This is a genomic window from Kitasatospora sp. NPDC059160 (assembly GCF_042755465.1).
In the GTDB taxonomy this organism is placed as follows: domain Bacteria; phylum Actinomycetota; class Actinomycetes; order Streptomycetales; family Streptomycetaceae; genus Kitasatospora.
The window spans coordinates 1-47538 of sequence record NZ_JBHZCN010000077.1 but is presented as its reverse complement, the minus strand read 5'-3'; the positions used below and the strand labels follow the sequence as shown (position 1 = coordinate 47538).

At 70.6% G+C, this 47538-nt stretch carries 48 protein-coding genes and 4 pseudogenes; 34 read left to right on the top strand and 18 right to left on the bottom strand.

What is annotated here, in order from left to right:
* Positions 1 to 378: 378 nt before the first annotated feature.
* Positions 379 to 723: a hypothetical protein gene (locus ACFXOZ_RS29035; RefSeq protein ID WP_380531795.1), complete on the top strand. Its 345-nt coding sequence runs from the start codon at positions 379 to 381 to the stop codon at positions 721 to 723.
* On the opposite strand, the gene ACFXOZ_RS29030 is transcribed toward ACFXOZ_RS29035, so the two are convergent.
* Complete coding sequence (locus tag ACFXOZ_RS29030) at positions 698 to 1306, bottom strand: TetR/AcrR family transcriptional regulator (RefSeq protein WP_375894738.1); 609 nt, start codon at positions 1304 to 1306, stop codon at positions 698 to 700. The two genes, ACFXOZ_RS29035 and ACFXOZ_RS29030, sit on opposite strands and share 26 nt — an antisense overlap.
* Positions 1307 to 1407: 101 nt before the next feature.
* Here ACFXOZ_RS29030 and ACFXOZ_RS29025 point away from each other — a divergent pair, with 101 nt between their 5' ends.
* Positions 1408 to 2604 (top strand): macrolide family glycosyltransferase, encoded by a 1197-nt coding sequence (locus ACFXOZ_RS29025; RefSeq protein WP_380593247.1) that lies wholly within the window; start codon positions 1408 to 1410, stop codon positions 2602 to 2604.
* 128 nt (positions 2605 to 2732) lie between these two features.
* Positions 2733 to 4310, top strand: a complete 1578-nt coding sequence (hutH, locus tag ACFXOZ_RS29020; RefSeq protein WP_380531800.1) for a histidine ammonia-lyase — start codon at positions 2733 to 2735, stop codon at positions 4308 to 4310.
* A 28-nt stretch (positions 4311 to 4338) separates the two neighbouring features.
* Here hutH and ACFXOZ_RS29015 read toward each other — a convergent pair whose 3' ends face one another.
* Positions 4339 to 4773 carry a hypothetical protein gene (locus ACFXOZ_RS29015; protein WP_375894744.1) on the bottom strand — a complete coding sequence of 145 codons (435 nt, stop codon included), beginning with the start codon at positions 4771 to 4773 and terminating at the stop codon, positions 4339 to 4341.
* Positions 4774 to 5024: 251 nt separating this feature from the next.
* Between ACFXOZ_RS29015 and ACFXOZ_RS29010 the strand changes: the two genes are divergently transcribed.
* From ACFXOZ_RS29010 to hutI, 6 genes are all read left to right on the top strand, one after another.
* Entirely contained in the window at positions 5025 to 5894 is an 870-nt protein-coding gene (locus ACFXOZ_RS29010; RefSeq protein WP_360239715.1) for a MurR/RpiR family transcriptional regulator, read from the top strand.
* Positions 5895 to 5983: 89 nt separating this feature from the next.
* Positions 5984 to 6304, top strand: coding sequence for a hypothetical protein (locus ACFXOZ_RS29005; RefSeq protein WP_375894747.1), 321 nt, complete (start codon positions 5984 to 5986; stop codon positions 6302 to 6304).
* 173 nt (positions 6305 to 6477) lie between these two features.
* Positions 6478 to 8148 carry a urocanate hydratase gene (hutU, locus tag ACFXOZ_RS29000; protein WP_375894749.1) on the top strand — a complete coding sequence of 557 codons (1671 nt, stop codon included), beginning with the start codon at positions 6478 to 6480 and terminating at the stop codon, positions 8146 to 8148.
* Between the two features lie 17 nt (positions 8149 to 8165).
* Entirely contained in the window at positions 8166 to 9347 is a 1182-nt protein-coding gene (locus ACFXOZ_RS28995) for an allantoate amidohydrolase (RefSeq protein ID WP_375894818.1), read from the top strand.
* Positions 9338 to 10699, top strand: coding sequence for a formimidoylglutamate deiminase (locus ACFXOZ_RS28990; protein ID WP_380593246.1), 1362 nt, complete (start codon positions 9338 to 9340; stop codon positions 10697 to 10699). Before ACFXOZ_RS28995 ends, ACFXOZ_RS28990 begins: the two co-directional genes overlap by 10 nt.
* A gap of 30 nt (positions 10700 to 10729) precedes the next feature.
* The gene (gene hutI, locus ACFXOZ_RS28985; RefSeq protein ID WP_380531784.1) at positions 10730 to 11905 is read left to right on the top strand and encodes an imidazolonepropionase; all 1176 of its coding nucleotides are present in this window, start codon (positions 10730 to 10732) and stop codon (positions 11903 to 11905) included.
* Between the two features lie 52 nt (positions 11906 to 11957).
* Here the strand turns inward: hutI and ACFXOZ_RS28980 are convergent, their stop codons facing one another.
* Complete coding sequence (locus ACFXOZ_RS28980; RefSeq protein WP_380531781.1) at positions 11958 to 12140, bottom strand: DUF397 domain-containing protein; 183 nt, start codon at positions 12138 to 12140, stop codon at positions 11958 to 11960.
* Positions 12133 to 12999 (bottom strand): helix-turn-helix domain-containing protein, encoded by an 867-nt coding sequence (locus tag ACFXOZ_RS28975; RefSeq protein ID WP_380531779.1) that lies wholly within the window; start codon positions 12997 to 12999, stop codon positions 12133 to 12135. Before ACFXOZ_RS28975 ends, ACFXOZ_RS28980 begins: the two co-directional genes overlap by 8 nt.
* Positions 13000 to 13294: 295 nt before the next feature.
* On the opposite strand from ACFXOZ_RS28975, the gene ACFXOZ_RS28970 reads away from it, so the two are divergent.
* Both ACFXOZ_RS28970 and ACFXOZ_RS28965 read left to right on the top strand, forming a co-directional pair.
* On the top strand, positions 13295 to 13669 hold the full coding sequence (locus ACFXOZ_RS28970; RefSeq protein WP_380531776.1) for an ATP-binding protein: 375 nt from the start codon (positions 13295 to 13297) through the stop codon (positions 13667 to 13669).
* The gene (locus ACFXOZ_RS28965; protein ID WP_380531774.1) at positions 13666 to 13917 is read left to right on the top strand and encodes a hypothetical protein; all 252 of its coding nucleotides are present in this window, start codon (positions 13666 to 13668) and stop codon (positions 13915 to 13917) included. The genes ACFXOZ_RS28970 and ACFXOZ_RS28965 overlap by 4 nt, the downstream gene beginning before the upstream one ends.
* A gap of 162 nt (positions 13918 to 14079) precedes the next feature.
* Here ACFXOZ_RS28965 and ACFXOZ_RS28960 read toward each other — a convergent pair whose 3' ends face one another.
* The 5 genes from ACFXOZ_RS28960 to ACFXOZ_RS28940 form a co-directional block, all read right to left on the bottom strand.
* Positions 14080 to 14754, bottom strand: coding sequence for a rhomboid family intramembrane serine protease (locus tag ACFXOZ_RS28960; protein WP_380593245.1), 675 nt, complete (start codon positions 14752 to 14754; stop codon positions 14080 to 14082).
* Between the two features lie 225 nt (positions 14755 to 14979).
* Positions 14980 to 15450, bottom strand: a complete 471-nt coding sequence (locus ACFXOZ_RS28955; protein ID WP_380525634.1) for an NUDIX domain-containing protein — start codon at positions 15448 to 15450, stop codon at positions 14980 to 14982.
* A gap of 32 nt (positions 15451 to 15482) precedes the next feature.
* Positions 15483 to 16331: a helix-turn-helix domain-containing protein gene (locus ACFXOZ_RS28950; protein ID WP_380525635.1), complete on the bottom strand. Its 849-nt coding sequence runs from the start codon at positions 16329 to 16331 to the stop codon at positions 15483 to 15485.
* A gap of 14 nt (positions 16332 to 16345) precedes the next feature.
* Positions 16346 to 16861, bottom strand: a complete 516-nt coding sequence (locus tag ACFXOZ_RS28945) for a DUF6879 family protein (RefSeq protein ID WP_380525636.1) — start codon at positions 16859 to 16861, stop codon at positions 16346 to 16348.
* Positions 16833 to 17087, bottom strand: a complete 255-nt coding sequence (locus ACFXOZ_RS28940) for a hypothetical protein (RefSeq protein WP_380525637.1) — start codon at positions 17085 to 17087, stop codon at positions 16833 to 16835. The genes ACFXOZ_RS28945 and ACFXOZ_RS28940 overlap by 29 nt, the downstream gene beginning before the upstream one ends.
* Positions 17088 to 17303: 216 nt before the next feature.
* On the opposite strand from ACFXOZ_RS28940, the gene ACFXOZ_RS28935 reads away from it, so the two are divergent.
* The 3 genes from ACFXOZ_RS28935 (at position 17304) to ACFXOZ_RS28925 (ending at position 19933) form a co-directional block, all read left to right on the top strand.
* Positions 17304 to 17447 carry a hypothetical protein gene (locus tag ACFXOZ_RS28935; RefSeq protein ID WP_380593244.1) on the top strand — a complete coding sequence of 48 codons (144 nt, stop codon included), beginning with the start codon at positions 17304 to 17306 and terminating at the stop codon, positions 17445 to 17447.
* Positions 17444 to 18628 (top strand): methyltransferase domain-containing protein, encoded by a 1185-nt coding sequence (locus ACFXOZ_RS28930; protein WP_380525639.1) that lies wholly within the window; start codon positions 17444 to 17446, stop codon positions 18626 to 18628. Before ACFXOZ_RS28935 ends, ACFXOZ_RS28930 begins: the two co-directional genes overlap by 4 nt.
* Positions 18629 to 18886: 258 nt before the next feature.
* Entirely contained in the window at positions 18887 to 19933 is a 1047-nt protein-coding gene (locus ACFXOZ_RS28925; protein WP_380525640.1) for a hypothetical protein, read from the top strand.
* Between the two features lie 65 nt (positions 19934 to 19998).
* On the opposite strand, the gene ACFXOZ_RS28920 is transcribed toward ACFXOZ_RS28925, so the two are convergent.
* Together ACFXOZ_RS28920 and ACFXOZ_RS28915 are read right to left on the bottom strand one after the other, a co-directional pair.
* A complete protein-coding gene (locus tag ACFXOZ_RS28920) occupies positions 19999 to 22014 on the bottom strand; it encodes a prolyl oligopeptidase family serine peptidase (protein ID WP_380593243.1) in 2016 nt (671 codons plus the stop codon).
* A gap of 132 nt (positions 22015 to 22146) precedes the next feature.
* Complete coding sequence (locus tag ACFXOZ_RS28915) at positions 22147 to 23670, bottom strand: peptide MFS transporter (protein WP_380593242.1); 1524 nt, start codon at positions 23668 to 23670, stop codon at positions 22147 to 22149.
* 330 nt (positions 23671 to 24000) lie between these two features.
* Between ACFXOZ_RS28915 and ACFXOZ_RS28910 the strand changes: the two genes are divergently transcribed.
* Both ACFXOZ_RS28910 and ACFXOZ_RS28905 read left to right on the top strand, forming a co-directional pair.
* Positions 24001 to 24675, top strand: coding sequence for a response regulator transcription factor (locus ACFXOZ_RS28910; protein WP_030290974.1), 675 nt, complete (start codon positions 24001 to 24003; stop codon positions 24673 to 24675).
* A gap of 63 nt (positions 24676 to 24738) precedes the next feature.
* The gene (locus tag ACFXOZ_RS28905) at positions 24739 to 25986 is read left to right on the top strand and encodes an ATP-binding protein (protein WP_375894788.1); all 1248 of its coding nucleotides are present in this window, start codon (positions 24739 to 24741) and stop codon (positions 25984 to 25986) included.
* Between the two features lie 90 nt (positions 25987 to 26076).
* On the opposite strand, the pseudogene ACFXOZ_RS28900 reads toward ACFXOZ_RS28905, so the two are convergent.
* Both ACFXOZ_RS28900 and ACFXOZ_RS28895 read right to left on the bottom strand, forming a co-directional pair.
* A pseudogene (locus tag ACFXOZ_RS28900) lies at positions 26077 to 26379 on the bottom strand (ester cyclase); the annotation flags it as partial.
* Positions 26380 to 26503: 124 nt separating this feature from the next.
* A complete protein-coding gene (locus ACFXOZ_RS28895) occupies positions 26504 to 27085 on the bottom strand; it encodes a GtrA family protein (protein ID WP_375894791.1) in 582 nt (193 codons plus the stop codon).
* Between the two features lie 290 nt (positions 27086 to 27375).
* Here ACFXOZ_RS28895 and ACFXOZ_RS28890 point away from each other — a divergent pair, with 290 nt between their 5' ends.
* The 3 genes from ACFXOZ_RS28890 to ACFXOZ_RS28880 are packed head-to-tail and all read left to right on the top strand — an operon-like array spanning position 27376 to position 30304.
* Entirely contained in the window at positions 27376 to 28515 is a 1140-nt protein-coding gene (locus ACFXOZ_RS28890; RefSeq protein ID WP_375894794.1) for a 5-(carboxyamino)imidazole ribonucleotide synthase, read from the top strand.
* Positions 28512 to 29036 (top strand): 5-(carboxyamino)imidazole ribonucleotide mutase, encoded by a 525-nt coding sequence (gene purE, locus ACFXOZ_RS28885; protein ID WP_380525643.1) that lies wholly within the window; start codon positions 28512 to 28514, stop codon positions 29034 to 29036. Before ACFXOZ_RS28890 ends, purE begins: the two co-directional genes overlap by 4 nt.
* A gap of 32 nt (positions 29037 to 29068) precedes the next feature.
* Entirely contained in the window at positions 29069 to 30304 is a 1236-nt protein-coding gene (locus ACFXOZ_RS28880; RefSeq protein ID WP_380593241.1) for a dipeptidase, read from the top strand.
* Between the two features lie 10 nt (positions 30305 to 30314).
* Here ACFXOZ_RS28880 and ACFXOZ_RS28875 read toward each other — a convergent pair.
* Positions 30315 to 30521: pseudogene (locus tag ACFXOZ_RS28875) on the bottom strand (CoA-binding protein); the annotation flags it as partial.
* Positions 30522 to 30650: 129 nt separating this feature from the next.
* Between ACFXOZ_RS28875 and ACFXOZ_RS28870 the strand changes: the two are divergent.
* On the top strand, positions 30651 to 31067 hold the full coding sequence (locus ACFXOZ_RS28870; RefSeq protein WP_380593240.1) for a CoA-binding protein: 417 nt from the start codon (positions 30651 to 30653) through the stop codon (positions 31065 to 31067).
* A gap of 732 nt (positions 31068 to 31799) precedes the next feature.
* Positions 31800 to 32762 carry a tetratricopeptide repeat protein gene (locus ACFXOZ_RS28865; protein WP_380593239.1) on the top strand — a complete coding sequence of 321 codons (963 nt, stop codon included), beginning with the start codon at positions 31800 to 31802 and terminating at the stop codon, positions 32760 to 32762.
* A 131-nt stretch (positions 32763 to 32893) separates the two neighbouring features.
* On the opposite strand, the gene ACFXOZ_RS28860 is transcribed toward ACFXOZ_RS28865, so the two are convergent.
* On the bottom strand, positions 32894 to 34246 hold the full coding sequence (locus tag ACFXOZ_RS28860) for a transcriptional regulator (protein WP_380593238.1): 1353 nt from the start codon (positions 34244 to 34246) through the stop codon (positions 32894 to 32896).
* Positions 34247 to 34362: 116 nt separating this feature from the next.
* Between ACFXOZ_RS28860 and ACFXOZ_RS28855 the strand changes: the two genes are divergently transcribed.
* The 5 genes from ACFXOZ_RS28855 (at position 34363) to ACFXOZ_RS28835 (ending at position 36528) form a co-directional block, all read left to right on the top strand.
* Positions 34363 to 34854 carry an ATP-binding protein gene (locus ACFXOZ_RS28855; RefSeq protein WP_380593237.1) on the top strand — a complete coding sequence of 164 codons (492 nt, stop codon included), beginning with the start codon at positions 34363 to 34365 and terminating at the stop codon, positions 34852 to 34854.
* Between the two features lie 148 nt (positions 34855 to 35002).
* Positions 35003 to 35473 carry a hypothetical protein gene (locus tag ACFXOZ_RS28850; protein WP_380593236.1) on the top strand — a complete coding sequence of 157 codons (471 nt, stop codon included), beginning with the start codon at positions 35003 to 35005 and terminating at the stop codon, positions 35471 to 35473.
* Entirely contained in the window at positions 35470 to 35784 is a 315-nt protein-coding gene (locus ACFXOZ_RS28845; RefSeq protein ID WP_380593235.1) for a hypothetical protein, read from the top strand. The genes ACFXOZ_RS28850 and ACFXOZ_RS28845 overlap by 4 nt, the downstream gene beginning before the upstream one ends.
* Before the next feature lie 32 nt (positions 35785 to 35816).
* Entirely contained in the window at positions 35817 to 36074 is a 258-nt protein-coding gene (locus ACFXOZ_RS28840; RefSeq protein WP_380593234.1) for a hypothetical protein, read from the top strand.
* A 160-nt stretch (positions 36075 to 36234) separates the two neighbouring features.
* Complete coding sequence (locus tag ACFXOZ_RS28835) at positions 36235 to 36528, top strand: hypothetical protein (RefSeq protein WP_380593233.1); 294 nt, start codon at positions 36235 to 36237, stop codon at positions 36526 to 36528.
* A 449-nt stretch (positions 36529 to 36977) separates the two neighbouring features.
* Here ACFXOZ_RS28835 and ACFXOZ_RS28830 read toward each other — a convergent pair whose 3' ends face one another.
* Positions 36978 to 37766, bottom strand: a complete 789-nt coding sequence (locus ACFXOZ_RS28830; protein WP_380593232.1) for a GntR family transcriptional regulator — start codon at positions 37764 to 37766, stop codon at positions 36978 to 36980.
* Between the two features lie 250 nt (positions 37767 to 38016).
* Between ACFXOZ_RS28830 and ACFXOZ_RS28825 the strand changes: the two genes are divergently transcribed.
* The 6 genes and pseudogenes from ACFXOZ_RS28825 to ACFXOZ_RS28800 form a co-directional block, all read left to right on the top strand.
* The gene (locus ACFXOZ_RS28825; protein ID WP_380593231.1) at positions 38017 to 38370 is read left to right on the top strand and encodes a hypothetical protein; all 354 of its coding nucleotides are present in this window, start codon (positions 38017 to 38019) and stop codon (positions 38368 to 38370) included.
* Positions 38370 to 38576: a hypothetical protein gene (locus ACFXOZ_RS28820; RefSeq protein ID WP_380593230.1), complete on the top strand. Its 207-nt coding sequence runs from the start codon at positions 38370 to 38372 to the stop codon at positions 38574 to 38576. Before ACFXOZ_RS28825 ends, ACFXOZ_RS28820 begins: the two co-directional genes overlap by 1 nt.
* On the top strand, positions 38576 to 39880 hold the full coding sequence (locus tag ACFXOZ_RS28815) for an FtsK/SpoIIIE domain-containing protein (RefSeq protein WP_380593229.1): 1305 nt from the start codon (positions 38576 to 38578) through the stop codon (positions 39878 to 39880). Before ACFXOZ_RS28820 ends, ACFXOZ_RS28815 begins: the two co-directional genes overlap by 1 nt.
* Positions 39880 to 40074, top strand: a complete 195-nt coding sequence (locus ACFXOZ_RS28810; protein WP_380593228.1) for a hypothetical protein — start codon at positions 39880 to 39882, stop codon at positions 40072 to 40074. Before ACFXOZ_RS28815 ends, ACFXOZ_RS28810 begins: the two co-directional genes overlap by 1 nt.
* 158 nt (positions 40075 to 40232) lie before the next feature.
* Entirely contained in the window at positions 40233 to 41711 is a 1479-nt protein-coding gene (locus ACFXOZ_RS28805) for a replication initiator (RefSeq protein WP_380593227.1), read from the top strand.
* A gap of 197 nt (positions 41712 to 41908) precedes the next feature.
* Positions 41909 to 43789: pseudogene (locus ACFXOZ_RS28800) on the top strand (recombinase family protein); the annotation flags it as partial.
* A gap of 143 nt (positions 43790 to 43932) precedes the next feature.
* On the opposite strand, the pseudogene ACFXOZ_RS28795 reads toward ACFXOZ_RS28800, so the two are convergent.
* Positions 43933 to 44154 (bottom strand): annotated as a pseudogene (locus tag ACFXOZ_RS28795) (CoA-binding protein); the annotation flags it as partial.
* A gap of 346 nt (positions 44155 to 44500) precedes the next feature.
* Here ACFXOZ_RS28795 and ACFXOZ_RS28790 point away from each other — a divergent pair.
* Entirely contained in the window at positions 44501 to 45430 is a 930-nt protein-coding gene (locus ACFXOZ_RS28790) for a hypothetical protein (RefSeq protein ID WP_380593226.1), read from the top strand.
* Positions 45431 to 45446: 16 nt separating this feature from the next.
* Here the strand turns inward: ACFXOZ_RS28790 and ACFXOZ_RS28785 are convergent, their stop codons facing one another.
* On the bottom strand, positions 45447 to 46784 hold the full coding sequence (locus ACFXOZ_RS28785; protein WP_375894807.1) for a UDP-glucose dehydrogenase family protein: 1338 nt from the start codon (positions 46782 to 46784) through the stop codon (positions 45447 to 45449).
* 219 nt (positions 46785 to 47003) lie between these two features.
* Between ACFXOZ_RS28785 and ACFXOZ_RS28780 the strand changes: the two genes are divergently transcribed.
* Positions 47004 to 47538: acyl-CoA dehydrogenase family protein (locus ACFXOZ_RS28780; protein WP_380593225.1), on the top strand; the 535-nt coding region annotated here is incomplete at its 3' end.

Sequence of the window (47538 nt, the reverse complement as noted above, 5' to 3'; positions counted from 1 at the left end):
CCTCCGCCCGCCCCGGCGCCCCCCCCCCCCCCCCCCCCCCCGGGGGGCGGCCCGGGGGGGGGGTGCTCCGGCGGCTGGGTGATTTTCAGACCGCCGACCCTCATCGAGGGGGGGTTGAGACCGTTGGCGGTCTGAAAATCACCCGTTACGCCGCTCTCCGCACCCACCCCCTCCACCGCCCCCTCCCGCAGCGCGTCCCTCTCGCCTTGGGCGGGTGAGGGGGAGGGGGGTGGGTGCTGTCGGTGGGGTGGTGCGGGTGGGGATGTGCCGGTTCGGTGACCGGGGTGTTGTGGGTGGGTTGCAGGCCGGGGGGTGGGGTGCCGGGGCGGGGTGGGGTGGTGGGAGGGTGGCGGGGGTTGAACGGGAGTGGGGGCGGCGGTGGGCGGACGGCTGGTGGGTGCGGCGGTGGCCGGGGTGCTGGTGTTCGGGGGCGGGGTGGCGGTGGCCGGTCCGGCTTCGGCGGTGCCGGTGGTGCGGCCGACGGCGTCGGCGGGGGTGGGGGGAACGGGTCCCGGGCGGGTGCACTCGGTGCGGACCGGGTTGAGGGCGCACCAGATCACCGAGCACTCGGCCGTTGCGCGGCACAAGCGCAAGGCCCGGCGCAGTGTGGTCGGCCGGGCGCTCGACGCGCTGTTCGGCTGGTTCGCGCTCGCCGTGCTGGGGGTGCTGCTGGTCGTGGTGCTGCTGGTGTACGCGCTCAGGCGTCGGCGGCAGGCGGGTTGAGGGCCCGTAGGGCGGCGTCGACCAGGCGGTCGGCGTGCTCGTGGGTGAGCGGGCCGATCCGGTACTGCCAGCGGTAGTAGATCGGGCCGTAGAGCAGTTCGACGGCGAGGTCGAGGTCGGCGTCGGGGGCGAGTTGGCCGGCCTCGCGGGCGGTGCGCAGGCGGTCGCGGGTGACCTCCAGCAGCGGGTCCAGCAGCCGGGTGCGGTACTCGGTGTGCAGCGCCGGGTCGTTGAGGATCTCGGCGATGATGGCGCGGTAGGTGCGGTCGGTGCCCGGGTCGGTGAGTTCGTCGCAGGTGGGGCGTAGGACGGCGCGCAGGTCGGCGGCGAGGTCGCCGGTGTCGGGGAGCGCCAGGCCGCCCTCGTGCTGGTTGGCGGCGAGGAAGGCGTCGAAGACGACGGCCCCCTTCGAGGGCCACCACCGGTAGATGGTCTGCTTGCCGACGCCGGCCCGGGCGGCGATCGCCTCGATGGTCAGCTTGCCGTAGCCGATCTCGGCGATGAGTTCGGTGGTGGCGGCGAGGACGGCGGCGCGGGAGCGCTCGCTGCGGCGGGCGGGGTCGGGGGCGGTTCTGGAGGCCATGGGGAAAAGTCTATGCGAAATGGCTAGACGAGACGTATCGTCTTGCCATGCCGATGGCGAGACGGTCCGTCTCGTCTCATTCGCCGTTCCCGGAGGTCCTCATGACCCGCCCCCGCCCCGCACACATCCTGATGGTCTCCGTCCCGGCGCACGGGCACGTCAACCCCGGCCTCGCGGTGATCGCCGAACTGGTCGCCCGGGGCCACCGGGTCAGCTACGTCAACGACCCGTCCTTCCGGGGGGTCGTCGAGTCCACCGGCGCGGCGTTCGTCCCCTATCCGAGTGCGCTGCCGCTCGCCGACGACCCGGCCGGCTGGCCGGCGGACCCGGTGGCGATCCAGGACGTGTTCCTGGACGACGCGCTGTCGATGTGGTCCGTACTGCTGGAGGAGTTCGAGGGCGACCGGCCCGACCTGGTGCTCTACGACATCGCGGGCTTCGCCGGGCGGGCGCTCGGTGAGCGGCTGGGTGTGCCGGTGGTGCAGCTGTCCTCCAGCTTCGTCGGCTGGGACGGCGTGGAGGAGGACCTGGCCGAGGTCTTCGAGGCGATCCGCAACGGCCCCGGCGGTTCCGAGCACTACCGCCGGTTCGGGGCGTGGCTGGCCGGGGCCGGCGCGGTGGAGCGCGACGTGGAGGCCTTCAAGAACCGCCCGGAGCGGTGTGTCGCGCTCGTCCCGCGCGCGCTCCAGCCCCATGCGGACCGGGTCGACGGGCGCCGGTTCGACTTCGTCGGCCCCTGCTTCGGCGACCGCTCCCACCAGGGGCGGTGGGAGCGCCCGGCGGACGCCGAGAAGGTGCTGCTGGTCTCGCTGGGCTCGGCCTTCACCGATCGGCCGGCCTTCTACCGGGCCTGCGTTGAGGCCTTCGGCGACCTGCCGGGCTGGCACGTCGTGCTCCAGGTCGGCAAGCACACCGACCTGGCGGAACTGGGGGACGTGCCGGACACCGTGGAGGTGCACCGGTGGGTGCCGCAGCTGTCGGTGCTCGCCCAGGCGGACGCCTTCGTCACCCACGCGGGGATGGGCGGCTCCAGTGAGGGGCTGTTCCATGCCGTGCCGATGATCGCGGTGCCGCAGGCCGTCGACCAGTTCGCCAACGCGGACGCGCTGGTGGGGCTCGGTGTCGCCCGTCGGCTGGATACGGAGGCGGCCACCGCGGCGGCGCTGCGGGGCGCGTTGCTGGAGCTGGTCGGGGACCCGGCGGTGGGGGAGCGGCTGGCGGTGCTGGCCGCCGCGGGTCGGGCCGAGGGCGGTACGGCGCGGGCGGTGGACCTGATCGAGGCCGAGTTGAAGGGGTAGGGCGGGCGGGGGTGCCCCCGGGCGTGCGGTCGGGATCCGGGCGGCGGAGAATCCGCACAGCGGAGAATCCGGATGGCGAGCAGCTGTTGTCATATCTTCATTCACCTGGTGTGATTGTGTATATGGATATGCACAGTGCTGTGGCCCCCGACGCTCCGCTGGTCCAGGTCGGCAAGGCCGACGTCAGTGCGGAGGACGTACTGGCCGTCGCCCGGGGCAACGCCCGGGTCGAGATCGGCCCCGACGCGCTCGCCGAGATGGCGGCCGCCCGCGCCCGGATCGACGCCCTCGCGGCCGAACCGCGCCCCGTCTACGGCGTGTCGACCGGCTTCGGCGCCCTCGCCGTCCGGCACATCAGCCCCGAGCTGCGCGCCCAGCTGCAGCGCTCGCTGGTGCGTTCGCACGCCGCCGGGATGGGCCCGGCCGTCGAGCGCGAGGTGGTCCGCGCGCTGATGTTCCTGCGGATGAAGACGCTGGCGTCCGGCCGTACCGGCGTCCGGCCGCTGGTCGCCCAGACCATGGCCGCCCTGCTGAACGCGGGCATCACCCCGGTCGTGCGCGAGTTCGGCTCGCTCGGCTGCTCCGGCGACCTCGCTCCGCTGTCGCACTGTGCCCTGGTGCTGATGGGCGAGGGCACCGCCACCGGCCCGGACGGCGAGGAGAAGCCGGTCGCCGAACTGCTCGCCGCCGCCGGGATCGAGCCGGTCGAGCTGCTGGAGAAGGAGGGCCTGGCCCTCATCAACGGCACCGACGGCATGCTCGGCATGCTGGTGATGGCCATCGCCGACCTCCAGCGGCTCTTCACCACCGCCGACATCACCGCCGCGATGAGCCTGGAGGCGCTGCTCGGCACCGACAAGGTGCTCGCCCCCGAGCTGCACGCCCCGATCCGCCCGCACCCGGGCCAGGCGCTCAGCGCCGCCAACATGCTCGCCGTGCTCAAGGACTCCGGCCTCACCGGCCACCACCAGGACGACGCGCCGCGCGTCCAGGACGCCTACTCGATCCGCTGCGCCCCGCAGGTCGCCGGGGCCGGCCGGGACACCCTGGCGCACGCCCAGCTGGTCGCCTCGCGCGAGCTCGCCGCCTCGGTGGACAACCCGGTGGTGCTGCCGGACGGCCGGGTGGAGTCCAACGGCAACTTCCACGGCGCACCGGTCGCCTACGTGCTGGACTTCCTCGCCATCGCCGCCGCCGACCTCGGCTCGATATCCGAGCGCCGCACCGACCGGCTGCTCGACAAGGCCCGCTCGCACGGCCTGCCGGCCTTCCTGGCCGACGACCCCGGCGTGGACTCCGGCCTGATGATCGCCCAGTACACCCAGGCGGCGCTGGTCAGCGAGAACAAGCGGCTCGCCGTCCCGGCCTCGGTCGACTCGATCCCGTCCTCCGCGATGCAGGAGGACCACGTGTCGATGGGCTGGTCGGCCGCCCGCAAGCTGCGCCAGGCCGTCGACAACCTCGGCCGGATCCTCGCCGTCGAGCTGACCGCCTCGGCCCGCGCGCTGGAGATCCGTCAGCAGGCCGACACGGCCGGCCGGATCGCCCCGGCCACCGCGGCCGCGATGGCCGCCGCCCGCGAGGCGGGGGTCGGCGGGGCGGGCCGGGACCGCTTCCTCTCGCCGGACCTGGAGGCCGCCGCCGCGCTGGTCGCCTCCGGGGACCTGGTGCGGGCGGTGGAGCGGGTCACCGGGCCGCTGGCCTGAGACGGCAGCCGTGCGGGACGGCTGGGGCTCAGTCCCAGTCGTTCCGCGACCGGCGGTCGTTCCGCTCGTCGCGGTCGCGGCGGTTGCCCAGCGCGGCGGCGAAGTTGACCCCGACGATGCCCGCCCAGCAGGCCAGCAGTCCGGCGAAGCCGCCGCCGGCCGGGTTGCTCGCGATCGCGGTCAGCGGGATGCCCAGGGCCAGCGAGACCACCGCGAGCTTGTTGCCGGACCGGTTGGAGGACCAGCCGCGGTGGGGGCGGCCGTGGTGCCGGTCCCGGTGGTGGGACGGCTCGTAGTCGTCCAGCCGCGCGGCCACCGAGCGCTCCACCCGGGCGTCCAGGCGGGCGTCGAGACGCTTCATGAAGGAGTCGAGGAGCTCGTCCTCGTAGTCCTTGCCGAGTTCCTTGCGGGCCTGGAGGGTGGCGTCGAGGTCGCGCCGCAGTTCGTCCTGGCGAGTGTCCATGCCAGTAGCGTGGCGCCACCGCCGGGCCCGGTCCATCCGTTCGCGGGGGGAATCCGGGCGGGCTCAGGGAGAAATCAGGGTTACCCCGAGGCCGCACCCGGAACGTCCGCTCTTCGGTGCCGTCCGTCCGGGACGACGTCCGAACCGTGGGACGTCTCATGAAGCGTCCCGTCGTACGAGACGTCTTTGCCAGCGGCGGCACTCTGCTGCACAGTCGTCGTCCGAACCGCACGCATCCGGAGGTACCGCTGATGACCGCCACCGACGAGGCCGGCACCGTCGGTCCCTCCGCCCGGCTGCTCCAGCTGTTCGAGGGCCACCGGCTGACCCCCACCCAGCGGCGGATCGCCCACTCACTGGTCCGGCACGCCAACGAGGCCCCGTTCCTGTCCAGCGTCGAGGTCGCCGAACTCGCCGGGGTCAGCCAGCCCTCCGTCACCCGCTTCGCCGTCGCCCTCGGGTACGACGGCTACCCGGCCCTGCGCAAGCAGCTGCGCGAACTCGGCGCCGGCGAGCCCGCCGCGCCCGAGACCCCGGACGACGCGGTGCGCAACGAGCACCAGCAGGCCGTCCTCGCCGAGATCGCCCACCTGCGCCACCTCGCCGAGCTGCTCGCCGACCCCGAACCGATCACCCGGGCCGCCCGACTGCTCGCCGCCTCCCGCCCGCTGCCGGTGCTCGGCCTGCGGGCCGCCTCGGCCCAGGCGCGCGGCTTCGCGTACTTCGCGGCCAAGGTGCACCCGGACATCCGGCTGCTGGACGAGGGCGGCAGCATGCTCGCCGACCGGCTGGAACAGGCCACCGCGGCGGGGGCCACCGCGCTGCTCTGCTTCGCGCTGCCGCGCTACCCGCGGGAGTTGATGGACGCCCTGGTGGTCGCCCGGGACTGCGGGCTGACCGTGCTCACCGTCGCGGACAGCGCCTTCTCGCCGGTCGCCAAGCTCTCCGACCTGATGCTGCCGGCCGCCGTCGGCACCGGGCTGGTCTTCGACACCGCCTGCGCGCCGATGATGCTCGGCCGGGTGCTGCTGCAGAGCATGTGCGACGAACTCCCGGGAGCGGAGGCCAGGTTGGAGGCGATCGAGCAGTCCGCGGCGGCCCGGGGCCTGTTCCTGGAGTAGGAACCTTTGGAGTAGGAGTAGCCCGGAACAACGGCCGAAGGACTACTCGTCACGAAGCCGGGCATCCCCTAGTGCAGGGGGTGCCGCCCATGCGCGTGATCCACGAGATGAAGTTCGTCGCCCGCCTGGCCTCGGGTGCCGACGAATGGTCCTGCCCCGCCTGCGGACGCCGCGTCACCCTGCGGCGCCTGCCCGAACCCGAACTGACCGTCCACGACCCGGGCGACGAGTCCGCCGTGCACGTCGGCGTCATCGAACCCGACGCCCGCGCCACCGCCGCTGCCGAGAAGTACGGCCTCGGCCCCGTCCAGAACATCCCCCGCCCGCCCACGCCGCCCGCCCCCGACGCCGCCGACCGCCGCTGGCTCGCCGAGATCGGCATCGACTGGGACGGCGACGCCGCGGCCTGAGGCCGCCCGCTCCAGCCCGTATCGGCCCGTGCCGGGCGGGCCCTTCGGCGTGCCCGGGGGCGGGTTCGGGCCACGGCTGTTCCGATGGAGCCAGGGTCTGGTCGAAAGCCGGTTGTCTAGTTATATTCAGTCGAGCAGAACTTGAATGAATCCATCCGTAGGGAGGCCGGGACATGGTGCAGCAGCAGGCGAGCGGGCCGCGCGAGGTGCGTGCGGCGCGCGGGACGGGGCTCACGACGCAGGGGTGGCAGCAGGAGGCTGCCCTGCGGATGCTCATGAACAACCTCGACCCCGAGGTGGCCGAGCACCCGTCGAAGCTGGTGGTGTACGGCGGCACCGGCAAGGCCGCGCGGGACTGGCGCTCCTTCGACGCCATGGTGAGGACGCTGCAGGGGCTCAAGCAGGACGAGACCATGCTGGTCCAGTCCGGGCGGCCGGTCGGCGTCATGCAGACCCACGAGTGGGCGCCGCGCGTGCTCATCGCCAACTCCAACCTGGTCGGCGACTGGGCGAACTGGGAGGAGTTCCGCCGGCTGGAGAGCCTCGGGCTCACCATGTACGGCCAGATGACCGCCGGCTCCTGGATCTACATCGGCACCCAGGGCATCCTCCAGGGCACCTACGAGACCTTCGCCGCCGTCGCCAACAAGCGCTTCAACGGCAGCCTGGAAGGCACCATCACCCTCACCGCCGGCCTCGGCGGGATGGGTGGCGCCCAGCCGCTGGCCGTCACCATGAACGGCGGCGTGGCGATCTGCATCGACTGCGACCCGTCCCGGATCTCCCGCCGGATCGAGCACCGCTACCTGGACGTCGAGGCCAAGGACCTGGGCCACGCGCTGGAGCTCGCCACCGCCGCCCGCGACAAGAAGCAGCCACTCTCCATCGGCCTGCTGGGCAACGCCGCCGAGCTCTTCCCGCAGCTGCTCGCGATGGACGCCCCGATCGACATCGTCACCGACCAGACCAGCGCCCACGACCCGCTGAGCTACCTGCCGGTCGGCGTCGCCTTCGACGACATGGCCGACTACGCGGCCGCCAAGCCCGCCGAGTTCACCCAGCGCTCGCGCGAGTCGATGGCCGCCCACGTCGAGGCCATGGTCGGCTTCCTGGACCGCGGCGCCGAGGTCTTCGACTACGGCAACTCGATCCGCGGCGAGGCCCAGCTGGCCGGCTACGACCGCGCCTTCGCCTTCCCCGGCTTCGTCCCGGCGTACATCCGCCCGCTGTTCTGCGAGGGCAAGGGCCCGTTCCGCTGGGCCGCGCTCTCCGGCGACCCGCAGGACATCCACAAGACCGACAAGGCCGTCCTCGACCTCTTCCCGGAGAACGAGTCGCTGGCCCGCTGGATCAAGCTGGCCCAGGAGAAGGTGCACTTCCAGGGCCTGCCCGCGCGCATCTGTTGGCTCGGCTACGGCGAGCGCGACAAGGCCGGCGAGCGCTTCAACGACATGGTGGCCTCCGGCGAGCTGTCCGCGCCGATCGTGATCGGCCGCGACCACCTGGACTGCGGTTCGGTGGCCTCCCCGTACCGCGAGACCGAGGCGATGCTGGACGGCTCGGACGCGATCGCCGACTGGCCGCTGCTCAACGCCATGGTCAACGTCGCCTCGGGCGCCTCCTGGGTGTCCATCCACCACGGCGGCGGCGTCGGCATCGGCCGCTCGATCCACGCCGGCCAGGTCACCGTGGCCGACGGTACGGCGCTCGCGGGCGAGAAGATCCGCCGGGTCCTCACCAACGACCCGGGCATGGGCGTCATCCGGCACGTGGACGCCGGCTACGACCGGGCCGTCGAGGTCGCCGACGAGCGGGGCGTGCGCGTTCCGATGGGTGAGCTGTGACCTCTACGTTCAACGAGATGTGGGCGGAGCTGCTCCCCGTGGGCCGCTCCGCCGCCTCCGGCGGCTACCGCCGCTTCGCCTGGAACTCCGCCGACGCCGAGTGCCGCGCCTGGTTCGAGCAGCAGGCCCGCGACCGCGGCCTGACGTACGAGCTGGACCGCAACGGCAACCAGTGGGCCTGGCTGGGCGACCCGCACGGCCAGGGCGCGGTCGTCACCGGCTCGCACCTGGACTCCGTCCCGGACGGCGGCGCCTACGACGGCCCGCTCGGGGTGGTCTCCTCCTTCGCCGCGCTGGACGAACTGCGCGCCAGGGGAGCGGAGTTCACCAAGCCGCTGGCGATCGTCAACTTCGGTGACGAGGAGGGCGCCCGGTTCGGCGTGGCCTGCATCGGCTCCCGGCTGACCGCCGGGCTGCTGTCCCGCAGGGCCGCGTACGAGCTGCGCGACGCCGACGGCCTGCGCCTGCCCGATGCGATGGAGAAGGCCGGCTACGACCCGACCGCGATCGGCGCGGACGAGGAACGGCTGTCCCGGATCGGCGCCTTCGTCGAACTCCACGTCGAGCAGGGCCGCTACCTCACCGAGGAGCAGCCGGTCGGCGTGGCCGGGGCGATCTGGCCGCACGGCCGCTGGCGCTTCGACTTCCACGGCGAGGCCAACCACGCGGGCACCACCCGGATCGAGGACCGCCGCGACCCGATGCTGACGTACGCCAACACCGTGCTCGCCGCCCGCAAGAAGGCGAAGCTGGCGGGCGCGCTGGCCACCTTCGGCAAGGTCGCGGTGGAGCCCAACGGCACCAACGCGATCGCCTCGCTGGTGCGCGGCTGGCTGGACTCCCGGGCCGCCGACGAGCGGACGCTGACCGAGCTGGTCGCCGAGATCGAGCGGGCGGCCGCCGAGCGCGGTGAACGCGACGGCGTCCGGGTCGAGCTGACCCGCGAGTCGTACACCCCCGTGGTGGACTTCGACGGCCCGCTGCGCGACCGGCTCGCCAAGCTGCTCGAAGCCCCGGTGCTGCCCACCGGCGCGGGACACGACGCCGGGATCCTGGCGTCCGCGATCCCGACCGCCATGCTGTTCGTGCGCAACCCCACCGGGGTCTCGCACTCCCCGGCCGAGCACGCCGAGGAGGCCGACTGCCTGGCCGGGGTCTCCGCCCTCGCCGACGTACTGGAGGACCTGGCGTGTCAGTGACCCCTTCGGTCAGCTACTGGGCGGAGCACGCCTGGCTGCCGCACCACAACGGGCCGGTGGTCGAGCCGGACGTGCTGATCGTGGTCGGCGCCGACGGGCGGATCGCTCGGGTGGAGCCGGACAGCGGGCCCTGCCCGCCCGGCGCCGTCCGGCTCGACGGACTGCTGCTGCCCGGCCAGGCGAATGCCCACTCGCACGCCTTCCACCGGGCGCTACGCGGGCACGTCCAGGTCGGCTCCGGGACCTTCTGGACCTGGCGCGACACCATGTACCGGTTCGCCGGGGCGCTCGACCCGGACAGCTACCTGGCGCTCGCCACCGCGGTCTACGCCGAGATGGCGCTCGCCGGGATCAGTGCCGTCGGCGAGTTCCACTACCTGCACCACGCGCCCGGCGGCGCCCGCTACACCGACCCGAACGCGATGGGCGAGGCGCTGATCGAGGCGGCCGCCCGGGCCGGCATCCGGATCACCCTGCTGGACACCTGCTACCTGTCCTCCGGCTTCGGGGCCGAGCCGACCCACCCGCAGCTGCGGTTCAGCGACGGCGACGCCGAGGCCTGGGCCGCCCGCGCGGACGCGCTCAAGCCGCGCGAACACGCCCGGATCGGCGCCGCCATCCACTCCGTCCGGGCCGTCCCGGCCGAGCAGTTGGGCACCGTCGCGCACTGGTCGGCGATGCGCAAGGCGCCGCTGCACGTCCACCTGTCCGAGCAGACCGCCGAGAACGACGCCTGCCTCGCCGCGCACGGCGTCACCCCGACCCGGCTGCTCGCCGACCACGGCGCGCTCGGCCCGCGCACCTCGGCCGTGCACGCCACCCACCTCACCGACGAGGACGTCAAGCTCCTCGCGGACTCGGGGACCACCGTCTGCATGTGCCCCACCACCGAGCGGGACCTCGCCGACGGCATCGGCCCGGCCCGCCGGCTCGCCTCGGCGGGCAGCCCGATCTCCCTGGGCAGCGACAGCCACGCGGTCATCGACCCGTGGGAGGAGGCCCGGGCGCTGGAGCTGGACGAGCGGCTGCGGACGCGGACGCGCGGCCACTGGACGGCAAACGGGCTGCTGCGGGCGGGCGGCGAGGACGGTCACGCCTCGCTCGGCTGGCCCGAGGCGGGGAGGATCGAGGCCGGGGCGCTCGCCGACTTCACGGCGATCGCGCTGGACTCGGTGCGCACGGCCGGGCCGCCTGCGCGGCTGGGCGCCGAGATCGCGGTGTTCGCGGCCTCGGCGGCGGACGTCCGGCACCTGGTGGTCGGCGGACGGCACGTCGTCCGGGACGGCGTGCACCAGCTGGTGGCCGACGTGCCGGGGGCGCTGCGGGCCGCCATCGGCGCGCTGGACTACTGACACTTTCAACTCGTATCGGAAGGCGCTGTCTTGAGCACCAGGACCACCTTGATCACGGGCATCGGCAGCCTGGTCACCAACGACCCCGGGCAGGGCGGCGGGCCGCTCGGCCTGCTGGCGGATGCTGCCGTGGTCGTCGAGGGTGACCGCGTTGCCTGGGTCGGCCCGGCCGCCCAGGCCCCGGCGGCGGACGAGCGCTTCGACGCCGAAGGCCGGGCCCTGCTGCCCGGCTTCGTCGACTCGCACGCCCACCTGGTGTTCGCGGGGGACCGCACCGCCGAGTTCAACGCCCGGATGTCCGGGCAGGCGTACTCGGCGGGCGGCATCCGGACGACGGTGGCGGCCACGCGGGCCGCTTCGGACGCCGAACTGGACGCCAACCTGGCCGGGTTCGTCCGGGAGGCGCTGCGGCAGGGGACCACGACCATCGAGTGCAAGTCCGGCTACGGGCTGACGGTCGAGGACGAGGCTCGGGCCCTGCGGATCGCTGCGCGGCACACGCCGGAGACGACGTACCTGGGCGCGCACATCGTGGCGCCCGAGTACGCCGAGGACCCGGCGGGGTACGTCGAGCTGGTCACGGGGGAGATGCTCGTCGCCTGTGCGCCGCACGCCCGTTGGGTGGACGTGTTCTGCGAGAAGGGCGCCTTCGACGGCGACCAGGCGCGGGCGGTGCTCACGGCGGGGATCGAGCGCGGGCTCACGCCTCGGGTGCACGCCAACCAGCTCACGTACGGGCCTGGTGTTCAGCTCGCGGTGGAGCTGGGGGCCGCGTCGGCTGATCACTGCACCCACCTGACCGATGAGGATGTCGCGGCGCTGGCGGGATCGGCGACGGTCGCGACCCTGCTGCCCGGGGCGGAGTTCTCCACGCGGGCCGAGTACCCGAGCGGGCGGCGGCTGTTGGACGCGGGGGCGGTGGTGGCGCTGTCCACGGACTGCAACCCGGGGTCGAGTTTTACGAGTTCGATGGCGTTCTGTATTGCCGTGGCGGTGCGGGAGATGGGGATGACCCCGGACGAGGCGGTCTGGGCCGCCACGGCCGGTGGGGCGCATGCCCTGCGGCGTACGGACGTGGGGACGGTAGCGGTCGGCTCGCGGGCCGACCTGCTGCTGCTCGATGCGCCCTCACACGTCCACCTGGCCTACCGCCCGGGCGTGCCGCTGACGGCGGCCGTCTGGCGCGCGGGAGTTCGCGAGGTCTAGGGGACTTGGACGGCCCCCGCGCCCCCGGGGTGGCGGGCGCGGGGGCTCCTTGCTAGTCGAACTCGCCTGCTTTGACGCCCTGGAGGAAGACAGCGAGGTTGAGGCGGGTGGTGCGGATGATGACGTCGCCTTCATCGGACTCGCGGAGTTCGACCAGCCCGTCTATGAAGCGCACCTCGACGCACTCATCGTTCGAGCCGGAGTAGCTGGACTTCTGCCACACGGAGCTATTCACGCTTGCTTTCCATTTCCTTCTTGATGGTTCCGATGAAGTCTCGGGACTCCTCCTCAGAGAGCGCGGCGGAGTCGAATCGCGCGAGCAGGGATCGGAACCTTGCCATGTGAGCTGGAGCGTCAAGGATGTGGATACCGAGACCGGTATCCACCTGGGCTCCATCAAGTTCGGGAACCGGCCCCTCCGCGTATGTGAAGTTCTCGCTGGAGCTTGGCATTGCGCCGATCTCGAACGGAACGACGCGAACCGAGATGGTCGGTTGCCTGGAGTCTTCGATGAGGGCGCCGAGTTGCTCGGAGAGAACTGCCGGTCCACTGAACCGCATGCGTAGCGCGGCTTCGTGGATGAACGCGGAATAGGGTGTCGCGCCGGACCGGATGAGGCGCTGCCGCTGCATTCGGAACGCTGTCCTGAGGTCGATCTCATGACGCGGCAGCGGCGGGAAGGTTTGCGCGAATACGGCAGCGGCGTACGGGCCGGTCTGGAGTTGACCCGGAACGAAAGCCATCGTGTAGGCGGTGAGCCTTCGCGCCTGGCCCTCGAACTCCGCGACATCAACGAAGTCTGCGGAGAGGGTTCCGCGATACTCCTCCCACCAACCTGGCTTCTCGCGCTCCGTGATGATGCTGGAGAGAGCTTCGATCAAGGGCTCGTTGACGCACATGCATGTTGCGGCGATCGTGCGCAGGCGTTCCATGCTGATGCCGATCTTGCCAGCCTCCATCTGCGTCACCTGCGCGGGACTCATGCCGACGAGGCGGCCGAGCTCGCTGCCGCCGAAGCCGGCCTGCTCGCGCATCCGTCGCAGCTCTGCGCCGAGCCGTCGCTGACGGAGCGTCGGGTTCGGGCGTGCAGCCATGGCTTCCTTCCGGGGGTGGGGTCATCCCAGTCTGCCGCGCGCCTTGCCAGTCGGTCCATCCGAGGTGGCCGGTAACACGATAGGGGGAAGATCTGGGATTGGGGTAAAACTTGACCTGGTCCTGGGCTATCGTCATTCTCAGCTCGATCCGACGGATCGTCAGTAATGCCTGCATCAAGGGCAGTAGGCGCCTGCTGCCCTCCGCGCGCCGCAGAGCAGCCGCCGCCCCGGCCTGGCTCACGGCGACGTATCCGCCGTCACCCCTCTCCCACACCACAGCCTCCCGGAGGTTCCCGTGTGCACCCGTAACACCCCCTCTCCCTCCCTCGTCCTCGCGCTCGCCCGGCAGGCCCTGCGGGACGCCCTGGCCCACAGCGGCTGGAACCCGGACACCATCCACGACGCCGAACTCGCCCTCACCGAGCTCATCGTCAACGCCTGGCGGCACGGTGGCACCCCCGCGCCCGTCGTCTGGTTCTCCCTCCTCGGCCCCACCCTCCACGTCTCCGTCGCCGACGAGAGCGACGCCCTTCCGCAGCCCCGTACCCCCACCCACCTCGCCGAGACCGGCCGCGGCCTCCAGCTGGTCGAGGGCCTCACCCACCGCTGGGGCGTCGACCCCCAGAAGCACGGCAAGACCACCTGGTACGAGCTGGACGCGGCCTCGTGACCCGCGACCCCGTCGCCCCCGACGACCCCCGCATGCGCGACTACACCGAGCCCCAGATCACCACCCTCCTCGGCGAGTTGCACCGACGTGGCCTCCCCCACGGCCTCCTCTGGGGCTCCGCCGCCCCCGGCGAGACTACCCTCGACGGCCGCATCCTCATCGACTTCGGCAACGCGCCCGTCAGCACCCTCCTCAACCTCCTCCACCTCCTCCGCGACCTGGAGCGCGACGAGGCCTGGCACCGGTGAGATTCTTCGTCGGCGCGATCCTCCTCGCTCTCCTCGCCCTCGCCATCACCACCGTCGCCCTCGGCGCCATCGCCACCCTCAGGATGCGACCGCCCGAGGACGACGACTGAAACGCGCGAAGGCCCCCGCCTGGGAAGGCGAGGGCCTCGCGGGCACCGCGTTCTAGGCGGCAGCCGAGCGCGCGAGTGGGCGCCCGGGTCGGGGTACGAGGGCGAGGCCGAGCAGGCAGCCTGCCGCCAGGCCCGCGCCGTGGTTGTTCTGCAGGAGGCACAGCAGCGTTCCCGCGGCGGGGATGAGGAGCACGTACCAGGTGTCCCGGAGCGGCCGGCGCGGCGGGTTCGCGCCCAGCAGGCAGCTGACGGCCAGGGCGCCCAGCAGGGCGCAGACGGCCACCGAGTCGCCGCCGCCCTGGGTCGACCAGCCGGCCAGGCTGACCACGTGCGCCAGGACGCCGCCGACGAGGAAGATCACCAGGGTGCGCCACCACCCGAGCGCGGCCTCGGTGACGGCGCCGACCACGAGCAGGGCCGGCAGGTTGATCACGATCTGCATGATGCCCGAGGACTGCACCAGGAGTGCGCTCCCGGCCCGCCACCACTGCCCGTCCGACAGAGCGCCCGGTTGCCGCATCAGGTCGCCGACGACGGAGGGCACCGCGTACTGGACCACGGCCATCACCGCCATCACCGCGAACAGCGCGAACGTGACCCAAGGGCGCCGCGCCAACGCCGCGCGGACCACGGCCAGTACTTCCCCCGGCCCGGCGCCGCCACCCGCGGGGCCACCGGTCCCGGAGCCGCTCGCCGGCCCGGCCAGCACCAGTGTCCGCACTCCCACGCTGACCACCACAGCGGCGCTCGCGTACAACCCGATTTCATGCGGCGACATTGCCTACCCCCGTGAGAACACCTCGGGGCAGCTCGCCCCGTCAACGTGGCCCATCCTGGCAATCGGGTGCCGCCGCGCACCAGGCCCGATGATCACCAGCCACCCATGACAGCCGTCACAACATGCAAGATCAGCGAGCCGGGACGACTGCCGGCGCCATGGATCGGCATTGCGTCAGCCGAGATACGGGAGAGGCCTGCGCTCCAGGAAGTGCTGGAGCCGGAGGCGTTGAGTGTGGTGCATCGGCAACCCCTCGATGTTGCTCGGGGCGACGAACCGAAGGTCGGTGGACTCGTCCGAGATCCGAAGCTCTCCGCCCGTGATGCGGGCGGTGAAGCAGACATTGAACTGCTGCCGGACCTCGCCGTCCGAGTAGGCGATCACGTGTCGGGGGTCGGTGTACGTGCCGACGAGCCCGGTGATCTCGACATCGAGGCCGGTCTCCTCGCGAACCTCCCGGACGGCCGTGCCCGGCAGCGACTCGCCGAGATCCATCGTCCCGCCCGGCAGCGCGTACAGGCCGTTGTCAGTGCGTCGCTGGAGCAGGATGCGCCCTTCGGGATCCGTCACCACTGCGGACGCTGCCACAACCAGCCGGTTGGGCGTGGGGGCGTCGGGATCGTTGTAGTACTCGGTCCGTGCCACGGATCAGCTCTCCTTCTCTGTGCATCGACGTATCAATCCAGGCAGGCCAAAGCGCCAGCGACGAGGGAACGTGCCGTGGCGCCGCGCGCGGCCCCCTGAGAGAGCAGATCAAAGGCGCGGGCATACAGGTCGACCTGGCTGGGTTCCGTGAGCGTCGAGGCGGCGTCCAGAGTGTCCGCGTGGACCCTGGCAGCATCGAAGATCGTGAAGGTAGGCATGGGCCAAACGGTCCGCTGCGCCGCGAACGGGATGATGCCGACGGCGACGTTCGGAAGATCCATGACTCCGAGCAGGTGGCCCAGTTGTGCCGCCATGGCCTCGGCGCTGCACACGCGGTATCGCAGTACTGACTCCTCCAGTACGAAGGAGAACCGGCGTGCGCCATTGCTCAGTACCGTGTTGCGCTTCATGCGGGCTGCCACGGCGTCGTCCACGTCGTTAGGGGTTCCCCGGAAGTCCGCGATGGATGACAGCAGAGCAGCGGCGTATTTAGGCGTCTGGAGGAAACCGGGGATCACGTCGGAGACGTAGACGCGGAAGGCCCTGGTCTGTCGGTACAGGTCCCCGGTGGACTCTTGCAGGTGGCGGAGTCCACCTCGCTGGAGTTGCCGCCATCGCACGTAGGCGTCGGCGGACTGTCGGTTGGCGGCGAGCAGGTCAGGGACTTGACCGTCGGCGGCACAGGCTCGGCACCAGGCCCTGATGTCGGCGTCGGAAGGAGGTGTCTTCGCGTTCTCGACCCGGGACGACTTCGATTCCGACCAGCCGCACCTGGCGGCCAGCTCCCGCCCGCTGATACCCGCATCCTTCCGGATCTCGCTCAGCCGACTGGCAAGGGCCTCGCGAGCCTTCTGAACGCTTGAAGAGGGGTGCGCGGGCATGGAGCTGGCCTGCGTCAGATCTCGTACTGGTGATGTGGGACGGCTCGTTCCCAGACCGCTTCGAACGCGGAGGCGCACAGCTCCACGGTCTCTGGGTCTGCCGTGATCTCGTCCTCGACCACCGCGCCGTCGCCGGAGAAGTGGTGCACCCGGAGCAGCGCGCCATCGAACAGCCAGAAGTCGTTTCCCGGCAAGGGAATGCTCGTGGCCTGCCGCCGTGGCAGCCAGCGGACGTCCTCGCCCGCCGTGACGTTCGCGTGGGTGACGTAGTGCTCCCACCGGATGTACTCGGACACGGGCTCGGACACGACCCGAGCCCGACGGATGACCACGCCCCGGGCCACGGTGTCCGCGATCAGCTGGTCATAGGGATGCCACCAGGACTCGCGCTCCTCCCAGTCGATCCGCTCACCGCGCTGCCACGCCTCGAACCGTTCCGTCGGGGCGTAGGAGTCCCGGAGTTCCAGATGGAAGGCAGACCGCTGGCATTGCTCAAGCAGTTCAGCGAAGTTGGGCACGCTCGATGACATCACACGCCTCCCTGATCATGGGCACCATTCGGGCCGGAAGCCTGACGATGGACTCATCATCGGGTACCGGCCCGTTCGCGGGGCTGCTCCCTTCGCATTCCGCCTGAACCCGGGGGCGAGGGTTCCACCCCTGGAAGAGGATCTCTTGAGCTTCCGGGTCCACCCACACGGTGGGGCAGTGGTCCCGGTCGGTGTTGGGGTCGATGCCAACGAACTCCACGGCCATGGCCGGCTCCCTGGTCTAGGTGCTTGCTCGGGCTTGCACAAGCTTGTCCGGCCAGCTGATACGCAGTCAATGCCGTTATCTGATGCGGTAATTGGCGTGCAAGGTCGTGCAAGTTCATAGAGGCCGGCACGTCGCCGTCCGTAGTGTCTCCTGTGCCGGTAAGGCAGATGGCAGAGGGATTCACCTCGGTCGGATCGATAGCGGAAGGGGTAGAACATGGGCAAGCGCGGTGGCGGGTCCGGCGACGGCAAGGGTGGCGGGCAGCAGGACGACAGCAACAAGGGCGCCGGGCACGGTGGCGGAGGGTCCGACGAGGGCGGCAACACCTCCGACGGATCGTCCCCGGCGGGCGGCAAGTGACCAGCGAATCGCAGAAGGAGGCGAGCCCCCAGGGGCTCGCCTCCGCGCTGGTGGCCGGCGGCGCGCTCTCCTCGGACTGGCTTCCCTCCTTCCGGGCCGTACCCCGCCAGCTGTTCGTCCCGGATCGCATCTGGCCGGGCATCGCGGACGGCACTCAACAAAACCCCGTGGTGTACCGGTCGCAGGACCCCGAGGCATGGCGGCGGGCGGTCTACTCCGACATCCCGCTGACCACGCAGTGGGACGACGGGCAGCACCACGGAGACGGGCTCGGAACCACCCCGACGTCGTCCAACTCCATGCCCACGATGGTCTTCTCGATGCTCCAGGACCTCGACGTTCGCCCGGGCAACAGGGTGCTGGAGGTCGGCGCCGGCACCGGCTGGAACGCGGGCCTGCTGGCCCACCGCCTGGGCAGCCCCAACGTGGTGACCGTCGAGTACGACCCCGACGTGGCCCGGGGAGCCCGCGCGAACCTCGGCCTCGCCGGACTCGCACCGACCGTCGTCGAAGGCGACGGGCGGCAGGGCTGGCCGGACGGCGCCCCCTACGACCGGATCATCGCCACCTGCTCGCTGCTGGAGATCCCCGGGGCGTGGCTGGCCCAGTCCGCGCCCGGCGGGATCATCGTGGCGCCGTTCGGCACCGAGTACGGCGGCGAGCAGATCGTCCGGCTGACCGTGAACGAGGACGGCACCAGCGCCAGCGGCCGGTTCTCCCGGAGCTCCGCGTTCATGCGGCTGCGACAACAGCGCACCGACCGGCCGCCGTTCGAGGACTACCTCCGGGGGCAGGAGTGGCCAGGAGACGGGGTGAGGACCACCACGACCCTCGCCCCTCCCGACACCGGCGGGTGGTTCGAGCAGTTCGTGATCGGGTCGGCCGTCCCCGGCGCCTTCTGGCGGGCCGAGCGCTACGACGACGGCGACGGCGCGTACACGCTCTGGCTCTACAGCCGGGACACCCGGTCGTGGGCCTCCGTCGACTACGCGCGCGGCCGCACCGAGTACGAGGTGTACCAGTCCGGCCCCCGCCGCCTCTGGGACGAGGTGGAGGCCGCCTGGCGCTGGTGGGACGACCAGGGCCGCCCCGGCTTCGACCGGTTCGGCCTCACGGTCACCCCGGACGCCCACACCGTCTGGCTCGACTCCCCGGAGAACCCGGTACCGCTCCGTGACTGAGCCATTCCGTCGTTTCGCCCCGTCGAGCCGGCTCGGCTCGATGGGGCGGGGGCGGCGGGTGGGGGTGCCCCGGGCGTTAAGTCAGATGACCGATGTGGCGTGGCCTGCTGCGCTGGCAGCCTCTGGGGCGGGCCGTTCCGCGTCCGCCGGGGGCCACGCCCCGTGCGGGGGCGTCGGAGTCGGGCCGCACCACGTCGTCACCACTCCGGGGCCCGCGCGTCATCGCCGGGCTCGCGGGGCAGAAGGGCAGCAGCAGACATGACCGCACCACCCCGCACCCCACTGCACCGTCGCAGAGCCTCCGGGTTCGTCGCCGCGGTGACCGTCCTCCTCGCCGCGCTGGCCGCCGTCTTCGCGGGCACGGCCCCGGCCGGTGCGGTCACGCCCTGGCAGGAGACGAACCACAACGGCAGCACCCCCGACTCCCCGGCGATGGCGTTCTACGCGGGGAGCAACGTCGAGGTGATCCGGGGGCAGGACAACAACCTCTGGTTCAACGTCGACAACGGCGACTTCAACCACATCGGCGGCGTCACGTACGCCGCGCCGTCGATCACCGTGTTCCGCGGCGAGCTGTGGATCTGGCACACCGGCCAGAACGGCGACGTCTGGGGCCAGAACCTCGCCAACCCCGGTGAGTCCAACCACCGGCGCTGGTACTGGAACCGGCCCATCCAGTTCAGCACCCAGAACATCGGCGGTTCCGGTTCGGCCGGAAGTCCGACCCTGAGCCCGGCGGTCGCGGCCTCCCCGGACGTGCTGCACTTCATCGTGGTCGGCGCCAACGAGCGCATCTACCACGCGACCATGGGCGTGAACCGCAACTTCAGCCGCTGGACCGAACTGCCGGGCGGCGCCCGTACCGAGTCCGGGGTCGGCACCTCGACCTCGCCCGACAACCGGCTGACGGTCGTCCACCGCGGCACCGACAACCGGATCTACCGCCAGGGCCTGAACGTCCTGTACTGGCAGTGGGACAACAACTGGCAGCAGATCAGGAACACCTACACCAACGCCGCCCCGTCGGTCGCCTACAACTTCCACGACGGCCGGATGATCCTGGCCTGGCGCCAGGCCAGCTCCGGCCAGATCCTGGCCTCCGAGATCTCGACGACCTCCGCCGAGTCGACGACCCCCCAGGGCGTGCCCAACGGCAACAACGTCACCAGCCCGTCGGCCCCGCGCGTGGACACCGAGCCGGACGGCGTCGGCCTGACCATCCGGGGCGGCAACTTCCTCGACGTCCGGGGCAACTACTACCGGAACAACATCGTCTACAACATCCACAACTACTACCCCAACTGACGCTTCTCCCGAAGCCGTCCTGCTGCCCCCTCGGGTCTCCGCCCCCCGACCCGAGGGGGCGTCCGTCATTCCGCGCCCAACGAGCGCCGCAGGAAGCCGAGTTCGTGCCGGAGCAGGTCCTCCACCGTCGCTTCGTCGGTCGGCCGGTGTCCGGCGCCGCGCAGCGGCAGGACTTCGTGCGGGCGGCCGGCGGCGAGCAGCGCGGCAGAGAGCCGCAACGCGTGGACGGGGAAGACGTTGTCGTCGGCGAGGCCCTGGACCAGGAGGAGTGGGCGGCTGAGCTTCGGGGCCTCGGCGATCAGGTCGCAGGAGTCGTAGTGCCCGGGGTGCTCGTCCGGGTGGCCGAGGAAGCGTTCCTGCCAGTGGGTGTCGTACAGCCGGTGGTCGGTGGGCGCGGCCCCGGCGGAGGCGGCGTGGAAGACGTCCGGGCGCCGCAGTACGGCGAGCGCCGCGAGGAAGCCGCCGTAGGACCAGCCGCGGATGGCGACCCGGCCGAGGTCGAGCAGCTCCGGCCGAAGCCGGGCGGTCTCGTGCAGGCCCTCGATCTGGTCCTCCAGCGCCGGCCCGGCCTTGTCGCCCCAGATGCTCTTCTCCCAGTGCGGCCCGCGCCCCGGGGTGCCGCGGCCGTCGACGACCAGCACCGCGAAGCCCTGGTCGGCGAACCACTGGGACACCTGCTCGTACCAGGCGCCGCCGGTGGTGACCTTCTGCATGGCGGGCCCCGCGTACGGGTCGAGCAGGACGGGCAGCGGCCCGTCGCCGGCCCGGTGGCCGACGGGCAGGAAGAGGTGGGCGCGCAGTTCGCGCGGGCCGAGGCGGAGCGGTTCGGGGCGGGCGGTGACGACGGGGGGCTCGGCGTACGAGGTGAGGGGGAGGGGCGCACGGCCGTCGCGGAGGACGGTGGAGAGGCCGCCGTTGGTGAGCACCAGCGTGCCGCCGCGCCCGATGCCGCCGTGCACGCCGGGTCCGCTGCTCAACTGCCGTATGCCGGTGTCCGGTTCGTACGTCCACAGGTGGGTCTCGGTGGGTTCCGCGGAGGCGGTGAACAGCACCCGCTCGCCCTCCGTCCCGAGGACGCCCCGCAGTTGCAGCCCGGCCGGGGTGACGGGCTTGCCGTCGACGGTCAGGTGCCGGGTGTCCCCGTCGTCGGCGGTGTCGACCAGGGCCCCGCCCGCCGTGCGCACCGGCACCCCGGGCAGCAGCTCGACCCAGTGCGGGTCGGTCCGCTCGGCCAGCACCCGGGTCGCGCCGTCCGCCCCGACCGCCAGCGTGCGGACGGTGCGCTGGTCGCGGCTCTGCACGGCGGCGTACGGGCCGTGGTCGTCCCAGCCGGCGGCGGTCAGGTACTCGAAGGCGGCGCGGTCCCAGCGGACCTCCGTGCGGGTGCGGCGGCCGTCGAGGCCGAGCAGCCAGAGGGTGACCTCGGCGTTGGCGGTGCCGGCCAGCGGGTAGCGGACGGCGCGGGGGGAGCGCCCCGGGTCGGCGGGGTCCGCGAGGAACCACCGGGCGACGGCACGTTCGTCGACCCGGGCCGTGAGCAGCGCGGTGCCGTCGGGGGACCACCAGTACCCGCGGTCGCGGTACATCTCCCCGACGGCGACGTACTCGGCCAGGCCGTAGCTCACGTCCTCGGCCTCGGGTTCGGCCACGGCGCGGTCGTCCGTACCGTCCGTGGAGACCACCCGCAGGGCGCCGCCGCTGACGTAGGCGATCCGGCGGCCGGTCGGGTCGAGCCGCACCTCCCGCGGCGGGGCGGCGGTGGCGAGCGGGTGCGAAGAACCCGTGGCGGTGTCGGCCAGCCACAGCGTGCCGTCCAGCGCGAAGGCGGCGTACCGGCCGGTGGCGTCGGTGCTGTACGAGGCGATGCCGCCGGTGCTGCCGAGCGCGCTCGGGTCGATGACCAGTCGCTCCTCGCCGGTCGCGGTGTCCAGGGCCCAGAGGCAGTGGACCGGGTCGGCGCCGCCCCGGCTGCGCAGGAAGAGCACGGTGGCGCCGTCGGCGGTGGGCGCGGCCTGGGCGGGGGCCCCGAGCGTGAAGTGCCGGGTGCGGGCCAGTTGCCGGGGGAGGGAGTCGGTGGTCATGCCGGGGACCATAGGCACACTCGGTGCGGCCCCGTCGAGGCATTAAACCGGCCGGAAACGGCCGGGGCCGCCGCGGATCTCAGGAATCCACGGCGGCCCCGGGGCCTCAGCGGCCCGGCCTCAGGAGCGGCGTCAGCGGACGTCGCCCATGAGCGACTGGACGCGCTTGCGGTAGCTGTAGACCGCGAAGCCCGCGAGGCACGCGAGGGCGGCCTGCATGCCGATGATGCCGGTGCCGTCCAGGTTGACGCCGGCCAGCGACAGGAGGCTGGTGGTGCAGTCACCGGCGGTGACGGCGAGGAACCAGACGCCCATCATCTGGGAGGCGTACTTCTGCGGCGCCATCTTGGTGGTGACCGAGAGGCCGACCGGGGAGAGGCAGAGCTCGCCGATGGTCTGGATCATGTAGATCGAGACCAGCCACATCGGGGAGACCTTGGTGCCGTCGCCCGCCATGTTCATCGGGACGATGAAGATGAAGAACGAGGCGCCGATCAGGACCAGGCCCATCGCGAACTTCGTGATGGTGTTGGGCTCCTTGTTGCGGCGCGACAGCCACAGCCACAGCCAGGCGAAGACCGGCGCGAGCGCCATCACGAACAGCGGGTTCAGCGACTGGTACCAGGTGGACGAGAAGCCGAGGCCGAGGACCTTGTCCGCGGTGTTCTTGTCCGCGAACAGGGACAGGGTGGACCCGCCCTGGTCGTAGATCATCCAGAACGCGGCGGCCGCGACGAAGAACCAGATGTAGGCGGTCATCTTGGACTGCTCGCCGGCGTCCAGCTGCTTGTCGCGCTTGATGCGGACCAGCACGACGACCGGGATGGCCAGACCCGCGATGGTCAGCGGGACGAGGGCCCAGTTCAGGGTGTAGACACCGAGCGCGACGACGGCGGCGTAGAAGACGACGCCCGCCAGGATCACGGCGCCGGCCTTCATCAGCAGGCTCTTGCGCTCCGCGGCCTGCAGCGGGTTGGGGACGACGCTGCTCTTCGGGCTCAGGTGGCGGGTGCCCATGAGGAACTGGGTCAGGCCGAGGCCCATGCCGACCGCGGCGAGCGCGAAGCCCAGGTGCCAGTTGTACTCCTTGCCGACCGTTCCGATGATGAACGGGGCGGCGAAGGCGCCGAGGTTGATGCTCATGTAGAAGACGGTGAAACCGCCGTCGCGACGCGGGTCCTCGGGACCGTTGTACAGGTGGCCGACCATCGTGGAGATGTTGGCCTTGAGCAGCCCGGAGCCGACCGCGACCAGGAGCAGGCCGACGAAGAACGCCGCCTGGCCCGGGACGGCCAGTGCGAGGTGGCCCGCCATGATCACGAAACCGGCGACGGTGACGGTCTTGCGGGCGCCCCAGACCCGGTCGCCGAACCAGCCGCCCGGGTACGCCATGAGGTAGACCATGGAGACGTAGACGGAGTAGATGGCCGTGGCCATCGTCGCCTTCATCGCGAGGCCGCCGCCCTGGCTGCCGGCTGCCGCGTCGGCACCGCCGGAGACCAGGTAGTAGATCAGCAGGGCGCGCATGCCGTAGTAGGAGAACCGCTCCCACATCTCGGTCATGAACAGCGTGGCGAGGCCTCGGGGGTGCCCGAGGAAGGTCTTGCCGCTGGGGGAGGCCGACGCGAGGTCGGCGGCCCGGGTGGTAGACGCCATGTGTAGTCGTTCCTTGCCTGACAGCGTCCGCCTAGGGGGGTGGCGGCGGACGAGGACTTGAACCACTCTACGTGGCGATATTTGGCGTTATCAGATGACAAACATTGCGAATCGCTCTGCTTAATAACAAAGTTGGCAACAGATCTGCCCGATTGATCCATGGTAGACGGGCGTGTCTTCCTTCGGTTCAAAGATCCAAGCGGGGATTCTTCGCCGAACGGCCGGTCAGCGGCGCTCCGTTGGGCCCCGACGGTCCCTTCTATAACGATCACCGTCTGTGAACTACCTCACAGGGGGTACGGGCATACGCGGGACGACTACCATCACCACATGACCTGTGTGCTGCTCGCCGAGGACGATCCGGCGATCTCCGAACCTCTCGCCCGGGCCCTGCGACGCGAGGGCTATGAGGTGCTCGTCCGCGAGGACGGGCCGACCGCACTCGCCGCCGGCCTCACCGAGGAGGTCGACCTCGTCGTCCTCGACCTCGGCCTGCCCGAGATGGACGGCCTCGAGGTCTGCCGCCGCCTGCGCGCCGACGGCAAGAGCTGCCCCGTCCTGGTGCTCACCGCCCGCGCCGACGAGGTGGACACCGTGGTCGGCCTGGACGCCGGCGCCGACGACTACGTGACCAAGCCCTTCCGCCTGGCCGAGCTGCTCGCCCGCGTCCGGGCCCTGCTCCGGCGCGGCAACGTCGACCAGCTCACCACCGGCGCGCACGGGGTGAAGATCGACATCGAGTCCCACCGCGCCTGGCTCGGCGAGGAGGAGCTGACCCTCTCCGCCAAGGAGTTCGAGCTGCTGCGCGTCCTGGTCCGCGACGCCGGCCGGGTGGTCACCCGCGAGGAGATCATGCGGCAGGTCTGGGACACCACCTGGTGGACCTCGACCAAGACCCTGGACATGCACATCTCCTGGCTCCGCAAGAAGCTCGGCGACGACGCGGCGAACCCGCGCTACATCGCCACGGTGCGCGGGGTCGGCTTCCGGTTCGAGAAGAATTAGCCGCGTACGGAGATCATGGCCGGGCGGCGGCCGATGCAGTGGAACACCTCGGGGAGCAGCAGCGTGAAACGCAGGATGATCAACTCGCTGCTGGTCGTCGTCCTGGTGGTCGTCGTGGTGTTCTGCGTGCCGCTCGCCCTGGTCGAGAAGCGCAGCATCGTCGACGCCGCCCAGGACCGGGTGGACGCGACCGCCGTCCGGGTGCTCGCCCTGGTCGAGAGCCGGCTCGCCGCCGGTGAGTCGGTCAAGGAGGGGCGGGTCTTCGAGAGCCAGGTCACCGAGGGCAGCTACGTCGAGGTGCAGATCCCCGGCCAGCAGGTCCTCTCGGCCGGCCGCCCGCCCGCCGGGAACCACCTGCTGCGGGCCGCCGAACACGGCACCAGCGGCGAGATCGTCACCGTCGAGCAGTCCCGCGAGGACGTCGACCACGAGATCGCCAACAACCTGCTGCTGCTCGGCGTGGTCGCCCTGCTGGCCGTCCAGGCCGCCGTCGCGCTCGCCGTCTGGCAGGCCAAGCGACTCGCCCGGCCGCTCACCGACCTCGCCGAGACCGCCGAACGGCTCGGCTCCGGCGACCCGCGCCCGCGCAACCGCCGGTACGGGGTGCCCGAACTCGACCGGATCGCCGAGGTGCTGGACACCAGCGCCGAGCGGATCGCCCGGATGCTCACCGCCGAACGCCGGCTCGCCGCCGACGCCTCGCACCAGCTGCGCACCCCGCTCACCGCACTGTCGATGCGGCTGGAGGAGATCACCGCCCTCGCCGAGGAGCCGGAGACCGTCAAGGAGGAGGCGACCATCGCCCTCCAGCAGGTCGAACGGCTCACCGACGTCGTCCAGCGGCTGCTCACCACCCAGCGCGACCCGCGCAGCCCCACCGCCGTCGCCTTCGACCTGGACGAGGTGATCAAGCAGCAGGTGGAGGAGTGGGGCCCGACGCTGCGCGAGCAGGGCCGGGTGCTGTCCCTGGAGGGCCTGCACGGGGTCACCGCGGTCGGCACCCCGGGGACGGTCGCCCAGGTGCTCGCCACCCTGATCGAGAACTCACTGATGCACGGCGCCGGGACGATCACCCTGCGGGTGCGGCCCTCCGGCACCTCGGTGGTGGTCGAGGTGCAGGACCAGGGCGCCGGAGTGCCGGCCGACCTCGGCAACCGGGTGTTCGAGCGGGCCGTCAGCGGCCGCAACTCCACCGGCATCGGCCTGGCCGTCGCCCGCGACCTCGCGGAGGCGGACGGCGGGCGGCTGGAGCTGCTCTCCTTGAAGCCCCCGGTGTTCGCGCTGTTCCTCGGGCGCAGCCACGAGGACTGAGCGGGGTACGAGGGCTGCGCGGGGCAGGGGGACGCGGACGGAGCCGGGTACGAGGACCGGGCCGGGTACGAGGACCGGGCGCGGTCAGCGGGCCCCGTCGAGCCGGACGTCGCGGACCACGTCGAGGTCGGTGAAGGTGGGCGGCGCGTCGCAGAGCGCCACCATCTCGCGGAAGATCCGGTCCGTCTCGGGGAGCTTCGAGTTGCGCATCGCCTCCTCGTAGGAGGGGAACTCCACGATCTCCACCACGTGGCGGGCATCCGAGCGGTCGGTGCCGACGACCGCGTGCGAGGCGGTCCGGCGGCCCTTGGTGGCCTCGACCCAGGTGTCCATGAGCCGGTTGAGGTCGTCGAGCCGGTCGGTCTTGCAGTCGATGATCTGGACGAACGCCATGGCGAGCCTCCTGGGACCCCCTCGGCCTCTCGATCGTCCGCGGGCCGTGCTCGCCCTCGGTCACCACTGTCCTCTCGCGGGGGCGGACCCGGCAAGGGGGAGGGGAGGGGCGGTCGCCGAGCGGCTACTCGGCCTTGGCGTAGCGGATCTGCTCGGCGGCCAGCATCAGCTCGGCCTGGGCGGCCAGCTCCCGGCCGTCGGCGGCCTCCGCGGCCTCCGCGGCTTCCCCGGTCCGTGCGGCCTCCGTGGCGTGTGCGGCCTGCGGGCTCGGCACGTTCGGTACGGGGGCCGTCTCGGGCAGCGCCTTGAAGACCCAGGTGCGGTACGAGACGAAGCGGAACACGGTGGCGATGGCGAGGCCGACGACCTTGGCGCCCATCTTCTCGAAGTTCGAGTCCAGGCCCAGCACGTACTGGGAGAAGCCGAGCACACCGGTCTCGATCAGCATGCCGAAGCCGCTGAACACCAGGAAGAGGGTGATCTCCCGCTTGCGGGAGTCGGCGTCGCGGTCCCGGTACAGCCAGTACCGGTAGCCGAGGTAGTTGGTGGCGATCGCGATCACCGTGGCGGCGATGTTGGACCGCAGCGAGGCGATGCCCAGGCCGATGTTGCAGACCCAGAAGACGGCGAAGTTGACCACGACCCCGCTCAGGCCGACGATGCCGAACTTCACGACCTCGCCCCTGATCCCACGCACCTTCTGCATGAGTGAGGGGTTCGAAGCTGTGGTCGTCGCCATACCGGGTGGCCTCCATGTACCTGCGGGGAAAAGGGTGTCCCACTGGGCCGGGGACACCCCTTGAGCCCTGCGTGCACGCACATGATCCGACCGCGCGGACGAGGACCTAGCCGTCCAGGCTACCCGCTTCCACCGAACGGCTCAGCCGTCCGGAGGAGGGGTTGACATCTACGCGCGTCCACTACTCACACCCCCACCGCGGCTCCATGGCCCCCCACCGGCCCGGATATCCTGGCGAGGTGACTTCCCCGGGCAATGTGAATTTTCCAGTGGTGGGCATGATCGGTGGCGGGCAGCTGGCCCGCATGGCACACCAGGCGGGCATCCCGCTCGGGGTCAGGTTCAAGCTCCTCGCCGACACCCCCCAGGACTCCGCCGCACAGGTGGTCTCCGACGTCGTCCTCGGTGACTACCGGGACCTCGACACCCTGCGCCGCTTCGCGGCCGGGTGCGACGTGATCACCTTCGACCACGAGCACGTCCCCACCGAGCACCTGCGGGCCCTGGAGGCCGACGGCATCGCCGTCCGCCCCGGCCCGGAGGCGCTGGTCAACGCCCAGGACAAGGGCGTGATGCGGGCCAAGCTCGACTCCATCGGGGTGCCCTGCCCCCGGCACCGGATCGTCGCCGACCCGGCCGACGTCACCGCCTTCGCGAACGAGGGCACCGGCTACCCCGTCGTGCTCAAGACCGTCCGCGGCGGCTACGACGGCAAGGGCGTCTGGGTCGTCGACGACGAGCGGGAGGCCCAGGCGCCGTTCCTGGCGGGCGTCCCCGTGCTGGCCGAGGAGAAGGTCGACTTCGTCCGCGAGCTGGCCGCCAACGTGGTCCGCTCGCCCAGCGGCCAGGCCGTCGCCTACCCGGTCGTCGAGAGCGTCCAGGAGAACGGCGTCTGCGCCGAGGTCACCGCCCCCGCGCCGGACCTCGACCCCGCCCTGTCCGACGAGGCCCAGCAGCTCGCCCTGCGGATCGCCGGCGACCTCGGCATCGTCGGCCACCTCGCCGTCGAGCTGTTCCAGACCCGGGACGGCCGGATCCTGGTCAACGAGCTGGCCATGCGCCCGCACAACTCCGGGCACTGGACCCAGGACGGCGCGGTCACCTCGCAGTTCGAGAACCACCTGCGGGCCGTCCTCGACCTCCCGCTCGGCGACCCCCGGCCGCGCGCCAAGTGGACCGTCATGGTCAACGTCCTCGGCGGCGACTACCCGGACATGTACCACGCCTTCCTGCACTGCATGGCCCGCGACCCCGGGCTGCGGATCCACATGTACGGGAAGGACGTGAAGCCCGGCCGCAAGGTCGGCCACGTCAACGTCTTCGGGGACGACCTCGACGACGTCCGCGAGCGCGCCCGCCACGCGGCCGCCTACCTGCGAGGAACGATCACCGAATGACCAACCCTCTTGTCGGCATCGTGATGGGTTCGGACTCCGACTGGCCGGTCATGGAGGCCGCCGCCCAGGCCCTGGACGAGTTCGAGATCCCGTACGAGGTGGACGTCGTCTCCGCCCACCGGATGCCCCGCGAGATGGTCGCGTACGGCGAGCGGGCCCACGGGCGCGGCCTCAAGGCGATCATCGCCGGCGCCGGCGGCGCGGCCCACCTGCCGGGCATGCTGGCCTCCGTCACCCCGCTGCCGGTCATCGGCGTGCCGGTGCCGCTGCGCTACCTGGACGGCATGGACAGCCTGCTGTCGATCGTCCAGATGCCGGCCGGCGTGCCGGTGGCGACCGTCTCGGTGGCCGGCGCGCGCAACGCGGGCCTGCTCGCGGTGCGGATGCTCGCCGCCTTCGACCCGGAACTCACCGAGAAGATGACCGAGTTCCAGGCCGAGCTGAACAACCAGGCCACCGAGAAGGGCAAGAAGCTCCGCGCCAAGGTGGCCGGCTCCTCGTCCTTCGGCTTCGGCAAGTAGGCCGCCCGGCGGGGTGGGGTAGAACAGCCCGTATGACTTCCGACTCCCTCACCCCGCAGGACCGATCGGACCTTTCGGGCCTCCCGGACCGCCTGGACCGCGCCCGCGCCCTGCTGCGCACCGCCCCCGTGGTGGACGGCCACAACGACCTCCCCTGGGCGATGCGCGAGCAGGCCGGGTACGACCTCGGCGCGCTCGACCTCGCCGCCGACCAGAGCGAGCGCCTGCACACCGACCTCGCCCGCCTCGCCGAGGGCGGGGTCGGCGCGCAGTTCTGGTCCGTCTACGTGCCCACCTCGCTGGCCGGCGACCACGCCGTCAGCGCCACCCTGGAGCAGGTCGACTTCGTCCACGCCCTGGTCGAGCGCTACCCGGACCGGCTGCGCCTGGCCCGCACCGCCGCCGACATGGAGGCCGCCCGCGCCGAGGGCCGGATCGCCTCGCTGATGGGCGCCGAGGGCGGCCACTCGATCGACTGCTCGCTCGCGACCCTGCGCGCCCTGTACGAACTCGGCGTGCGCTACCTGACGCTCACCCACAACGACAACGTGCCGTGGGCCGACTCCGCGACCGACAAGCCGGTGGCCGGCGGGCTGACGAAGTTCGGCGAGGAGGTCGTCCGGGAGATGAACCGGCTCGGCATGCTGGTCGACCTCTCGCACGTCTCCGCCGACACCATGCGGGACGCCCTGCGGGTCACCGAGGCGCCGGTGGTCTTCTCGCACTCCTCCGCGCGCGCGGTCTGCGAGCACCCCCGCAACATCCCGGACGACGTGCTGGCCCAGCTGCCCGCCAACGGCGGCGTCGCGATGGCCACCTTCGTCCCGAAGTTCATCCTGCCCGCCGCCATCGAGTGGACCCTGGCCGCCGACGAGAACATGCGCGCCCACGGCTTCCACCCGCTGGACACCACCCCGCCCGCGATGGAGCGCCAGCGCGCCTTCGAGGCCGCCAACCCGCGCCCGATCGCCACCCCGTCCACCGTCGCCGACCACCTCGACCACATGCGCGAGGTCGCCGGCATCGACCACATCGGCATCGGCGGCGACTTCGACGGCACCGCCTTCCTGCCCGACGGCCTCGACTCGGTGGCCGGCTACCCCAACCTGGTCGCCGAACTCCTCGGCCGCCACTGGTCGGAGGCCGACCTCGCCAAGCTCACCTGGCACAACGCCGTCCGCGTCCTGCGCGACGCCGAGTCGGTCGCCGCCACACTGCGCGCCGACCGCCGGCCCTCCATCGCCACCATCGCCCGGCTCGACGGCTGATCCGAGCCTTCTAACCCAGCCGCGGGATCTCGATGGCCGGGCACTTGTCCATCACCATCGAGACCCCGGCGGCCCGGGTCCGGTCGTACGCGGCCTCGTCGACGACCCCGAGCTGGAACCAGACCGCCTTCGCGCCGACCGCCACCGCCTGGTCGGCGACCTCCCCGGCCAGCGCGCTGTTCACGAACACGTCCACCACGTCGACCGGGACGGTTACGCCGGGTGCCATCCGATTTCACATCGATCTGGCGCGCCGACCAGTGCAGATGTCGGCAGGGAATGGCCGGGGGAGCGGTGGCGCTGGGGTGAGGTGAGTTCTCGGTATTCGGATGCGAGGAGACAGGGCATGTACGGCGACCCGGAGACGGTCCGGAAGATCCTCACCGAACTGGGCGACACCTGGGCCGTCGTGGGCCTCTCGTCCAACCAGCGGCGGGCGGCCTACGGCGTGGCGGAGGTGCTGCAGCGCTTCGGCAAGCGCATCGTGCCGGTGCACCCGAAAGCGGAGACGGTGCACGGGGAGAAGGGGTACGCGTCCCTCGCTGACATCCCCTTCGAGATCGATGTCGTGGACGTCTTCGTCCGATCAGACCTCGCCGGCGACGTCGCGGATGAAGCAGCCGCCATCGGCGCCAAGGCCGTCTGGTTCCAGCTTGGTGTGACCGACGAAGCCGCGTACGTGCGGACGCAAGCCGCAGGGCTCGCCATGGTGATGGGCAAATGCCCCGCCATCGAGATCCCAAAGTTCGGCCTGAACAGCTAGCTGGTACAGCTAGATTCCCAAAGTGCGGAGGCCCGCCAGTTGTAGCCCAACTGGCGGGCCAGAGCCTTTTCTGCTTGGCGCGGTCGAAGTGCGGAGGATCCGTAGTTATGGACTTCGCAAGGCCGCTCCATTGAGACGGCTGAGCGAAAAGACGTTCTTCGAATCTGCCGCTGGTGTATTCCGGTGACCTCTGCAGCGAGAGGCCTGATCAAGCAGGAGTCATTTGCGCGCTTAGATGAGCTGCTGGAGCCAGCTGATCAGCGAAGAGCCAAGCGCTTTTGCTGCGCCAGCCGCTAGGGCGGTGAGCAAAAGTCGAATCATTGGCTCACGGTTCTTAAAGTGAGCGGCTCGGCGGGTGTGAGGTGGCCTACGACGAGGCTTGTGCTGAGGCATGTCTCAACCATCTCGTCACTCACTGGAAGCGGACGTAAAGTCACCACTTCCTGCCGAAGTCAAACTTTTTCTGACATTCCTTTGCGGGGCGCCCGCTGCGCACTTTACGCTTCCTGACAGTTCCTTACGAGAAGAGGGTCTATGGACGGGGCAGGTCTGGAAGCCTTGCGCGCGCACCTGCAGCGAACGCACAGAGAGTCTGGTGAGATCAGCACGCGGGAGATTGCCAAAAAGTCTCACAGTGCGGTAAGTCACACTACGGCGCACCATGTTTTGCGTTGCAAGAGCCTTCCGTCTTGGCGGTCCCTGGAAGCGGTTGCCGCCGCTATCGGATGCGATATGGAGACGATCAGGGCCCTGTGGCTGGAGGCTCGACAAGAGCGGGATTCCGAGCCGACGGAGGAGGGCAACGCGAATGTGAACTATCGCGAGAGGGTGGACGCAAGGACTGCCGCTGCCATCAATCTCTCTCGCTTTTATGCCAGGCGCGGAGATAAGGCTAAGGCTAGAGATTTGTTGATCTCTGAGCTTGGGCGCTACAGAAGTTTTGACGGCCACCTGCTTGCCGAGCTCTATGAGCGATTCGGCTGGTTTGAAAAAGAGGTTCAGGATCGCTTTGGTGCAGCTCTGGTCGATTTCATCAAGAATGGCGAAGTGGAAGACCTGGAGACCGTTGATGCATGCACGTGGTATGCGAAGCGTTGTATGGATCGTGGCAACTTTGAACGCGCCCTAGCTTTTGCTCAGCAGGCTCGCCTATGTAATCCGATGGCCCCACGTGGGCTCGAAATGCATGGTGAAGTGTTGCTCGCTATGGGGAGAAGCGTCGAAGCGGAGGTCGTGCTGCTGCAAGAGTTTGAGATAAGAGCGATGCCACATCTTTATATTTGCCGCCTCTCCCCTCTGGGGAAGGCTCTTAAGCTAAACGGGCGTCTTCGAAAGCTTGAGGAGCTGGTTCGAGGTGCATTTGAGAATGAATCCCGAGAGGAGTACAGGAACTACAGGGCGGAAGATCTCGTTGAGGCGTTGATATTGAGAGGGAAATTGTCGGAAGCCGAGGCGTTGCAGATGAGCCTCGTTGACAAAAAGCGTGTCGACCACTACATGGATGTTTTTACTCTTTCGAGGATTATTGGAATGCAGGGTAGGCGACGCGATGCCATCTCTGCACTTCAGGAATGTGAAGAGTATGAAACTGGGGGAAGTGGGTATCTCAAGATTGAGCACGCTAACTTTCTCATGCGTGGTGGAGATGAAGAGTCGGCAGCCAAGATGCTGGAACCTCTCCTGGGACTTGAATAGGGCGCCTAGATGGTTGGGGTGTAAGGCTGCTCTCAATGTCGTTCTTGAGACTAGCCGCAACTTGCCCTGTGCATGAATGTCCGGGCCCCGTCCGAAACATGGACGGGGCCCGATCTATTGCGTCGCCAAGGTCAAGCCGCGAGTACTTCGCGTGCTCGGTCGTTGAAGTCGGCTACGAGGGCATGCTGGCCGAAGGGCACCATCTGCTGCTTGAGGTGCTGGACGGCCTCGACGGCGCGGGACGACTTGACCTGGCCGGTGAGCGAGAGGGTTCGCAGGCCGGCCGCGTGGGCGGCTTCGAGGTCGCGGCGCTGGAGGTGGGACACGGCGAGGGCCGCCTGAGACATCGCTCCGCGGCGGGCGCGCTTCTGGGCGCGGGCGTGGTCGATGGACAGGCGGGCGTACCGTTCGGACTCGGCGGCGTCGCCGATGTCCTGGAAGGTGTGGGCGTGCTCGCCGTTGAGGTAGGCCGGGTCGATGAACCGGGCCCACTCGGCCTCGTTGTCGAGCTGGACGTTCTCGTACGCCTGCTCCGAGGCGACGACCGCGTGGGCCGCGGCGCGCTTCTCGCCGAGCTTGGCGAGCGCGCGGCCTTCGAGCGCCCAGAGGTCCGCCAGGCACGCGTCCGACTCCGGGGTCTTGGAGAGGCCTGCGCGTCCGGCCTGGGCGAGTCGACGGCCTTCGTCGGGGTGCCCGAGCAGCGTGGCCTGATCGGCCATGCCGGCGAGCACGTGGGCGCCGAGCGCCGCGTTCCTGGACTCCTCGGCCAGGCGGAGCGACTGGATCAGGTAACGCTGCGCCGGTCCGTGTTCGCCGTTGTCGTAGGCCATCCAGCCGAGCAGATAGGTCTGCTCTGCGGCGGCCTCGCACAGGGCGCGGTGGACGTCTTCGGTGTGGGTCTGCCGCAGCAGGGGGTACACGTGCTCGTTCATGTATGCGGCGAGGGCCAGACGGCCTGATCCGCCGCCCTGGAAGATGTCCATCTGTTGGAACGCGCCGAACATGTTCTTGACGGCGGTCACGTCCTCCAGCAGGACTCGCCGACCGGGCTTCGGGGCCTGGTCGAGCGTCTGGAGCAGCCAGTCACGAGACGGTCCGACCGCCGCTGCCACGGCGAATGTCGATCCGGTCAGGAACTTCCGTCGATCCACGTCGGCCCTCCCTAGGTCTGCAACTGCCTCCACCGTAGCGGGGTAGGACTGGTTGTAGACAAGAGTTCGGTCCGCGACGGACGTCTCCTCAAGTCCGAGGTCGTAAGCGGTGACCCGGTAGCCGAAGTGGGCGGAGAACACGTCGGACAGGATGTCCGGGACCGGCCAGCGGGGGGATTGGCCGGCGAGCCAGCGCTTGACGCTGGACGGGTCCGACGAGATGTGGGGGTGTCCCCAGTCGGCCGCCTTCGCCCTGACGCGCCGGGCGAGTTCCCCGAGCGACCATCCGGTACGGCCCAGCCAGTCCGCGAGTTGAGCGTTCGGAGTCTTCAAGATCGTTCCCCTGCCAGCAGTCTGACGACCATTCACAACGGTTCAACACCCTCTGCAACAGTACTCCGACCCCGGGTGAGCGTGTTGTCTGGAAGCAAGGTCAGTACGGCTGCTTCGTGGACCAATTCAGTCCAACGAGGGTTGGGGCGGATGTGGTGAACAGACCAGGTACATCGGCAGGGGCTGAGGCAACCCCGCCCTCCCCGTGGGCGTTCTTCTGGCTCCCGCGGCACCGGCAGTCGGTCCCGGCCGCGCGGTCGCTGCTGCGGGACTTCCTGCGGAATCTCCCGGGCGGTGCCGCTCTCGTGGAGCCCGGTGAGCTCGTGCTCTCCGAGTTGGTGACGAACTCGGTGGTGCACGCGCGGGTGCCGAAGGGGCGGCGGATCGCGGTGCGGTTCGACGCCGTGTGCGAGCACCTGCGGATCGAGGTGCACGACGCGAGCAGCGAGAGGCCCGTGATCCGGCGGTCCACCGGGCCGGACGCGACCTCGGGCCGCGGGCTGTGCCTGGTGGAGGCCTTGTCCGCGGAGTGGGGCTGCCAGCCCCGGCCGGAAGGCATCGGAAAGATCACTTGGGCCTTGGTGGGCCCGGAAGGTGGTGGGCGATGAGGCTCGGGCGGGAGTCCGGGGTGGCGGCGACGAGGTGCCACTACTGCGGTGCGGGGCTGAGGGGGGCGGTGGTTCGGTACATCGCCGTCAACGGTCAGAAGGTGGGGGTGCACATGAGGCACCCGCGTCGGGCGGGGGAGGTTTCGGCATGACCGCCGTTCCCGTGGCGCCCGGTGCGGGTGCCCAGTCGCGGCCGGCCGATCGTTTTCCGCACATCGCGTTCAGCCTGGGGCAGTGGCGGGTGGACGAGGCGTACTGGGCCGTCGAAGGTATCCGTGCCGGGGTGCCGTTGGCGGAGATGGACCGTGCCTCGCTGCTGGCCACCGCCGAGTGCGCGGTGTCGCACGTGGAGTCCTTGGTCAAGCTGCTGGAGGCGGTGGAGTGCGCGATCCCCGTCGACCAGTTGGCGACGCTCGACCAGGTGATCGCGCCGATCCGCGCCTACTTGAAGTGGACGCTGGACGCGGACCGGCCGTTCGCGGGCAAGGCGGCCTTCGTCGGTGAGGTCAGGCGGTTCACCGGCCCCTCGATCCGGGTGCGGGTCGAGCTGGAAGCCGTGGAGCGGAAGCTGAACGGCCTGGCGGTCAAGCGCCGTGCGCGCAGGAAGGGCAGGTCGTGAACGCCGTCCGGCGGGCCGAGCCTTCGGCCGCGCCGTATCCGTTCCCGGTGGCCGTGGAGGTCCGAGGGGTCACGGGGCCCGCGCAGTTCTCCAAGCTGTCGGACGCGTTGAGCGCGCTCCTCGGCTCGTTGCGGGCGCTGCCGCTCAGCCCGGAACAGCGCGACTACTTCGACGAGTTGTTCGGGCCCTCCGCGGTGCAGACGATCGGGCATCGTCTGGCGATGTACGGGGAGGTGCGGTCGCTGGCCTTCGTCGGTCTGACGCCGTACGTGGTCAAGGTGTACCCGGCTGGTCCCGGGGAGTCCTGGTGATCCGGCGGCTCCGGGCCTGGCAGGACCGTGCCTTGACCTGGTGGCTTCTTCGAGGCCAGTTCTCCGCGGTGGTGCGTGCGATCTCGCCCAGCCGGCGGGACGCGCACCGCCAAGTGGTGGCTTGGTGCGCGGAGCCGGGGTTCGCGGACGGCGTGCGGTTGCGGCTGATGCACCGGATCTGGCGGGAGAAGACCGGAGTCGATGACCCGCTGATCGGACTGAGCGAGGCGGAGCTGTTCTGCCGGACCTTCGGGAGTGACGAGGAAGGGGCCGCGCGGGACCGCACCTGACCTGGTCAGGGACAACTGATGACGTGCCGGACCACCCCGTGACCTTGGCGGGATAGGGGTGGTCCGGTGGGTTGGAACCCGGTGCCGATGGTATCGGGCTCCTCGGCATGTCTGTGCACGGATGGCCGGTTCGGTTGAGATCAGGGGAGTTGGACAACTGGTGGACGGGGACAGTGACTTCGGTGCGGATCCGGCGGCGGGCCTCGACCCCGACACGTGGGTGTGGCTGCCCGGAGTGGACTACGCCGCGGGGTGGCGGGCGGCGCGTCGGGAGGCGGACGGGTTGAACGCGATGCTCGCGGCGTGCGGTGTGCAGCGCGCCCAGCTGCGGGCGGTCGCCGACACTGACGCCCTCGGTGGCCCGGTGGTTCGACTGGAGGGTGTCGCGGAGGGCTGGCTGAGGTTGGAGGAACTGCTCTGCCTGGCCGCTTACGTCCGCCGGGAGCTGGCCTGACCGGACCCCGGTGGGCGGGTTCGGTGCGCGCGTGGCCGGTTGGGGGAGGCTTTGGGCGGTGTCCTTGCGGGGTTGGGGTCGGGCATGGTCGGGGGGCCGTAAGCTGCTGCGAACTCGGTCAGGGCTTTTGGGCCTGACCGCAATTGGGCCGAGTGGCCCCCCGTCCTTGCCCGGCGCGGGCCCCGGCCCGGCAAGGTGCGTAAAGCCTCCCTCGACCGGCCACCCCGACCACCCGGGACAGCGAACGGGCCTGGACTCCTTCACTGGTGCGGGCCGGTGGCGTGGTGGGCGGGCCGGACGTCCGGCCGGGACCGGCCGCCAGGCCGCAGCCCGGCCGGGGCGGCTGGGACCGCCCGGCGGCGCGAAGGCGCCGCCGCTTGAGTAAGTGAAGGAGAGTTGCGACAGCCCCCGCGCCCTGGCTCGGACGTGGGGGCCGGTGAACGGGTCGTTCAGCGCGCTGTGTTGGCCGCTCGGCTGGTGCGCTTGGGCCTGACGGCCTCGATGCCGTAGGTCACCGCGGTGGTTTCGGCGCCGAGCCTGGTCTCTTCGAGGATCAGGGGCAGACCGGAGGGCCGGTCGTAGGTGATGCGGTGCACCACCAGCAGGACGGCGGCCTCGGACAGGCGGAGGGACTCCCGCTCATCGGGCTGGGGGACTCGGGCGCTGACCCGCTCGCGCCAGGCGACGTCGTGGCCGGCGGCGGCGAGCACCGCGTAGGCCTCGACCGGCGCCGCGCCGGGCTCCTTCGCCAGAGAGGTGTCCGCGATGCGCTCCATCGGGAGCATCAGTCGATGGAGGGCGCGGCCGTCGCCGGACGGGTCGGCGATCAGGCGGTCACAGGCGAACATCGCCTCGCCCTCGTCCAGGTTCAGCAGCGGGGCCGTGACGGCGTCCGTGCGGGTGCGGTAGACGGTCGGCTCCTCGCCGTGGCCGAACCAGGCGTCGACAGGCGTCTCGTATCGGCTGCCCCGGAGTGTGACGGTGCGCTCCATGGCGCTGGTGGGGCCGTTGACGGCGGTGCGGACGAAGGTGCCGCGGCCTTGCTTCACGTCCAACTGGCCCTCGCTGCGCAGGGCTGCGACCGCGAGGCGGACGGTGGGCCGGGAGACGCCGTACTTCTCGGCGAGATCGGTCTCCGTGGGCAACTGCGTGCCGGGGGGCCACTCGCCGGTGGCGATCGCTTGTCGCATCGCCGTCGCCACCTGCTTGTGCAGTGCCTCGTTCCGGATGATCGCCATGGTGTTGACCCCTTGGTGTGGGCGCCGGGTGGCCCGCTGCGCGTGTGTCGTGTCGTTTTCGAGGGTTCGTGTGTGGCTGTTTGCCCTGGTCGGGCGGCATCTCTAGGTCTGTCGTCAGTTGCTAGGCGTTAAACGTAAGCATGAATCGCTTGCGTCGGGGCGTCAAGGAGGGGCATCATCGAGGCACCAAAGGTAAGTACGTTTGACGACTGACGTCATGCGGCCTTTGGTGTCAGAGGAGTGTGCGCTCATGCAGTCCATTCCCGTGGACGGAACCCGGCTCGGCACGATGACCTGCATCGTTGCCCCCGAAGCGCGGATCGCGAACCGTGAGACCGGCGAGATCAGGAAGGACCGGGAGGGCCAGACCGTCTACACAGTCGGCGTCGCGGTCCGGCAGGACGGCCGGCGGGCCTCGATCATCGAGATCAGCGTGTCGGGCGAACCGGTCGGCGTCGTGGAGGGCGTGCGGGTGCACGTCACCGGCCTGACTGCCTTCTCCTGGGCGATGGGGGACCGGCACGGGCTGTCCTTCCGCGCCGACGCCATCACCCCCGCCCCCGCCCCGGTCCCGGCGGCCTCGCGCAAGGGCGGCGACGCCTGATGAGCGGCGCGACCCGCGTGCGCCTGCGCGGCCTGCTGCGCGAACTCGGCGACCTGGCCGAAGAGGTCGACCCGTTCGGCCGCGACGACGACGGTGCCCAACTGTTCGACCACATCGCCGTCGTCGCCAGCAAAGCCGCTGGCCAGGCCCGCGACCTGGAGACCGTGGCCCACAACACGGCGATGGAGAACGGGGGTCGACGGTGATGCTGGCCCAGCTGCTCTGGGTGGTGCTGCTCGCACTGGTGCTCGTCCTGCTCAGCGTCGCCCCGGGGCTGCGACGCAACTACCCCTACGTGTGGTGGTGCCTGCTCGGCTACCCCACGACCGCGGTGCGGGTTCGGGTGACGTGGCGGAGGCTGACCACGAACCTAGGCCTCGCGGTGGCCAAGCGACCTGGACGGGCGCTGCTCGGCGACCTGGTTGTCAGGGGCGACCCCCTCAAGCCGGTCCCGCCCCGCCTGGGTGCGCCGAAGCTGCGGCGCGGCGGCCTGGATGTCCGGGTGCGGCTCCACCCCGGGCAGGTACCGGAGCACTTCCAGTCCGCCGTCGAAGCGCTCACCCATTCCTGGCGGGTCCACGCCGTGCGGCTCGTCGCCGATGAGCGCGGGTTCGTGACCCTGTCCGCGCTCGCCTGGGATCCGCTCCTGTCTCCTGTCATGCCCTACCAGTTGAAGCAGCGCGTGCTGCGGGCGGTGGTCGGGCTCCTGGAGGACGGCCGGGCCTGGGTGATCGACTTCCGGCGCGCGCCGCACTGGCTGATCGTCGGTGCGACCAGATCCGGCAAGTCCACCCTGATCGCCTCGTTGGTGAAGGAACTCGCGCCGCAACGCGTCGCCCTGTTCGGCATCGACCTCAAGGGCGGCATGGAACTGTCCCTGTTCGAGGACCGGCTGTCGGCCCTGGCGGCCACCCGGGCCGAGGCCGCGCACCTACTCGCGGAGTTGGTCGCGGAGACGGAAGCCCGGATGCAGCTGTGCCGTTCGGTCGGCGCCCGCTCAATCTGGGACCTCCCTGTCAAGCTCCGCAAGCTGCCCGTCGTCGTGATCGTGGACGAGGTCGCGGAGCTATACCTGATGGCCACCAGGGAGGACAAGGCGGAAGTCGGGGAGATCTCCACCAACCTCCTGCGCCTCGCCCAACTCGGCGCGGCCCTCGGTGTCCACCTGGTGATCGCCGGGCAACGGGTCGGCTCCGACCTCGGCCCCGGCGTCACCGCCCTGCGAGCACAGCTGGCCGGCCGCGTCTGCCACCGGGTGAGCGACCCCGGCACCGCGGAGATGGCGCTCGGCGACCTCAACAAGGACGCCCTGGAGGCCGCCCAGCGCATCACCCTCGCCGAACAGGGCGTCGCCATCACCGTCGACACCGACGGCCGCTGGACCCGAGCGCGCTCCGTCCACGTCACCCCCGACCAAGCCCGCCGTGCCGCGCGGAAGCACGCCCGCCTCGCCCCCGCCTGGCCCGGCCTCCACACGGCGGACGAGCCGACCGAAGGGGTCTACCTCTAATGGGCACCGCCCTCGTCCTCACCGCCGTCATGGCCCTCGTCACCTTCCTCCTGGTCCGCGCCGGCGAACTCAAGACCTGGCACGTCCTCCTCGTCGGAATCCTCGGCATCTACCTCGACCGCATCGGCTGGGCCGACCCCGTCGTCTACGCCGTGATGTGGCTCGTCCAAGGACTCACCCACACCGCCCCCTGAAAGACCGTGATCACCATGCCAACCCACCCAACCCCCACCGGCGGCCGCTCCGTCCCCAGCCGCCGGACCCGCTCCACCCACCCCAACGCCACCCCCGGCCGAGCCACCCACCAGGCGCGGCCGGGGCCCGGCGACCCCTGGCCCTGGAGACACCCACCATGACCCACCCCAACCCGCACACCGACCCCACCGCACGCCGCACCCTCCTCGACCGGGAGGAACGGCTACGCCAACTACCCTCCATCGAAAGGGATCTGGTGCGCCTCGGCGAGATGCCGGACCTGAACCGTTGGCTCGACCAGATCCGGACCACGGGCGGCTGCGCCGAACCGGTCTACCTCACCGGGCGCACGACCACCCTCGATGCCGCAACCGGCGAAGTCCTGCGCCACTACTCGACCGCCACGGAACCCGGTGGCCGGCTGGCCGTCCGCTGCCGCAACCGCCGGGCCACCCGCTGCGCGCCCTGCTCGCGCGAACACAGTGGCGACACCTTCCACCTGGTCCGGTCCGGTCTCATCGGCGGCAAGGGCATCCCGGAGTCGGTCCGGTCGCACCCGCGGCTGTTCGTCACCCTGACCGCCCCGTCCTTCGGCCCGGTGCACCGCGCGGGTGCCTGCCACCCCGCTCGGCGCTGGCGCTGCGAACACGGCCAGCAGCCCGGGTGCGGCCGCACCCACCCGGACACGGAACCGCTCATCGGCCAACCCCTGTGCGCCGACTGCTACGACTACCCGGGCCACATCCTGTGGAACGCCATGGCCCCGGCGCTCTGGAAGGCCTTCCGAGACAACCTCTACCACCATGTCGCCGCCCGGATCGGCTCCGGTCGCTCGGTGATCCGGAAGCTGATCCGGATTTCGACGGCCAAGGTCGCCGAGTACCAGAAGCGCGGCGCCATCCACTTCCACGCCGTCATTCGCCTCGACGGCCCCGCTGGCCCCGGCTCCCCGCCTCCGCCCTGGGCAACCTTGGACCTCCTCCTGGAGACCGTCCGTTCAGCGGCTGCTGCCGTAGCGCTGCCCTGCCCGGAATCGGCGGCATACAGCGGCGGGCGGCTCAGCTTCGGCACCCAACTCGACGCCCACCCCATCGCCAACGGGGGAAACGGGCGACTCACCGACGACGCCGTAGCGGCCTACGTCGCCAAGTACACCAGCAAGAGCGCCGAAACCGCCGGCGCCGTCGACCGCCGCATCACGTCGATGACACAGCTTCGTGCGCTACGGGTCAATCCGCACGTTCGTGCCCTCATCGCCACTGCATGGCGTCTCGGCGGCCTGCCTGAGCTGGACCACCTGCGTCTGCGGACCTGGGCTCACATGCTCGGCTACCGGGGGCACTGCTTGACCAAGACGCACGCCTACTCCACCACCTACGGACGGCTTCGGGCCGACCGCGCGGAGCACGCTCGTGCACTGACCGGCGCCCCGCCCCTGTATGCCGACTGGGACAGCGAGACCAGCACCGAGACAGCCTGGCGCTTCGCCGGGACTGGCCACACCCCTGCCGAAGCGCTCATCGCCGCCGGTATCGCGGAGGATCTCGCGAACAATCGGGAGATAGGACGGCTGGAGAGGCGATCACGTCATCTTCCGGAGGAGGACGGGGGTGCGGCGTGGACCGGATCAAAGTGACCTGGAAACCGGGGGCCGAGCTTTCACCGGAGGAGATGGCCCAGCTGCTCAAACTCCTATTCGGCCCTCGGGCTATCCGGTGGGAGAAAACCCGAAAGCCCTGACGGCTCGCCAGATCTGCCGATAGGCTGCCGTCAACAAAGTGCCCCGGCGACGGCTGCAACCGTCCCGGGGCCGGCCGACTAGTTGGAGTCGACATGGCCAATAAAAGCACACTCGTGCAGAGTGCGACTGCCGTAGCCGCACACGTGATCTCGGTCCACACGCTTCGGGCGGTGGACTACCTGCGCGTGAGCACGGAAGAGCAGCGCAAGGGCTACGGGATCGCCAGCCAGGGCAGGAAGACCGTCGCCTTGATGGCCCGTAAGAGCTGGGCCCACGTGGGCACGTACAAGGACGAGGGCATCAGCGGCAGCCTGGAGGCGGCCGAGCGGCCGGACCTCAAGCGGCTCATGACCGATGCGGCCTCGACGCCGCGCCCCTTCGATGTGGTCGTGGTGCCCGAAGGACGGGCCATCGGGCGGACCGGCCGGGCGTTCTGGCGCTGGGTCTGGGCCCTGGAGGACATCGGGATCTTCGTTGCCATCGTGGACGGTGACGTCGACAACACCACGGATGCCGGACGTGGCGAGATGCGCCGCCAAGCCGACTATGCGGAGACCGAGTATGAGCGGATTCGTTCGCGGACCCAAGGTGGAATTCAGGAGAAGGCCGAGGATGGCGGCTTGACCGGTGGCCGACCGCGGTACGGATATCGGATCGAGGACAAAGGGCAGAAGGGTCTGTCCCGCATCGTCATCGACAAATGCGACGACGCTCAAGGGTGCACGAAAGTCCACGAATACGCCGTACTGCGCAGGGCCTGGGAGCTGGTGGTTCAGGACCGCTGCAATGCCCGTCAGGCAGCACTCCGTCTCAACGCCGAAGGGCTGCTCACCCGGCGTGGCCTGCTCTGGTCCAACCGGAACCTGTGGGCGCGCCTGATGGACGCGGTGGGCGAGCCGGAGATGGTGTTCCGCCATCCTGACAGGGCCAAGCTCGGCCCCGACGGAACTCCGGTGTTCGGGAGCACCGTGATCATCCCGCTCGAACCGATCTTCACGCAGGACGAGCGCGAGCAACTCCGGCGGGCCATGGTGCGAAACCGCAGGGGGAACGGTACGAAGTCGGCTGCTGCGCACTACCCGCTGTCGACACGGATCCTCGGCCTGTGCGGCCGCCACTACAGCGGCCTGAATCGTAAGGAGCGAGGCGGCCGGGTGTACCACTGCTCCGGCAAGAAGGAGAAGTACGCGGGCGCCTCGGTGTGCGGCTGTCCGACCATCAACGCGGACGTCCTGGAAAAGATCGTCTGGGCTGAGACCTGCAAGCTCCTGGGCGAGCCCGAGCGCCTTCAAGCGATGTCCGAGGACTGGCTCAACACTGCGATCGGGAACCAGGTCAACTATGACGAGCGGATCGCGGACCTCGACCGGCAGATCGAGGAACAGGAGTCGGTCTTCGAGGTCACCACGGTGGTCGCGGCCAAGCAGGCTGCCCGCCGTGGGCTCTCAGGAGAAGCGGCCGAGCAAGCCGTCCAGAAGACGGTGAAGCCGATCGCGGACGAGTTGGCTGAACTGGTCGTGCTACGCGACGAGGTGCTGGCATGGAAGGGTGAGAACGAGGTGGCCGGCCAGCGTGCTGCCGATCTTCGGGAGCTTGCGAAGGTCGCTCGGTCACATCTCCGGGAGATGACGTCCGTCGAACAGGAGGAGGTACTCGACCTCCTCAACGTGCGGGTGACGATCACCGGCATGCCGCCGCGGGGACGACGAGACGATTGCACCCTTGCCAAGGGTTTCGCGGACCGGGGGCGGGGTGTCCCGGTGCTCACGGACGAGGGCTGGCAGAAGATCGAACCGGTGCTCGCCGCGGTGGGCCGACGCAAGCGGGCCAACGAGATCCCGGCCCGACAGGCCGTCGAAGCGTTCCTCTTCAAGGCTCGGACCGGCGTGCCCTGGAGCAAGCTGCCACTGGAGTTCGGTACCCCGACCAGTCTCCAGACGCGCTACCACCGCTGGTACACGATCGGCGTGTGGCAGCAGGTGATGGACCTACTCGCCGACTCCGAGAGCGAGCCACAACCGGCGGAGCTGTATCCGCTGCCCCCGATGGAGGTCACGGGCGCCGTCGACCCCCGACTGTTCGTAGGAGTTGGCTCGACACCTCAGGACATCGTCCCGACCGGGAACGGGATCTCGGCCAGCGAGGCGTACCCGGGCTCGCCGAGGACGGTCTCGGCCTTGGGGTGCACCGGCACGATCCGCTTGCCGTGGCGCTGGAGCACCTGCGCCACGCCGTAGGCGGCCCGGGCGGTGTTGTTGGACAGCCCGACCACCGCCCAGGTGTCGCCGCTTCCGGTGAGGATCTCGCGGACGGTCGCGCCGTCGCCGTAGGTCGTCATGCCGGTGCCAACGACGGGCGCGGGCGCGGGATTCCGGGGACGGTCAGGTGGCGGAGGCATCGGGGGCCGGGCGGCGGCCGGCCCCCGGCCGCTCGGACGGTGACCGGTCTCCGGCAGTCGTGACGATCCGTCACCGTGCGCCTTGGCATGCTCTCCCGGTTTTCCCGGTTGACCTGCGGCGGCGGGAAATGCGCTGGAAGGCGAAGTCGTGAATTCCCCGCGAGCCCCGGGGCGGAGTGGAATTCTCATTCCAAGACTCGGCCAACACCGGCATACAACGGCCCGGGCCCAGGAACACTGGGAATCGAAGCCTTTCGGCGGGGACGCGAGTATCGGGTGGGGAAACGTGAGCGGCGATCTTGACGAATTGGCCCTGGCCGCGGCGACGGCCCTGGTATCGGGCCTGATGACGGATTCCTGGGAGGCGGTGAAGCGTGGTTTCGCCGAGCTGATCGGTCAGGACGGGCGCATGGACGCGACGCGCGCGAGGCTGGCGGAGGCGTCCGAGCCGGAGCTGCCGCAGGCCCGGGAGGCCCAGGTGGGGGCGTGGAGCACCCGGCTGCGGGACGCGCTGGGCGACGATCCGGACGTGGCCGCGGGACTGCGGGCGCTGCTCGCCGAGGGGGTGGCCCCGGCGGCGGTTGCCTCGGCCGGCCCGGTGTCCCAGAAGGCCCGCGCCGGGGACGGCGGCATGGCCGTGAACGTCGGGCGCGACGTCGGCCCGGAGGGCATCATCGCGGGCGGCGATGTGCGCATCAACAAGAGGCGCATCGCATTCATCCCGATCGCGCCCTTCATCAGCGTCACGAAGAGCGCCGCGGCGGCGCATCCGGTGGTGGCGACCGTGACCACCCTCGTCGTGGTGGCCGGGGGCGTCTCCGGCGCGGTCACCGTCTGGCAGTCCGGTGACAGCCCGCAGCCGTCCGGAATCTCCCGGATGGTCGGCGGCTGGGACGGCACCTACACGTGCGGGCAGGGTCTGACCGGAATGCATTTGCAGATATCGGCGCCGGTGAAAGCCGGGACGGTCGACGTGGTGTTCAGCTTCTTCCCGGTGCCGGCCAATCCCGGCGTTCCGCGGGGGAGTGCGACGTACACCGGAACGCTTTCGGGGGCCAGCGTCCGCCTCGACCCGGTGGCCTGGGTCGAGCGACCGTCCGACTATCAGCTCATCAACTTCGTCGGCGATCTTCCGGCGGCCGACGGCGATGCGTACAGCGGTACCGTGACCGGGGTCGGCTGTACGACCTTCACCACCCGGCACACGACGCAGTGAGCGGTGACACCCGCCGTCAGCTCGGGCGGCCCAGGGCGCGGTAGGTCCAGCCGGCGGCGCGCCAGGCGTCCGCGTCGAGGACGTTGCGGCCGTCGAGCAGTCGGCGCTCGGCCACCACGGCGCCGAGCTCGGCCGGGTCGAGCGCGCGGAACTCGGCCCACTCGGTGAGGTGGAGGACGACGTGGGCGCCCTCGGCGGCCTCCAGGGCGGAGTCGGCGTAGGCCAGGGAGGGGAACATCTTGCGGGCGTTCTCCACGGCCTTCGGGTCGTAGACGGTGACCTGGGCGCCCTGGAGCTGGATCTGGGCGGCCACGTTGAGCGCGGGGGAGTCCCGGATGTCGTCCGAGTTGGGCTTGAAGGCGGCGCCGAGGACGGCGACCCGGCGGCCCAGGAAGCCGCCGCCGCACTGCTCGCGGGCCAGTTCGACCATCCGCGAGCGGCGCCGCATGTTGATCGAGTCGACCTCGCGCAGGAAGGTCAGCGCCTGGTCGGCGCCGAGTTCGCCGGCCCGGGCCATGAAGGCGCGGATGTCCTTGGGCAGGCAGCCGCCGCCGAAGCCGAGGCCGGAGTTGAGGAACTTGCGGCCGATCCGCTCGTCGTGCCCGAGCGCGGTGGAGAGCAGCGTGACGTCCGCGCCGGCCGCCTCGCAGACCTCGGCCATCGCGTTGATGAAGGAGATCTTGGTGGCCAGGAAGGAGTTGGCGGCGGCCTTCACCAGCTCGGCGGTCGCGTAGTCGGTGACCAGGAACGGCACCCCGGCCGCGATCGGCTCCGCGTACACCTCGCGCAGCAGCCGCTCGGCGCGCTCGCTGTGGGCGCCGACCACGATCCGGTCCGGCCGCAGGGTGTCCTGGACGGCGAAGCCCTCGCGCAGGAACTCGGGGTTCCAGGCGAGTTCGGCGCCCGCGCCGACCGGCGCCAGCGCGGCCAGCCGCTCGGCCAGCCGGGCCGCCGAGCCGACCGGCACGGTGGACTTGCCGACCACCAGCGCCGGGCGGGTCAGGTGCGGTGCGAGCTCGTCGATCGCGGTGTCCACGTAGGACATGTCGGCGGCGAACTCGCCCTTGCGCTGCGGGGTGTTGACGCAGACGAAGTGGACGTCCGCGAACTCCGCGGCCTCCTTGGCGGAGGTGGTGAAGCGCAGCCGCCCGGTCGAGCCCTCGTGCCCGGCCACGTGCTTGAGCAGCAGCTCGGACAGGCCCGGCTCGTACATCGGGACCCGGCCCGCGGTGAGCGTCGCGATCTTCTCGGGATCGATGTCCAGACCCAGCACCTCGAAGCCGAACTCGGCCATCGCGGCGGCATGCGTGGCGCCGAGGTAGCCGGTGCCGATCACGGAGATGCGGAGGGTCACGGGTTCCCCTTGAGTTGCGGGTTCGGCCAGTAGAGGGTGCCCCTGATGCTATCCGTCCCGCCCGGGTCGGTACGGATCGCCCGCTCGCCGAGGACGCTAGGCAGCCGCAGGTCGGAGCCCTAGGATCTCTACTGAACGGTAGTTAACCGCGATTCGACTCGGATCCGACGCCGATCGGACAACGGTCTGCGTCGGCCACTGGACGACGAGGCAGGCATCATGGCGGGCAGCGCAGGGGCGGCTGACTTCGATCTCTTCCGTATCTCCGAGGAGCACGGGATGCTCCGTGAGGCGGTGCGTTCGCTGGCCGAGGCGAAGATCGCTCCGTTCGCGGCGGAGGTGGACGAGCAGGGCCGGTTCCCGCAGGAGGCGTTGGACGCGCTGACGGGCAACGATCTGCATGCGGTGCACGTGCCGGAGGAGTTCGGTGGTGCGGGGGCGGACGCGTTGGCGACGGTGATCGTGATCGAGGAGGTCGCGCGGGTGTGCGGCTCGTCGTCGTTGATCCCGGCGGTGAACAAGCTGGGGTCGTTGCCGGTGCAGTTGTCGGGTTCGGAGGAGTTGAAGGCGAAGTACCTGGGGGCGTTGGCGCGGGGCGAGGGGATGTTCTCGTACTGCCTGTCGGAGCCGGAGGCAGGTTCGGACGCGGCGGGGATGAAGACGCGGGCGGTGCGTGACGGTGACTTCTGGGTGCTGAACGGGGTGAAGCGCTGGATCACCAACGCGGGGGTGTCGGAGTTCTACACGGTGATGG

Coding starts and splice junctions, on each gene's coding strand:
- ACFXOZ_RS28925 (WP_380525640.1), top strand. CDS start 18,887: ATGACCGCACCACCCCGCACCCCACTGCACCGTCGCAGAGCCTCCGGG.
- ACFXOZ_RS28945 (WP_380525636.1), bottom strand. CDS start 16,861: ATGTCATCGAGCGTGCCCAACTTCGCTGAACTGCTTGAGCAATGCCAG.
- ACFXOZ_RS28995 (WP_375894818.1), top strand. CDS start 8,166: ATGTGGGCGGAGCTGCTCCCCGTGGGCCGCTCCGCCGCCTCCGGCGGC.
- ACFXOZ_RS28865 (WP_380593239.1), top strand. CDS start 31,800: ATGGAGACGATCAGGGCCCTGTGGCTGGAGGCTCGACAAGAGCGGGAT.
- ACFXOZ_RS28895 (WP_375894791.1), bottom strand. CDS start 27,085: ATGCAGAAGGTGCGTGGGATCAGGGGCGAGGTCGTGAAGTTCGGCATC.
- ACFXOZ_RS28850 (WP_380593236.1), top strand. CDS start 35,003: ATGACCGCCGTTCCCGTGGCGCCCGGTGCGGGTGCCCAGTCGCGGCCG.
- ACFXOZ_RS28940 (WP_380525637.1), bottom strand. CDS start 17,087: ATGGCCGTGGAGTTCGTTGGCATCGACCCCAACACCGACCGGGACCAC.
- ACFXOZ_RS28975 (WP_380531779.1), bottom strand. CDS start 12,999: ATGGCTGCACGCCCGAACCCGACGCTCCGTCAGCGACGGCTCGGCGCA.
- ACFXOZ_RS28830 (WP_380593232.1), bottom strand. CDS start 37,766: ATGGCGATCATCCGGAACGAGGCACTGCACAAGCAGGTGGCGACGGCG.
- ACFXOZ_RS29030 (WP_375894738.1), bottom strand. CDS start 1,306: ATGGCCTCCAGAACCGCCCCCGACCCCGCCCGCCGCAGCGAGCGCTCC.
- ACFXOZ_RS28915 (WP_380593242.1), bottom strand. CDS start 23,670: ATGGCGTCTACCACCCGGGCCGCCGACCTCGCGTCGGCCTCCCCCAGC.
- hutH (WP_380531800.1), top strand. CDS start 2,733: ATGCACAGTGCTGTGGCCCCCGACGCTCCGCTGGTCCAGGTCGGCAAG.
- ACFXOZ_RS28920 (WP_380593243.1), bottom strand. CDS start 22,014: ATGACCACCGACTCCCTCCCCCGGCAACTGGCCCGCACCCGGCACTTC.
- ACFXOZ_RS28880 (WP_380593241.1), top strand. CDS start 29,069: ATGACTTCCGACTCCCTCACCCCGCAGGACCGATCGGACCTTTCGGGC.
- hutU (WP_375894749.1), top strand. CDS start 6,478: ATGGTGCAGCAGCAGGCGAGCGGGCCGCGCGAGGTGCGTGCGGCGCGC.
- ACFXOZ_RS28935 (WP_380593244.1), top strand. CDS start 17,304: ATGGGCAAGCGCGGTGGCGGGTCCGGCGACGGCAAGGGTGGCGGGCAG.
- ACFXOZ_RS28870 (WP_380593240.1), top strand. CDS start 30,651: ATGTACGGCGACCCGGAGACGGTCCGGAAGATCCTCACCGAACTGGGC.
- ACFXOZ_RS28820 (WP_380593230.1), top strand. CDS start 38,370: ATGAGCGGCGCGACCCGCGTGCGCCTGCGCGGCCTGCTGCGCGAACTC.
- ACFXOZ_RS28805 (WP_380593227.1), top strand. CDS start 40,233: ATGACCCACCCCAACCCGCACACCGACCCCACCGCACGCCGCACCCTC.
- ACFXOZ_RS29015 (WP_375894744.1), bottom strand. CDS start 4,773: ATGGACACTCGCCAGGACGAACTGCGGCGCGACCTCGACGCCACCCTC.
- purE (WP_380525643.1), top strand. CDS start 28,512: ATGACCAACCCTCTTGTCGGCATCGTGATGGGTTCGGACTCCGACTGG.
- ACFXOZ_RS29025 (WP_380593247.1), top strand. CDS start 1,408: ATGACCCGCCCCCGCCCCGCACACATCCTGATGGTCTCCGTCCCGGCG.
- ACFXOZ_RS28810 (WP_380593228.1), top strand. CDS start 39,880: ATGGGCACCGCCCTCGTCCTCACCGCCGTCATGGCCCTCGTCACCTTC.
- ACFXOZ_RS29005 (WP_375894747.1), top strand. CDS start 5,984: ATGCGCGTGATCCACGAGATGAAGTTCGTCGCCCGCCTGGCCTCGGGT.
- ACFXOZ_RS29010 (WP_360239715.1), top strand. CDS start 5,025: ATGACCGCCACCGACGAGGCCGGCACCGTCGGTCCCTCCGCCCGGCTG.
- ACFXOZ_RS28950 (WP_380525635.1), bottom strand. CDS start 16,331: ATGCCCGCGCACCCCTCTTCAAGCGTTCAGAAGGCTCGCGAGGCCCTT.
- ACFXOZ_RS28815 (WP_380593229.1), top strand. CDS start 38,576: ATGCTGGCCCAGCTGCTCTGGGTGGTGCTGCTCGCACTGGTGCTCGTC.
- ACFXOZ_RS28825 (WP_380593231.1), top strand. CDS start 38,017: ATGCAGTCCATTCCCGTGGACGGAACCCGGCTCGGCACGATGACCTGC.
- ACFXOZ_RS28910 (WP_030290974.1), top strand. CDS start 24,001: ATGACCTGTGTGCTGCTCGCCGAGGACGATCCGGCGATCTCCGAACCT.